This is a genomic window from Mycetocola sp. (assembly GCF_025464835.1).
Taxonomy (GTDB): Bacteria; Actinomycetota; Actinomycetes; order Actinomycetales; family Microbacteriaceae; genus Mycetocola_A.
Window position 1 is genome coordinate 1 of sequence record NZ_JAODMP010000013.1, and the last position, 53,819, is coordinate 53,819.

The following is a 53,819-nucleotide window of genomic DNA, read 5'->3' on the forward strand; positions in this document are numbered from 1 at the left end:
GTGATCTGGGGAGTCAACTTCGTCGCCATCGACGAAGGACTTGCCGGCGTGCCTCCCCTTGTCTTCGTCGCGATGCGGTTCCTCCTCGTGGCGATCCCTGCCGTCTTCTTTCTTCGGCCGCCGGCAATCGGGTGGCGGAACATCCTGTTGATCGGTGTCTTCCTCAGCCTGGGTCAATTCTGCCTGCTCTACCTGGCGCTGCACCTCGGCATGCCCGCCGGTCTCGCTTCGCTGCTGCTGCAGACCCAGGTCATCCTCACCATCGTCATCTCGGCCGGTTTCCTCGGCGAACGCCCGAGCCGCCTCCAGCTCGCCGGCGTGCTCGTCGGGTCGATCGGTCTCGGCATCGTGGTCGTCGGCCACAGCGTCACGGCACCGTGGGTGCCGATGGTGGTCACGCTGGGCGCCGCGCTGTCGTGGGCGATCGGCAACGTCCTCAGCCGCCGCGCGAAGGCCGCATCCGGGCTCTCCCTGGTCGTGTGGTCTGCTCTCGTCGTCCCCGTCCCGAGCTTCGCGCTGGCGCTGATGCTCGACGGCCCGGATACGGTGTTCGGCGCCCTGGCGAATCTGTCGCTCGTCGCGATCCTCAGCACGGTGTACACCGTGGTCGCGGCGTCACTGATCGGTTACGGGATCTGGAACACCCTCATGGCGCGTTATCCGACGAGCGCCGTCGTGCCGTTCACCCTGCTCGTGCCGGTGATCGGCATCGCCGCAGCCTGGCTGGTGCAGGGTGAGGTGCCGACGTTCAGCGAGATCCTCGGCGGTGCGGTGATGCTCGCCGGGCTGGCGACGGCTGTTATCCGGTGGGAGCGGCGTTCGCCGGTGTCACTGGAAGTCCCTGGACCGGGTCCGAGCGCTCAGGGGGAGCGGTTCGAGCCGGTCGGCCAGTAGGTTGATGATGCCCTCAGGGGACCGTTCCAGGATGCCACGGACGATCATCGCCGGGGCCTCCCTCGCTGTCCTCCGGTAGCGCCCCCATACGCCGACGCTGCAGATCACGTTGACGAGCCCGGTTTCATCCTCAAGGTTGACGAATGTGATGCCGCTCGCCGTCGCCGGGCGTTGCCGATGGGTGACGACACCGCCGACCTCGATCCTCCGCCCGGATTCGGTGGTTTTGAGTTGCTCAGCGCTCTTCACACCCCGCTCGGCCAGCATCTGCCGGACATGCCGGATCGGGTGATCGTCAGGGGTGACACCGGTCGACCACAGGTCGTTGATCACCTGCTCCTCATCGGTGAGCATCGCGAACAGCGGCGGCTGCACGGTGAGGGAGCTTCCCTGCAACTGGTCAGGACGCTCCTGGGATGCCTGCTCCGAGTCCCACAGGGCACCTCGCTTCGAAAGCCCGAAGCTGTCGAACGCACCGGCGGCGGAAAGGGCCTCGAGCTGGGCGGAGTTGAGGCCGACCCGGCGTGCCAGGTCGCGCATGTCGCGGTAATCGCCGCCGCGTTCCCGCTCGGCCACGATCTGCTCGGCTTTGCGCACCCCGATCGAGGTGACGGCGGCAAGCCCGAGCCGCACCGCGTAATGCCCGTCACGACGGTGGGTGGCCGGGTCGAACGGCGCCGACCGGTCGAAGGCTTCGACCGGGGGCTGGGTGTGATCAAGGCAGGTGTCGAGGCCGGTGGGTTTTGGGACTGCTGATCTCGATACACCGGCCTCGCTTCGCTCGGTCGGCACTCGATCAGCGAGCGGGGCCTCAGCGGGTGGAACAGTGAGCGGCTCCAGCCCCGCCTCCACCCCGGAGAGCAGGATGTCGGGGCGCCGCGTCTCGACACCGTGCCTGGTGGCATCCGCGACGAGGGACTGCGGTGAGTAGAACCCCATCGGCTGGGCCCGGAGCAGGGCGGCCAGAAACGCGGCAGGGTAGTGCAGCCGCATCCACGCGCTGGCGTAGACGAGCAGGGCGAAGCTGATCGAGTGGCTCTCGGCGAAGCCGAAGTTCGCGAAGGCCTGGATCTTCAGATAGATGGTGTCTGCGTCCTCGCCGGTGATCCCGTTCTCCGCCATTCCCCTGTAGAGCTTCGCTTTGAGCGATTCGATCTTCTCCTGCCCGCGTTTGGATCCCATCGCCCGGCGCAGAAGGTCGGCATCCTCTCCGGTGCAGCCGCCGACGACCATGGCCCTCTGCATCAGCTGCTCCTGGAACAACGGCACCCCGAGGGTGCGTTTCAGCACCGGTTCAAGATCCGGGTGCAGGTAGGTGACCGGTTCTCCCCCGGTGCGCCTCCGGATGTAGGGGTGCACGGCACCGCCCTGGATCGGCCCCGGCCGCACCATCGCGATCTGGATCACCAGGTCGTAGAAGCGCCGCGGTTGCAGCCGGGGCAGCATGCCCATCTGCGCGCGGCTCTCCACCTGGAACACCCCGACGGTGTCGGCACGGCAGAGCTGGTCGTAGACCCCCTGCTCCTCCTTCGGCATCGACTGGAGGTCCCATCGTTCACCGCAGTGCTCGTCGGCGAGGTCGAATGAATACTGCAGCGCGGCGAGCATGCCGAGCCCGAGCAGGTCGAACTTGACGAGGCCCATCCAGGCGCAGTCGTCCTTGTCCCACTGCAGCACCGTGCGCCCGTCCATCCGGGCGTGCTCGATCGGGCACACTTCGCCGACAGGCCGGTCGGTGAGCACCATGCCTCCTGAGTGGATGCCGAGGTGCCGCGGAAAGGTCAGCACCTGCTGGGCGAGATCCACCACGGGTTGCGGGATGTCGTGGTCATCACTCGAGGTGACCGCACCCCAGCGTTCCACCTGCTTCGACCAGGCATCCTGCTGCCCAGGACTGTGGCCGAGAGCCTTCGCCATGTCGCGCACCGCGAACTTGGGCCGGTAGGTGATGACGTTCGCCACCTGAGCGGCGTTGAACCGGCCGTACTTCTCGTAGACGTGCTGAATGACCTCTTCACGGCGGTCGGAGTCGAAGTCGACGTCGATGTCCGGTTCTTCATCCCGCATGCTGGAGAGGAACCGTTCGAACGGCAGGCCGTAGGCGATCGAGTCGACAGCGGTGATGTCGAGCAGGTAGCAGACTGCCGAGTTGGCCGCTGATCCGCGCCCCTGGCAGAGGATGCCGCGGCTGCGGGCGAACTGCACGATCTCGTGGACGATGAGGAAGTAGCCGGGGAAGTCCTTCTGTTCGATCACGTCGAGCTCCCGTTCGATCCGTTCGGTGACGGAGGCGTCGGCGCCTGGGTAGCGTCTCGCAGCTCCTTGCCAGGTGAGTTCCCGCAGCCAGCTCATCGGGGTGTGGCCCTCAGGGACCTCCTGCAGCGGCAGCCCGGGTTTCACGCTGCGCAACCGGAATGCCAGCTCGTCGGCGATCTCGACGGTGCGGGCGACGGCGCCAGGGTAGCGGGCGAACCGGCGGGCCATCTCGGCGCCGCTTCGCAGGTGCGCCGCTCCGGATGCCGGCAGCCAGCCGTCGAGGTCGTCGAGGCTTCTCCGCGCCCTCACCGCGGCGAGCGCAGACGCGAGCGGATGCTGCGCCGGTGTCGCGTAGTGCGCCCCGGTCGTGGCGACGACCGGTAACCCGAGTTCGGCGGCGACCGCCGCGAGGGTGTCGTTGGAGGTGGAATCCTCCGGGTTGCCGTGATCGACGAGTTCGACGACCACGTTGCCGTCGCCGAACAGCCGGACGAGTTCGGCGAGTTCCCGCCGCGCCCCGGCCGCGCCCTCAGCGGCGAGCGCCTTACGGACCGCGCCCTTGCGGCATCCGCTGAGCACCAGCCAGGTGCCGTCGGCTGCGGAGGCGAGGTCGGCGATGTCGTAGCAGGGCTTGCCCTTCTCGGCCCCTGCGGCGAGGTGCGCCGCGGTGATCGCACCGGCGAGGCGGTGGTAGCCCTCCTCCCGCCGGGCGAGCACGACGAGATGGGTGCCCTCGGGGTCGGGTTCGCCGTTCTGCGGTTTACTCAGGCCGATCGACAGTTCAGCGCCGAAGATCGTGCGGAGCCCCGGGTGGGCTTCGGCCGCCTCGGCAAGGCGGACGATGCCGTACAACCCGTCATGGTCGGTGAGGGCGAGACCGTCGAGGCCCAGCCGCGCTGCCTCCTCGACGAGCTTCTCCGGTGAGGAGGCACCGTCGAGGAAGCTGAAGTTCGAGTGCGCGTGCAGTTCGACGTACGGCACCGCTTCGGGGACGGGCTCGGGGGTCGTCTCGGGAATGTAAGCCAGTCGTTTGCGAGACCAGGCCGGGCTGTCGCCGCCGTCCGCCCCGGGGGGAGGCGAACCGGGCCGGCTGGTATCCGAGAGAGCGCGTTCGAACTCGGACCACGGCACGGGAGGGTTATGCCAGCCCATGCGAATTCCTCCTTTCAGCGGTGTCAGTCATAGCGGGCCTCCGCCCACCAGCCGGAATCGTCGAGGACGAGGAGCCAGGCTCCCCCACTCTCATCGACGAGCTGGAACCGGTTCAGCCGCCGGCCGCCGGCATCCCACCAGCGTTCGGTGACCGGCCACGGGCCCGCCCACGCCGAGACCGCACCGGGCTTGCCGCCGGGCTCCGCGAACGACACGGGAACGGCGGAAAGCTCGCCCCGGTCGTCGACGGCGACGTCAGCACCTCCAGCGCCGGAGACGAGGACCCGACGACGCTCGGGGAACACGGTCGCCGGCGGGGGCCCAGGTACCCGGCCGGGCCAGGGCAGCCCCTGCGATGCGCGAACGGATGCCTCCCCGCCCGGCGGCAGGTCGCCCCACGGCACGAGGATTCGGCGATCAGACGGCTGCCTGCCGCCGGCGATGCGGGCGGTGAGCACCCCGGTGTGACCGACCATGCTTTGCACCCGGGAGAGACCGGAGTGGATGCGCTCATCGGTCGCCCCGCCGTATAACCCGGCTTCGTGGTTGCCGGCCGGGTCGACACTCTCCGGTTCCACCCGGAGTTTCGCGATGGCGCTGTTCAGTCCACTCTCGGCGATGCCTGCCCCCTGCACCTGCCAGCGCACCCGGTCGAGCACATCACCGGCGGTGAAGAACCGGGGATGCAGCCAGGTGCGTGAGCGGGAGTCCCCGTTCTCGGTGGACACCTCGATCCGGATGGCCGTCGCGACGAGCGATGACGCCTGCAACCGTGCCACGAACTCCTCTGCGGCGGTGCGGAACGCGAAGGCCACCTGGTCGACCCGGTCGAGCGGCGGCTCGAATTCCACCACGCTCGAGTGGTCGGCCGGTGGCACCCTGGCGTCGACATCGCTCGGGTCGAATCCGGACGCGAGCCGGTGGGCGAGCACTCCGTCCGGTCCGAACCGGTCGCGGACCTGCATTTCGTCGAGCCTGGCGAAACTGCCGAGGGTGTGGATGCCGAGCCGCCGAAGCAGAGCCGCCAGTTCGGGGCGGGCGAGCAGTTCGACACCGAACGGGGCGAGGAACTCCGGCGAGCTTCCGGCGGGAACGATGCGGATGTTCTCCTCGGCCGGCGAGTGCAGTTTCGCGGCCTGTTCAGCGGCAAACGGGCCGTCGGCGATCCCCACCTGTGCGCCGGCGACGCCGACACTGCCGAGAGTGTGCAGCAGGGCCTCCGCTGCCTGTCGTTCCCCGCCGTAGTACCGGCTTGGCCCACGAGCACGCATCACGCAGGTCCCGGGGCGGGAGAGTTGCACGCCTGGCACGATCTGTTCGACGGCGGCGACGACCGGTTCGAACACCCGGTGGTCGAGCACCGGGTCGTACGGAAGCACGAGAAGACCGGTGCAGCGGGACTGGGCTTCCCGCACGCGGAGACCACGGCGGACTCCTTCAGCGCGGGCCGCAGCTGAGCACGCGAACACCTCACCGCGGTCGATCAGGGCGAGCGGGGCATCCGGTGCGAGGCCGAGTTCGGCCGCCACGGCATCCGTCGGCCAGTCCGGGCACCAGAGAAGGAGGGTTCGCACGGGTGACGAAGCAGCCATTCGAGAGGAAGGCGAAGGCAGCGGGCCGGTCATGAGACGGCCATCTCGTGTCGCTCTTGGTTGGCGGGCACTGGCCGGACGGCGGGCACGCCGGCCAGCCCGGCCGGGCGGATGCCCTGTTCGGCGTCCGGAAGCCACAACTGCTTTCGCCGCGGTTTGCCGGTGAGTGTGCGGCCGGTGACCGACACGGTCACCCGGCGGGCGGCCAGGTAGCCGTGGCCGTCGCCGAGTCCCATCCACCGGTCGTCTGATACCCGCAGCGTCGCTTCACTCTGTGGCCAGTCGCCGAGTGCAATCAGCGTTGACCCCCGCTGGCGCAGCCGCGACCCGAGCCGCGCAACCTCTGCGGCGGAGAGCGCGGCCGGTGGCCGGGCGAGCACCACCGTGACGACGTCGGCCAGGGCAGCGGTGACCTGCAGCCACTGCAGGCCAGGGTCGGGCACGAGCACGAGCCGATCGAGGTCGATGCCTGCCGCTGCCGCTGCTTCGACGCCGAGGGCAGGCAGGCCGACGACGCTGCACCACGCCCCTGCCGCACTTGGGCCGGCGAGGAGCGCGAGGGCAAGACTGGTCGATTCGTGCACCGAATAGGCGGTACCGGCGCGGAGCACCCCGCCCGGCAGCAGTTCGGCGATTCCCGGGGATGTCGGTAGTCCCTGCGAATCTATCCGGGTGCGCTGCATCCCTCGAATACGCGCCTGCAGCTCCGCGACCTGGCTCGCCACCGGAACGGGCGAACCGGCGAAAACCGCGGGTCGAGAAGAGGCAACGGACAGGGACATGCGTTAATGGTCGAACACATGTTCGATTAAGTCAATCGGGCGAAACAGCCCGGGAGAGTCACCTGCCTTCCACCCCTGTCATACTGAAATCCGATCCCGAAATGGCAGGAATGCCCCGAAAGCAGACGAATGTCCGACAGGACCAGCACCCAGGCAACGACCTCTCCTGTCGAACCCGCACGGATCTCCTGGGTCGAGCACGGCTCACCCCGCTCAGCGCTCTGGCGCTCCGAGAGCGGCTGGCCGCCCCCCGCTGCCGTTCTGCTCGGCAGCGACGACCTCACCGCCGAGAAGGCGTTCCGGCTCGCGTCAGCGGGAACCGCCATCCTCTGGACAGGTGACTTCCACAACGCCAGGCAGCTTCTCAGCGCGATGGGCCGGCGCCTCGCCGATTCTCCCCGGCCGAGGAACGACAACATCACCGCGGCGTTCCACCGTTCACGGGAGGACGCTCTTCGGAGAGCGACCATTCTCGGGATGCTCCTGGTCCCGCTCTCCGCTGACGGCACCATTCCGCTCCGCCGCTCCCCCGACATCCGCCTCGCCGCCGTGCACGCCTGGGGTCCGGTCCGCGAAGCATCCGTTCTCTCGTTACGGGAACTGCTCGGCGTGATCGGCGCAGAGGAGTGGCGGACGACGGGCGTCCCGGTACCGGCGCTCGGCGCTCGGATCCACCCGCACTACGGGGTCTTCTCCCCCGTCCGCGGTGAATACCTCGACCTCGTCGCCACCGCCCCGCTCCTCCCGGATGCGGTCACCGCTTTCGACATCGGCACAGGCACCGGGGTGCTGTCAGCGATCCTCGCCTCCCGCGGCATCCGTTCGATCACCGCCACCGATATGGACCAGCGGGCGATCGCCTGCGCGCGCGAGAATCTCGCCGCCCTCGGCTTCGCGGATGCCGTCACCGTGGTCGAGGCGGACCTGTTCCCAGACGGTCGCGCCGACATCGTCGCCTGCAACCCGCCGTGGATTCCTGCGGTCCCGAAAACAGCAACCGACTTCGCCGTCTACGACGACGAGGGGCGGATGCTCGCCGGCTTCCTCTCCGGGCTGGCGGGGCACCTGACACCCCACGGCGAGGGCTGGCTCGTGATCTCCGACATCGCGGAACGACTCGGGCTCCGCTCCCGCGGCGACCTGCTGGACGCCATCGAGAACGCCGGGCTCACCGTGATCGCGAGAATGGACACCCGCCCGACCCACGCCAGGGCAACCGACGCCACCGACCCGCTGTACGCGGCACGGGCCTCAGAGGTGACCTCGCTCTGGCGGCTGGCAGCGAAACCTGCCGCCGTGCCCGCTTAGACCGGCGCGAAGCCGTCGGCGCGCACGCCCCAGCTGGCTTCCCAGGTCTCGCCGGGGGCGAGCCATTTCAGGCCCTGGCCGGAGTTGAAGGCATCCGTCGGCGCCGACATCGGCTCGATCGCGATGGCCTTCGACTGCCCGGGGTACAGCTCTGTGGTGAACACCTGCCAGTACGGGAAGTTCTCGTCACCCCAGACCGTGACGGTGCGCCCGTCCGGTGCCGATATGGAATGCTCCGAGACGCCGTCCTGGATCACCGCACCGCCGAACCCGTCGTCGAGCTGGAGTTCGCCGAGCAGCACTCCCTCGCGGAGATCGTACGGCGTGCCGTCAACGGGAACCTCGGCTGTGGGCAGCGATCGCTCATCGGCTTCGAAGTGGGTGGTGACGTTCACGGTGACCGTGAGATCCTCCGGCTTCTCGTCGCCGATCGTGAAGAACGGGTGAGCTCCGATCGCGACAGGCGCCTCAGCATCCGACTGGTTCGTGACCGTGTGGGTGACGTCGATGCCGGCATCGACGAGCCGGTAGGTGACGGCGGTGTCGAGGAGGAACGGGTACCCGTTCTGCGGGAACACTTTCGCCTCGAGCCGCAGAGTCGACTCCGTGCGCGCTCGGACCGAGTACGGGCTGAAACGCAGCAGGCCATGGATGGCGTTGCTCTTCGCCGGCTCGGTGATGGCGAGTTGCTGGGTCTCACCGTCGAGGGTCCAACGCCCGTCCCTGATCCGGTTCGGCCAGGGCATCAGCACGATCCCGCTGCCCCATGGCCGTTTCACGCCCGCCTCGTATGGCGGCACGATGTCGATTCCTCGGACGCTCAACCGGCGGATGCCTGCAGCCACCTGGGTGATCGTCGCCGAGATGACGCCGCCTGATGGCGTTTCCAGGCTGAGGTCGAACTGTTCGCCGGTGACTGAGTTCATGGCTGTCTGGGCTCCTCGAGAACACGTATCTTCCGAGCGTAGTGCCTCGGCATGCCACCGGCGCCGGCTGGCCAGAAAGCGGTGCGACGGGAGGACCGTGTGAATGGCAGGTCGCCCTCGAGGTGACATTCGTCCGCGAGTGACGCTCAGGCGGTGAGAATTTCGACGCCGGCCGCCGACAGCTCGGCGACCAGCGCGGGGTCCGCCGTTTCACTTGTCAGGACCAGGTCGACCCGGTCGAGCGAAGCGATCGTGCCGAGGCTCACCTGGCCAAGCTTTGACGCATCCGCGACGACGATCACCCGCTCCGCTGCCGCAACCATCAGCTGTTTCACCTCGGCCTCCGGCAGGTTCACGTTCGTGACGCCGTGCACCACATCGACGCCGTTGCAGCCCAGGATGGCCACATCGGCGTGCACCTGGTCGAGCACTGTGCGGGCGAGCGGCTGCACGAGCGAGTGCTGGAGCGGTCTCAGGGCACCCCCGGTCACGATCACGGTGAACCGGGGGATCTCCGACTCGAGCTCGAGCGCGATGTGGAGGCCGTTGGTGATGATCACGAGGTCTTCCAGGTCGGTGCGCTCCCGGAGCGCCTGCGCCACGGCGAGCGTCGTCGTTCCGACATCGAGCAGGATGCTCTGACCGGAGCTGACCAGTGAGGCGGCAAGCCTGCCGATTGCCTGCTTGTCCTGTGCGGATGCCGTCAGGGACTCCTCGAAACTCGATTCACGGTCGCGCGCCTCCATCGGCACGGCACCGCCGTGGACCCGGCGGATCTCCTCGCCATGGTCGAGAGCGGCCAGGTCGCTCCGGACCGTCACCTCGCTGACACCGAAAAGGGTCGACAGTTCGGTGACCCGGACGAAGCCCCGCCCGCCGATGAGTTCGGCCATCCGCTGCCGGCGCACAAGGGCGGGCACGGCGTCCTCGCCCTCGGGCCCGGCTTGCTGAGCGATCACGCCAGTAATTTTCGGTTACTTTCGACTACTTGTCAATATCGAAAGCTTTTGCCTAGAATCGATGGCGTACTCGAAACCGCTCGGAAGGCGCTCCCCGGATGTCCCCCATTACTGTGCAGTCGGACGTCCTCGCCGACGGACGCGAGATCCTCTACTTCGACGACGCCGACACCACCCTCGCGACGAAGCGCTCCGCCGATTCCCGCGAGCTGCCCGGGCGCCCGCCCACCGCGTCGATGCGCCAGGATCCGCTGACCGGTGAGTGGATCTCGATCGCATCGGCCCGCCAGAGCCGGGCGTTCCTGCCGCCGGCACACCTGGATCCTCTCGCCCCACAGAGCCCGACGAACCCCTCGGAGGTTCCAAGTAGCTACGACGTGGCCGTGTTCGAGAACCGGTCGCCCTCGTTCGGTCCCCTGCTCGAAGACGACAACGCCCCTCGCGGGCTCGACGACCTCGCCGCGGTCGGAATCGGCAGGATCCGCACCTCTGTCGGGCGCTGCGAAGTGGTCTGTTTCAGCCCTGAGCACGAAGGATCGTTCGGTTCTCTCAGCCGCTCCCGCGCCAGGACCGTGATCGAGGCATGGGCGTCCCGCACGGCCGCTCTCTCCGCCCTGCCCGGCATCGAGCAGGTCTTCCCGTTCGAAAACCGGGGCGTCGAGATCGGCGTGACGCTTCTCCACCCGCACGGGCAGATCTACGCCTATCCCTACGTGACACCGCGCACCCAGCGGCTGCTGGCATCCGTCGACAATTACGGGCGAACCCTGTTCGCCGACATCCTCACGAGCGAACAGGCCGGTGACCGGGTCGTGCTGACCGGGAAGCACTGGACGGCGTTCGTTCCGTTCGCGGCGCGCTGGCCGGTCGAGGTCCACATGCTCCCCCACCGTCACGTGCCCGACTTCGCTGGCACCACCGATGAGGAGCGCGATGAGCTGGCCGTGCTGTACCTGCGCCTCCTCCGTGGCGTCGACGCGCTCTATGAGACGGAGACCCCGTACATCGCCGCGTGGCACCAGGCGCCGGTCTCGGTCGGGCGCGAGAACATCCGGCTGATGCTGCAGCTCACATCGCCGCGTCGGGCCACAGACAAACTGAAGTACCTCGCCGGGTCCGAAGCCGCCATGGGAGCCTGGATCGGTGACATCCCGCCTGAGCAGACAGCAGAACGCGTGCGCGAGGCGATCGCTCGCGCTGACAAGGAGAACCCCGTATGAGCCAGCTGAGCACCCGCGCCCTGGCAGGGTTCGAGGAACGGTTCCGGCGGGAGCCCCTCGGCGTGTGGCGGGCACCCGGCCGGGTCAACCTCATCGGTGAGCACACCGACTACAACGACGGTTTCGTCTTCCCGTTCGCCATCGACCGCTCGACGGTCGTCGCCCTTGCGCCCCGCGAGGATCGAACTATCCAGATCACCACCTCCTACAGCGAGGACATCGTCCGGATCGCACTGGAGAACGTTTCTCCGGATGCCATCTCCGGCTGGTCGGCGTACCCGCTCGGCGTGGTCTGGGCGCTCGGCGAGTTCGGCGCCGATCTGTCAGCCGCATCCGGATTCGACGCCCACATCGACTCGGACGTCCCCGTCGGCGCCGGTTTGTCGTCGTCCGCGGCGATCGAATGCGCCGTCGCGGTCGCGCTCAACGAGGTGTGGGGCCTGGGGTTCGATGACGAGACCCTCGCCAGGGTCGGCCAGCTCGCCGAGAACAAAGCCGTCGGCGCACCGACCGGGATCATGGACCAGTCGGCCTCCGTACTGGGGCACAAGGATGCGGCGGTGTTCCTCGATTGCCGCAGTCTCCGCGCCGAGGTGATCCCGCTCGGTTTCGAGGCGGCTGGGCTCGTTCTGCTGGTGATCAACACCCTGGTGTCGCACGCGCACGCCACAGGAGGGTACGTCGACCGCCGGGCGTCGTGTGAGCGCGGCGCCCAGGAGATGGGTGTTCCGTCGCTCCGCGATCTGGAAGTCGACGATCTGCCAAGGGCTTCCGAGGTTCTCGACCCTGAGACCTTCAAGCGGGTGCGCCACGTGATCACCGAGAACCAGCGGGTGCTGGACACCGTGCGGACGTTGCGGCTCGAGGGGCCGGAGGCGATCGGCGGCCTTCTCACGGCGTCACACGCGTCAATGCGGGACGACTTCGAGATCTCGGTGCCGGAACTGGATGTGGCTGTCCAAAGCGCGCTGTACGCAGGAGCAATCGGTGCCAGGATGACCGGCGGGGGCTTCGGCGGGGCAGCGATTGCCCTCGTGCGGACGGCCGAACTGCGGGCAGTGTCCGAAGCCGTCCTGGCCGCCTTCGCGAGTCACGGCTTCGAGCGGCCGGACCTGTTCACCGTCACCGCGGCCGACGGGGCGTCCCGCGCCGATTGACGCCGCAGCGGGACCAGCCGAGCGCAAGCGACGCGCAACAGAAAGAGACGCACAGCTGCGACGCTCGACAGGAGCAATTGCCCCCTCGTGAGCGCCAGATCCTGTTGGGTGTCGGTTCAGCCGCCTTCAGCCGGGCTCGACCGCCGTCGGGGTTCCGCCCGTGAGCCTGACCAGTTCGTCGAAGCTCGTCGGGAACACCGTGTGCGGATGCCCCGCAGCGGCCCACACTTCGCGATAGCCGGCGAGCGCGGTGTCGACGAACGTGCGGACCGGCGCCGGATGCCCGACCGGAGCGACTCCCCCGATGACCTGGCCGGTTGCCGCGCGCACCGTCGTGGCATCCGCGCGCTTCAGCCTGCCGCCGATCTGCTCGCCGAGCCACCCGGTGTCGACCCGGTGCGCGCCCGAGGTGAGGATGAGCACCGGCTCGCCGTCGAGGGTGAAGATGAGGGAGTTCGCAATGGCGCCGACCTCCACGCCGAGTGCCTCCGCGGCGTGGGCGGCCGTCGGGGTGGCGTCGTCGAACCACCGGACGTCACCGCCGACACCGCCCGCACGAAGTTCGGCCACGACCCGGTCGACGGATGGATGGTTCGCGGCATTCTCGCTCATGCCGGAATCCTACCGACCGACCTCAAATTCAGCAGATCCTTTGCGACACGCCGTGTGGCGCCCGCGACACGCCGGGGCGCGCAAAGGATCTCCTGAATGTGGAGCCCGATCTGGAATTGGGAGGTACATGGCAGGGAGGGACAGAGGCGGATGCCGTCCCTACGGGTTCAGCCGTTCCGCCGTGTCCACGACGTTGGTGAGCAACTGCACCCGCGTCATCGGACCGATCCCGCCCGGGTTCGGCGAGATCCACGCGGCCACCTCGGCTGCGGCCGGGTCGACGTCACCGACGACGCGGCTTTTTCCGGTCTCCGGGTCGGTCTCACGGCTCACACCGACGTCGAGGACGATGGCGCCGGGCTTCACAGCGGATGCCTTCACGATGCCTGGGACACCGGCCGCGGCGACGATCACATCGGCGGTGCGCAGCAGGTCGTCGAGGCCGACGGTCCCGGTGTGGGTCAGTGTGACGGTCGCGTTGAACTCCCGCCGCGTCAGCAGCGGTCCGATCGCCCGTCCGACGGTGACCCCACGGCCGACCACGACGACGTGCTTGCCTGCCAGTTCGATCCCATGCCTCTGCATGAGCTCGATCGCCCCGCGCGGCGTGCAGGGCAGCGGCGTGGAGATCGGCCGGTTGACGTTGAGGATCAGCCGCCCCAGGTTCGTCGGGTGGAGCCCGTCCGCGTCCTTCTCCGGGTCGACCCGTTCGAGGATCGCGTCGGTGTCGAGGTGAGCGGGCAACGGCAGTTGCACGATGTAACCGGTGCAGCTGTCGTCAGCGTTGAGCTCGTCGAGCACCGCCTCGAGCTCCTCCTGGCTGATCGTGGCGGGCAGGTCGCGCCGGATCGACTCGATGCCCACCTCGGCGCAGTCGCGGTGTTTCCCGGCGACGTACCACTGCGAGCCGGGGTCGTCACCGACGAGGACCGTCCCTAGCCCCGGAACGATCCCACGTTCGCGGAGCGCCGTCACGCGTTCCTTCAGTTCCGATTTGATGACGGATGCGACGGCTTTGCCGTCGAGGATCTGTGCGGTCATCGAGAACTACTGCGCGAGACCGGGGTACAGCGGGAACGCCTCGGTGAGCGTCTTCACTCGCGTGCGCAGCGCGGGGATGTCGGCGCGAGGCAGAAGCGCTGCCGCGATGACGTCGGCGACCTCGGTGAATTCGGCGTCGCCGAACCCGCGGGTGGCCAGGGCGGGGGTGCCGATGCGAAGACCCGATGTGACCATCGGCGGGCGCGGGTCGAACGGCACGGAGTTGCGGTTCACCGTGATGCCGACCTCGTGGAGGGCGTCCTCGGCCTGCTGGCCGTTGACCTCCGAGTTGCGGAGGTCGGCGAGCACGAGGTGCACGTCGGTTCCGCCGGTGAGGACGTCGATTCCGGCGGCGCGGGAGTCGTCGGCGGTCAGCCGCTCGGCAAGCAGGCGTGCGCCCCGCAGGGTGCGCTCCTGGCGGTCCTTGAACTCGGGCTGCGCGGCGAGGAGGAACGCCGTCGCCTTCGCCGCGATGACGTGCATAAGCGGCCCACCCTGCTGGCCGGGGAACACGTTCGAGTTGAGCTTCTTGGCGAGGTCCATGTCGCGGCTGAGGATGAAGCCGGAGCGGGGGCCTGCGAGGGTCTTGTGCACGGTAGACGAGACGACATCGGCGAACGGTACCGGTGACGGGTGCAGTCCTGCGGCGACCAGGCCGGCGAAGTGCGCCATGTCGACCCAGAGCTTCGCGCCGACCTCGTCGGCGATCGCGCGGAACGCAGCGAAGTCGAGCTGGCGCGGGTAGGCGGACCAGCCGGCGATGATGACCTGCGGCTTGTGCTCGAGTGCCTTGTCGCGGACGACGTCCATGTCGACGAGGAAGGTATCCGGGTTCACACCGTAGGAGACGGCGTTGTAGAGCTTGCCCGAGAAGTTGAGCTTCATGCCGTGGGTGAGGTGACCGCCGTGGGCCAGTTCGAGGCCGAGGATCGTGTCGCCGGGGGTGGCGATGGCGGAGAGCACCGCGGCGTTCGCTGTCGCACCTGAGTGCGGCTGGACGTTGGCGTATGCGGCCTGGAACAGGCTCTTCGCGCGCTCGATGGCGAGTGACTCCGCCACGTCGACGTACTCGCAGCCGCCGTAGTAACGGCGGCCGGGGTAACCCTCGGCGTACTTGTTGGTGAGCACACTACCCTGGGACTGCAGCACAGAGACGGGCACGAAGTTCTCGCTCGCGATCATCTCGAGGTAGTCGCGCTGGCGCCCGAGCTCCTGCTCGAGAACGGCGGCGATCTCCGGATCGACCTCGGAAAGTGGGGCGTTGAACGTTGACGACAAAACTGGCTCCTTAAGACAGCGGCGGACAAGAGGTAATCCGTATCGGCCCAGGCGTTCGGCCGAATCCGTGTCAGTCGCTCCCCGATGGTGACCATCCAAACCACCGACCCGGAAATGCTGTGATCAAGAGGTCGGTCGTTTTTACGCCAGTTACGACAGATCGATCATAGCAGCGGTCGGGATTCGGTTTACCTCCCGCCTGTTCGCGGACCCGACCGGACCGGCGCGCAGGGTTCCGCAGGCTTCTTCCTCCCGTGAGCGACGCGCCGGGAAGAAACTCCCCCTCCATCAGGCACTGGCGCGTGCTTTGATGGTGGCTGAAACCGACCGAGAGAAGCCCCAAATGACAGCGCCGATCATCCCCGTGCCCGCCGGGTTGCAGGTTCACGCAAGCGCGGCTCCGTTCGTGCTCTCGGTGTCCTCCCGCATCCTCGCGACGGATGCCGCGGCATCCGTCGCCGGGTACCTGGCGGGCATTCTCCGGCCGTCGACCGGATATCCACTGCCGATGGTGAGCCCCGTCGACGGGAATGTCGCCGGGCCGAGCGACATCGCCCTCCACCTCGACCTCGCCGACTCTCTCGAGCTCGGCGATGAGGGCTACCGGCTCGACACGTCCGAAGCAGGCGCGACGATCACCGCCGCGGGCCCAGCCGGTCTGTTCTATGGCGTCCAGTCACTTCGGCAATTGTTTCCGCCGAGCCTCGAGAAGCGCTCGGTGCAGAGCGCCCCATGGCAGGCCGTCGCCGCGACGATCACGGACCGGCCCCGCTTCGCCTGGCGTGGCGCGATGCTCGACGTCGCCAGGCACTTCTTCGACGTCGCCGCCGTTACCCGGTTCGTCGACGAGATCGTGCTGTTCAAGCTCAACGTCCTCCACCTGCACCTCACCGATGATCAGGGCTGGCGCATCTCGATACCTGGCCGGCCGGAGCTGACCGGCATCGGCGCATCCACCGCTGTCGGTGGCGGCCCCGGCGGGTTCTACACGGAGGAGGACTATGCGCGCATCGTGGCGTACGCTGCCGAAAGATTCGTCACCGTTGTGCCTGAAATCGATGTGCCAGGGCACACCAACGCCGCGCTGAGCGCCTACCCGGAGATCAACGCCGATCGCAGAGCGCGCGACCCGTACACCGGCATCGACGTGGGATTCTCCAGTCTCGACGTCCACGCGGATGCCACCTGGCAGTTCCTCGACGACGTGTTCCGTTCGGTCGCCGCGCAGACCCCTGGACCGTACCTGCACATCGGCGGCGACGAATCGCTCTCTACCCCGCCCGAGCAGTTCCCCGGGTTCATCTCCCGCGCCACCGCCCTCGTCGCCGCGCACGGCAAGACCCCGATCGCCTGGCACGAGGCTGGCCGTTCCGGCGATCTCGTGCCTGGCACCATCGGACAGTACTGGGGCTACCTCACCCCCCAGGACCACGCCGACGAGCTCGCCACATCGTTCGTCGAACAGGGCGGTTCTCTCATCCTCTCCCCCGCAGATGTCGCCTACCTCGACATCACCTATGACGAGACGACGCCGATCGGGCAGGCATGGGCGGGAGGCCCGACCAGTGTGCGTGCGGCGTACGAGTGGGAGCCGGCCGAAATCCTGCCACACGTCCGGGAGGAGCAGATTCTGGGCGTCGAAGCGCCGCTCTGGACGGAGACCGTCGCCTCGGCCGCCGATATCGACTATCTGGTGTTCCCCCGGCTCGCTGCTGTTGCGGAGATCGCCTGGTCGGCCCGGGCGGGAACGGCCGGACGGGACTGGGAGGATTTCGCCGACCGGCTCGAAGCCTGGTACCCCCGCTTCCTGGCGCTCGGAATCGGTGCGTACCGGGAAGGTGAGCCATACCCGAGCCGCGCTTCTGGCCTTTCAGACGGGACTCTGTGATGATCGGAACTGATTGGCCGAGCGCTGTGCAGCTGTTGCCGATTCCCCTCAGGCCGGACGGCCGACAACGGCAGGAGCAGAACCGATGACCGCACCCGGCGCCTGGATGAAGGAAGAGCTTGGAAGCCAGCCGGAGGTGTGGGAGCGTGCCGCCGCGCTGACGGCGGAGCGGGCAGTCCTCCCGGCGGAGGGGCAGCGCGTCGCCGTGATCGGCTGCGGGACGTCCTGGTTCATGGCGCAGTCGTACGCCGCGCTCCGGGAGAGGGCTGGCCATGGCCAGACCGACGCGTTCGCGGCATCCGAAGCGTTCCTCGACCGCGGCTACGATGCCGTCGTCGCGATCACCCGATCGGGGACAACGTCTGAGGTTCTCGAGCTCCTCACCGACCTGAAGGGGCGCATCCGCACGATCGGGATCGTTGGCGACCTGGCCAGCCCTCTCGTCGACCTCGCCGACGATGTCGTCGGGCTCCCGTTCGCCGACGAGCGAAGCGTCGTGCAGACCCGCTTCGCCACCACGGCTCTGACGTTCCTCCGGGCGTCGACCGGCGCAGATGTTTCCGGGTCGATCACCGATGCCGGGAAGGCGCTCACCGAGGACCTCCCCGAGGACCTGATCGCCGCCGAACAGGTCACGTTCCTCGGCCGCGGGTGGACGGTGGGACTTGCCCACGAGGCGGCACTGAAGATGCGTGAGTCCTGCCAGGCGTGGACGGAGTCATACCCGGCCATGGAGTACCGGCACGGACCCCTCGCGATCGCCGCGCCCGGTCGCGCTGTGTGGATGTTCGGGGATACGCCTTCGGGCCTCTCCGCACAGGTCGCAGCGACAGGGGCGCGATTCGAGGACTCCGCCCTCGACCCGCTGGCCGACCTCGTGCGCGCCCACCGTGTGGCGCTGGAGCGTTCGCTGCGCGCTGGCCTCAACCCCGACGTCCCTCGCAACCTGAGCCGTTCCGTCATCCTCGACGCATGACGGTGGGTCAGATCCTCGGCAACGGTCCTGCCGTCCTCGCGTTCGACGTCGGCGGTACTGACACCAAAGCGGGCCTCTTCGACGACCGCGGCTCGCTCGTGGAGGTGGTGCGGGTACCGACGCCGTACAGCACCGACGGCAGCGGGGACGCGGTGCTCGCCCAGCTCGGCGTCCTCACCGAACGGTTCGCGGCACGGCATCCCGACGTCGCCCCCCTGGCGGCCGGGCTCATCGTTCCCGGCCTCGTCGACGACGACGCCGGGGTGGGCGTGTACGCCGAGAACCTGGGCTGGCGTGACGTGCCGTTCCGGGATGCGGCGAGTTCGGCCCTCGGGCTCCCCGTCGCGTTCACGCACGACGTCCGCGCCGCAGGGACGGCCGAGTACCGCCTCGGCGCTGCCGGACGCTTCCGCAACGTCATGGTGGTCGTCATCGGCACCGGAATAGCCGGTGCTCTCTTCCTCGACGGCAAGCCGTATTCGGCCTCCGGCTTCGCCGGTGAGATCGGTCATTCCGTGGTCGACGTCGGCGGTGTGCCCTGCGCGTGCGGCGGGAACGGCTGCCTCGAGGCGATCGCCTCAGCAGGCGCCATCGCCAGGCTCTACAACCGGCACGCGTCTGTGCCGGTTGCCGGTGCCAGGGAGGTGCTCGAACTCGCCAGGTCAGGGAACGCGGCAGCGGCATCCGTCTGGGACACCGCAACCGATGCGCTCGGTCTCGCCCTCTCTCAGGCGGTTGCGCTGCTCGCCCCCGAGGCCATCGTGCTCGGCGGCGGACTTGCGCAGGCCGGAGACGCGCTTTTCACACCGGTCGAGGAACGCATGAACTCGTTGCTGACCTTCCACCGCCGGCCCGTGCTGCTTCCCGCGACGGTGGGCGAGAACGCGGGACTCGTCGGCGCAGCGCTCGGTGCCCGTCAGCGCCTCACCGAGGTGAAGGCGTGATCCTCACGGTGACGGCGAACCCGGCTCTCGACAGCACCATCACCCTCGACCGGCTCGACGTCGGAGAAAGCCACCGGGTTCAGCCGGCGGTCACCAGGGCCGGAGGCAAAGGTATCAACGTCGCCAGGGTCCTGCTGCAGAAGGGTTTCGACACGCTCGCTGTCGCTCCGGTCGGCGAAGAGGACCTTGCCGAATTCAGGCGTGACCTCGGCAGCATCCCGTCCCTCCTCCTGCCGATCCCTGGCCGGGCCCGGCGCTCCACCGCCATCGTCGAACGGCAGTCAGAGCGCACAACGGTGCTCAACGAATCCGGCCGGATGCTCCCGCGCGAGACCTGGGAACGCGTCGCGGATGCCGTCCGGTCGCGACTACCGGATACCGGCTGCCTCGTCGTGTCGGGGAGCATGCCCCCCGGCGCACCGGAGTCGCTGGTCTCCGACCTGATCGCCTCCGCCAGGGATGCAGGCATCCCGACGATCGCGGATGCCTCAGGCCCCTACCTGCTGAGCGCTGCGGCGGCCGGAGCAACCCTCCTCAAACCGAACCGGCGTGAGCTGTTCGACGCCACCGGCGAACACGATCCGCTTGCCGGTGCGCGGGCACTCCAGGCGGCCGGGGCCCAGCTGATCCTCGTTTCGCTCGGCGAGGACGGCATGCTCGCCGTGCCCAGGACCGGCGCGGTACTGCGCGCCCGGCTCGACGTGGTGCTCGCCGGCAACCCGACCGGCGCCGGCGACGCAGCCGTGGCCGGCGCGGCATCCCTGCTCACGGCCGGGATCACGGACGTCCGCGCCCTGCTCTCCCGAGCCACCGCCTGGGGCGCAGCTGCGGTTCTCGAGCCTCAGGCGGGCAGTGTCCACCCCGACTGTGACGAGCTCGAGCACCGGCTCACTCTCAGCGAAGACCCGGACTGAAGCGGGACCCGACGCCACGGATGACAAACCGGCGAACCACCCACCTGGACGGGTTTTTCGCCCGCGCTGTTCGCGCCGCCCTGGAGGCTGACGCCGGCCTGGTCGATCCCCGCCGGTACCCGGCCGCCGGTCGTACGGCGCTGGCCGAGGAAGCCGAACGCCTGCTCAGGCTCTTCGCCCCGCCGCGGCGTGACCAGGGCCTGCAGGGCGAGCTCGCGCTTTCGCTTCACGCGGCATCAACGTTATCGTGGCGACGTGCCCCTTTCTTCGTCCGCTTCCCCCGACCTGGTCATCCATTCCGCGCGCGTGGTCAGCGGGGGGAAGGTAGCCGACGACGGATACGTCGCCTTCGCCGGGGAAACGATTGCCGCAACCGGAACCGGCGACGGCTGGCGCGGACTGGCACCACATACCGTCTTCGACGCGGCAGGTGCCTTCCTGGTTCCCGGGTTCATCGACATCCATGGGCACGGTGGCGGCGGATGTTCCTTCGACAGTGACGCGGACGGCATCCGCACAGCCCTCGCCGTGCACCGGGCACACGGCACGACCCGCTCCGTGCTGTCCCTCGTGACCGGCTCGCTCGACGACCTCATCGAACGGGTGACGCGCGTCGCGGACCTCGCCGGTGATGACCAGACGATCCTCGGTTCGCATCTCGAGGGGCCGTTCCTCGACGTCGGACACAAAGGCGCCCACGACCCCGCCCAGCTGTGCGCCCCTGACCAGGCGGTCATCGAACGGCTCCTCACAGCGGCACGCGGCACGCTCAGGCAGGTCACCCTCGCCCCTGAGCTCCCCGGCGGCATGGACGCCGTCCGGCAATTCCGGTCGGCGGGGGTCGCCGTCGCGATCGGCCACACCGACACCGATTTCGACGGCGCCCGGTCCGCGTTCGAGGCCGGGGCGAGCATCCTGACCCACGCTTTCAACGCGATGAACGGCATCCATCACCGCAACCCGGGGCCGGTCGCCGCCGCCGCGGCGACGCCGTCGGTGACTCTCGAGATCATCAACGACGGTGTCCATGTGCACCCCGAGGTCGTCCGGATCGCCTTCGCCCTGGCCCCTGGGCGGATCGCCCTCGTGACCGATGCCATGGCCGCCGCGGGGTCCACCGACGGGAACTACCAACTGGGCTCGTTGAGCGTCGATGTGGTCGACGGGGTTGCCAGGCTCGCCGGCGGCGGCTCCATCGCCGGCTCAACGCTCACCCAGGACGCAGCGGTGCGGCGGGCGGTCACCGAGGTCGGGATTCCGCTCCCCGTTGCTGTTGCGGCCGTCACCGAGACCCCGGCACGGGCGATCGGGCGCGCCGGCGACCTCGGGCGGCTGGATGTCGGGTTCGCCGCAGACGCCGTGCTTCTCGACGAGGCGTACTCCGTCACGGCCGTGTGGGCTGAGGGAGTGCGGCTGCGCTAGCTGTACTGCTCGCCGGAGGGCCGGTCGTCCTGGGTCGGTCCCTCGGGCGGCGTTCCTCCCGGTGCGGTCGCCACGTTGCCCTGCTCCACCCTGTCGACGCTGACGGACAGCTCGTCCTGGATCAGCAGGTCACGGCGCAGGTGATCGGACCGGTAGGCGGCCCGCCCGACCATGTGGGCCGTGATCGGTGCCGTCAGCGCCTGGAAGATGATGATCGCCGTGAGCAGGGCGAACGTTCCGATCGTGGCATTGTTGACGGCGATCGCGGCAGTCACGGCCATCAGGCCGAGAATCTGGGGCTTCGTTGCGGCGTGCAGGCGCGACAGGACATCGGGGAAGCGCATGAGCCCGACTCCGGCGGCGAAACACATCAGCGAGGAGACCAGCACCAGGCCCACGGTGATGATCTCGCGGATTCCTTCGCCGGTCATGTCTGGTCCTGTTTCGCCATGAAGCGGGCAAAGCTCACCGAACCGACGAACGCGAATGCACCGAGCACGAGCAGCACCGGGAGCGTTTCGGTGTGGGAACTGAACGCCATCTCAGTCGCGAGCACACACATGATGGTGACGACGAACACGTCGGATGCGATGACCCGGTCGAGGAGGCTCGGCCCTCTGATCACGCGGTACAACGCGGCGACGGCGCCGGCGCAAAAGAACACACCTGCGACGATCATGGCGATTTGCATCAGTTCTTCCCCCGTCGGGCCGATCGGGTCAGTTCATTGGGCTGGTTGACTCGCCACACATCCGCCGGTGACCCGATCGCCATCACGAGGCGTTTCTCGGTCGCGAACACGCTGGCACGGAAATCGTCGAGGTCGTCCCCTGTTTTGACGTTGATGACGTGAACATACAGGACCGACTCCTGGCGGTCGACGTCGACGACGATGGAACCGGGGACGAGGGAGATGGCTTCGGCCGTCCAGGTCATGATGAGGTCGGAGCGGGTGTCGAGAGCGATGGCCAGGATGGCGCTCGAGGGTTGGTAACGAGGGTCGATGACCAGCCAGGCGACGTCGATCGAAGCCCGGCAGATGTCGACGATGAGCCGGACGAGAAACACCGCGGTGTGCCAGAGATTGATCCGGCCGCTGAGGTCGATGGCTGGCAGGTAGAAGACGATCGAGATCACGACCGCGAGGATCGCCCCACTCACGACGCTCAGCACGGTGAACTGCCCCCAGAGCAGGCACCAGAGAAGGACGAGCCCGCAGAGGAGCACAATCTGGCTTCGGGCCGAGATACGCCGGCCGCCCGGGTCGGGGCTCATTCCACACCTCCAGGGAACACGGCGTCGACGTAGGTGGAGTGCGAGTCGAAGTCTGCCGCCGTGCGGGCGGCCAGGTCGAACAGGGGTCCGGCGAAAAGTGTCAGCCCGACGGTGAGGGCGACCATGCCCGTCGTAGCCGCGAGCATCAGCCGGGGAACGCTCTTCGTCCTGACGGTCCCGCCTGGGTCGTCGGGAGTCTCACTGAGCGAGTCAAGCAACGGTGACGTATAACCTTCGACGTCGCCGCTTGGCCGCCAGAACACCATGTTCCAGACCCTCACGAGGGCGTAGAGCGTGAGTAGCGACGTTGCGGTACCAGCGGCGATGAGCACGTATGACAGCGGGGTGCCAAGCGCGACACCGGCTTCGAACAAGCCGACCTTGCCGAGGAATCCGGAGAACGGCGGGATACCGCCGAGGTTCATCGCGCCGATGAAGAAGAGCACCGAAACCAGCGGGGACGCTTTGAGGATGCCGCCGACCCGGTTGATCGACGTGGTCCCGCCGACCCGTTCCACGAGCCCGGTCGCCAGGAACAGGGTGGTCTGGACGATGATGTGGTGGACGATGTAGAAGATCGTCGCCGCGAGTGCGGCCTGGCTGCCGATCGCGATGCCGAAGATCATGTACCCGATGTGACTGACGAGGGTGAAGGACAACAGCCTCTTGATGTCGGCCTGTGCCAGGGCGCCGAGAATTCCGATGATCAAGGTGAGCAGCGCGATGACCATCAACGGTATGTCGATGTCGACATCGGTGAACATGACCGTGTCGGTGCGGATGATGGCGTAGACGCCGACCTTCGTGAGCAGACCCGCGAACACGGCGGTGACGGGAGCCGGGGCGGTCGGGTAGGAGTCCGGGAGCCAGAACGACATCGGGAACACGGCGGCTTTGATGCAGAACGCGACGAGGAGCGAGATGCACAGGATCAGCTGCACGTCGGCGGGCAGGTCCCGAACCCGTTCCGCGATGAGCGCCATCGTCACCGTGCCTGTGGCCGCGTAGATGAAGGCGATCGACGCCAGGAAGATGATCGACGAGGTCAGGCTGACAATGATGTACGTCACGCCGGCACGGATGCGCGCGCCGGTTCCCGCCAGCGTCAGGAGCACATAACTGGCCGAGAGCAGCATCTCGAACCCGACGTACAGGTTGAAGAGGTCACCGGCGACGAAGGCGACGAACAGGCCGGCTGCCAGGACGAGATACGTGGGGTGGAAGATCGAAACCGGCGTTTCCCTGTCACCGTCGGCGATGCCCTGACCGGCGGCGAAAAGGAGCACGCCGAGCAGCATGAGCGCGGAGACCAGAACCATGATGGTCGCCAGGCGGTCGGCGACGAGCACGATCCCGAATGGTGCATCCCAACCGCCGACGTCGACGACCACCGGGCCATTGCTGTCGACATAGACGAGAAGGATCGCGCTCAACACGGTGACGGTGGTGAGAGTCAGCGCGCTGACGACGACCTGGGCCCTGCGGTATGCGCCGAGCACCAGGGCAACCGCTGCTCCGAGCAGAGGAAGAAGGACCAGAAGAGGCACGATCGCGCTCATCGCTCGCCCTCCATTCCGCGGTTGTGCGCATCCGGGTGTTCGTCGCTGTCGGCCAGGATTTTCTGAAGGGCCGCGTCATCCAGGTCGACCGCGTCGAAGGTGGCATCCGTCGCCGCTTCCGTCTCACCATGGTGCTGGTCCGGCACCGAGTCGCCCTGGTCTCCCAGCTGAGCGAGCCACCAGGACCGGTAGATCAGGGCGAGAACGAATGCGGTGAGGCCGAAGTTGATCACGATGGCGGTGAGCATGAGCACCTGGGGTACCGGATCGGCCATGCCCTCGTCGGAGACCGTTCCTGTGACGATCGGCGCCGTTCCGTTCGGCCCGCTGACGAGCAGGATGAGCAGGTTGGTGGCGTTGCCGACGAGCATGAATCCGATGAGAACCCGGGTGAGGCTCCGTTCCAGCATCACCGTGATGCCGACAGCGTAGAGCACGGCCATGAGGAGGATGAGGGTTGCTGACGCGGTCATCGGGCAACCTCACTCTCGGAGAACTCGTCACGGGATTCCTCGGACAGGTTCGCCTCTTCCTGCTGCCGGTCGATCTCGGCGCCGAGGCTGCGGAGGATGTCGAGAACGAGACCGACGACGACCAGGTATACCCCGATGTCGAAGATCGTCGACGTGCCGAAGGACACCGCGCCGAAGAAGATCACGTCCGCCTCGAAATACGCCGAGCTCAGTGTCTCAGCGCCGAAGAACAGCGAGCCGACGGCGCAGCCGGCGGCGAGGGCGATCCCGGCGCCGAGGATCTTACCGGCGTCGATCGGAATCGCTTCGGCAAGTTCGTACCGCCCGCCGGCGAGGTAACGGGCGACCAGGGCGAGACCGGCGAGCAGTCCGCCTGCGAATCCACCGCCTGGAGCATTGTGCCCGACGAAGAGGAAGTAGATCGAGACCAGGATCGCCGGGTGGAACAGCAGACGGACGAGGACCTCGAGCAGCACCGAGCGGTGGTCAGGGGCGAGGGCACGCCCGGCGAGGAGCCAGCTCATCCGACTGGAACTCGCCTCAGGCCCCGGCGCAAGCGGGTCAACCAGGACGCGCCTGCGGTTTTGCCCCCTGCGCTGTTGCCGGGCTCCCACGAGCCTCGGGATCGGCCCGGCGCGGCCGGTGACGAACAGCAGACTCGCGATCCCGGTCGCGACGACCACGAGCACCGCGATCTCACCCATGGTGTCCCACGCACGGATGTCGACGAGGACCGTGTTGACGATGTTTCGTCCGTGCGCTTCCTCGAAAGCGAGTCGCGGCCATTCGGTTCCGATGCTTTCGGCCTGTCGGGCGCCGAGCGCGATCACGGCGACGACGGCCATCACCGCTCCGACGGCGATGCCGATCGAAGCCCGCAACAGTCGTTTGACAGGCCGGTTGCGCTGGGCGATCTTCGTCGGCAGGCGCCGCAGAACGAGCACGAACACGACGAGTGTGACCATCTCGACCAGGGCCTGGGTGAGGGCGAGGTCCGGTGCACCGTGCATGGCGAACAGTGCAACCATGCCGAACCCGGTTGTCCCGACCAGAAGGACCGCGCTCATCCGTTGTCTGGCCTGGCCGGCCATGATGGCGGCGATCGCGATAGCGACGGCCACGAGCGCCTGCTCCGGGTAATCCCACGGGCGGATGCTGTCCGGCCAGGTCCGGTTCAGCAGGCTCGCCGCCCCGACGGTGAGGACATAGACGATGAGGATCGTGCTGAGGTACTGCGGCAGACCGCCGCGCTGGGCGAAGATGGTCGTGCGCGCCGCCAGCCTGTCGACGAGGCGGACACCGAGCCAATAACCGCGCGACGCGTCGAGTGTGGCCGGGACCATGTCCTGTGTGCGCGCAACCCAGGCTCGCCGCCAGAACATCACGAGGCCGACCGCGACGACCAGGGCGGACAGGGCGAGGGCAGGTTCGAACCCGTGCCAGAGGGCAAGGTGATAATCGCCCTGCCCTGGCATGGTCTCGGCGTACGGGCGGAGCAACGGATCGAGAAGAGGACCCGCTCCGACCCCGAACACGATCGTGGCTGCGCTGAGGATGCCAGGCGCGATGAGGATGCCCCAGCCGTCCGAGCTGGGCTTCGTCTGCGCGACATGCTTGCGGGTGGCGAACGCGCCCCAGAAGAATCGTGCGCTGTACGCGACGGTGAGGATCGAACCGACGACGGTGCCGGCGAGCGCAATCCATCCCCACGGATCTCCGGCGAGTCCCGCTGACAGGAAGGCGGTGAAAACGGCTTCCTTGGCGACGAAGCCGAGCAGGGGTGGGATCCCGGCCATCGAGGTGACGGCGACGAGGGTGATGGCCGCGAGCATTTTCGACTGACGGCCGACGCCCGAGAGCTTGCGCCAGTCACGTGTGCCCGTGCGGTGATCGATGATCCCGACCACAAGGAAAAGCGCTGCCTTGTACAGCGCGTGAGCGAGGAGGAGTGCAGCGCCGGCGAGGGCGGCGTCGTGCCCGCCGAAACCGACGATCACCATGAGGAACCCGAGCTGGCTGACGGTCCCGTAGGCAAGAACGAGCTTGAGGTCGTACTGCCGAAGCGAACGCCAGGCACCAACGAGCATCGCCCAGACTCCGAGCCCGACGAGCACCGGTGTCCAGCCAGGGGTGTCGACATACCCGGGTGCGAAACGCGCGACGAGATAGATACCGGCCTTCACCATGGCTGCAGCGTGCAGGTAGGCGCTCACCGGGGTAGGTGCTGCCATCGCCGCAGGCAGCCAGAAGTGGAACGGCACGATCGCCGACTTCGACAGGGCGCCAACGAGAAGGAGGAGGATGGCGACGGTGGTGGCCGGAGAATCCAGGCTCTGCTCGATGATCGACGCCATGGATGTCGTCCCGGCCTGCACGGCGATCATGACCACGCCGACCAGCATGGCGAGACCGCCGAAGGTTGTGACGAGTAGGGCCTGCAGCGCTGCACCGCGGCTCTCTTTGCGGTCGACGTAGTGCCCGATGAGCAGGTAGGAGAGCACACTCGTGACCTCCCAGAACATGAACATCACGAGGATGTCATCGGCGGTCACGAGGCCGTACATCGTTCCGGCGAAGGCCAGGAGCAGCCCGGCGAAGCGGCCGAGGCCCGGCTCATCCGGGGTGAAATAGCGTGCGCAATACACCAGGACGAGCCCGCCGACGCCGGTCACGATGAGGGCGAGCAGCCAGGCCAGGGTGTCGACGCGGAAAGACAGCGAGATCCCCAGCTGCGGGATCCACGGGACGCTCTCGGTCACCGCTCCCCCGCCGAGAACGACCGGTGTCTGCGTGAGGGTGTACGCAAAGGCGGCGAACGGCAGCACCGAGATCAGATAGAAAACCCGCGTGGACAGCCACTTCGTCATCAGTCTCGTGGCACACGAGACGACGAAGAAAGCCAGCAGGATCAATACCATAAAGGTCTCTCGGGGTTGCGTGCGGTGGTTTTTCTAGTTTAACCGCCCGTGGCCTTGTGCCGGACCATGGTTCACACCCGGATCGGGCGCCTGGCGCTCCGCTGTGAGGAATCCGTGAGCGTCACGAGCACGAGCCCGAGTCCGGCGAGCACCGCCCGATCAGCGCCGGGCCCCGATCCCGACGTTGACAGCGGTTGTATAGAACGCGCTTGCCGTGTCGCCGATGCGCGTGTTCGCGATCGCGGCAAACGCCCAGGGAGCGCGATCAACCCGATCCATGGGAACGGAAGCGGCCCGGTCGGCCGGGAAACCGCGTGAGGCGCGACAGAAATGGGGGAAGTGGTCGTCGGGGAATCCAACGACGGCGTTCACTCGGCCGCCGGAGCGAGAGCCGAGTTCGTCTACACGCCGATGTGCGCGCCCAGGGCCGAACGGAATGCGCCGAGCGCGAACCAGTCTGTCCGAGCGTCTCCCGGCGGGAAAGGCGGTGTCCCGTCTGCAATAACCTAGAGGCGTGACTATCCCCGACGCACCGCGAGAACACCTCAACCACTGGGTACTGACCTTCGTCTGCGCCGACCGACCGGGAATCGTGCACGCCATCAGCGGGGCCATCGTCTCCGCTCGGGGCAACATCACCGAGAGCCAGCAGTTCTCCAGTGCAGACACCGGCCGGTTCTTCATGCGCCTGCAGGTCGAGTCCCCCGGTGACCGGGCCGAGTTCGAGGCGGCGATCGTGCCGGTGACGAACACGTACGAGATGACCTGGCGGCTGGACGTCGTCGGGCGGCCCCTCCGCACCCTCGTGCTGGCGTCGACCGCTGCGCACTGCGTCAACGACCTCCTGTTCCGTCAGCGGGCCGGGCAGTTGAGCGTCGACATCCCGCTCGTGCTCTCCAACCACGACAGCCTGCGCGACATCGCCGCGTTCTACGGGGTTCCGTTCGAATTCCGCCCGGTGACGGATGCCGCGTCGAAGGCGGCATTCGAGCGCCGCATCCTCGAGGCGGTCGACGAGTTCGACATCGAACTCGTCGTCCTCGCCCGGTACATGCAGATCCTCTCCCCCGAGCTCTGCGAACGTCTCGCCGGCCGCGCCATCAACATCCACCACTCGTTCCTGCCCGGTTTCAAGGGGGCGAACCCGTACCGGCAGGCCCACGCCCGCGGAGTGAAACTCATCGGGGCGACCGCCCACTTCGTCACAAGCGACCTCGACGAAGGGCCGATCATCGAGCAGAACGTCGTCCGGGTGGATCACTCGCGCAGCGCAAGCGAACTCGTCGCGATCGGGCAGGACGAAGAGAGCCGCACCCTCACCCAGGCGGTGAAGTGGTTCGCGGAGGATCGCGTGCTGCTCGACGGCGCCCGCACCATCATCTTCAAATGACGAACCTCTACACTGGACCGGTGCCGGAATCCAGTGACAGAGCCACTCTGACCCCCAACGACATCCTGAGGTTCTTCCTCGAAATCTTCGCCGTCGTGAGTCTCGCCATCTGGGGATTCATCTCCTGGCCGTTGCCGTGGAACGTCGTGCTCGGCGTCGCCCTGCCCGTCGTGGCGATCCTGCTGTGGGCACTGTTCCGCTCGCCGAAAGCCGTCTTCTCGGTCGACGTCTTCGGCAAGGCTCTCGTCGAGATCGCCGTGATGGGCGCCGCCGCGCTGGCGTGGTGGGACCTGGGCGTGCCGGTCGTCGCCATCGCCTTCGGCCTGCTCGCCACGGTCAGCGGGCTGGTGAACGGCCGCCGGGAACTCGGATGACGGGCGTCGTCGGGCTGCTCGTCGAGGAGCTGGGCGACGCGGTCTTCACGGACGCCGCCACGCTGAGCGTCGCGCAGGCCGACAAATCGGGTCACCGGTCGGCTTCCGCGCCCCTCGCCGTCGTCGCGGCACGCTCGATCGCCGACGTTCAGGCCGTGATGCGCATCGCGTCGGCCACCGGAACTCCTGTCGTCACCCGCGGGGCCGGCACAGGGTTGGCCGGCGGGGCGATTGCCTCGGCCGGTGAGATCGTGCTCTCCACTGCGGCGATGGACCGGGTCCTCGAGATCAACGAGGCGGATCTGCTCGCGGTCGTCGAACCCGGCATCCTCAACGGACGGTTCAACGACATTCTCGCCGAGCAGGGCCTCTGGTTCGCCCCCGACCCGGCGTCCAGGGCGATTTCGACGGTCGGCGGCAACATCGCCACCAACGCCGGCGGCCTGCTCTGCGCCAAGTACGGCGTGACCCGCGACGCCGTCCTCGGCCTCAAGGTCGTCCTTGCCGACGGTCGTCTGCTCGACCTGGGTCACCGGAGCGTCAAAGGGGTCACCGGCCTCGATCTGACCGCGCTTCTGGTCGGCTCTGAGGGACTTCTCGGCGTCATCGTCGAGGCAACCGTACGGATCCGTCGCGCCGTCCCTGGGACCATAGCGACGATCGCCTCCTACTTCCCCAGCGTGACGGATGCCGCCGCTGCAGCAGCAGCGATCACCGCGGCCGGGATCCAGCCGTCGGTGATGGAACTGATGGACTCCGCGTCTCTCGAGGCCGTTGCCACCCTGCTCGCCCTCCCTGGCATCAGTACCGGCGAGGCACACCTCGTCGTCCAGACCGACGGCCCGGCGGCGCAGCAAGAGGCAGACGCGGCATTCGCCCTCATCCTCTCGCTGGGTGGCCGCGGCGCACTCTCGACGGACCTGGCCGAGGGCGAACGGCTGCTGACCGTCCGCCGGTCGATGCACCCGGCGATGGAGCGGTTGGGCACGACACTCATCGAAGACGTTTCGGTACCACGGTCAGCGCTCCCGGCGATGTTCGCTGAGATCGTCAGGATCGAGCAGCGTTACGGCATCCGCATTCCGACGGTGGCTCATGCCGGAGACGGCAACCTGCATCCTAACTTCGTCTTCTCCGGAACCGAGGTGCCTGACGTGATCTGGCAGGCGGCCGATGAGCTGTTCGGCACAGCGCTTCGGCTCGGCGGCACCCTCACCGGCGAGCACGGTATCGGGATCCTCAAAAAACGTTGGCTCGGGCTCGAGCTCGGAGACGACCAACTCGAACTGCAACGGCAGATCAAACGGGTCTTCGATCCGCAGGGCATTCTCAACCCTGGCAAGGTCTTCTGACCAGCTGCGGGGTTGCGGCAGCTCGCAGCTAGATGCCCTGCCAGTCGGGCTTGTGCGCATACGCGTACCGGTAATAGTCGGCGAGTTTCAGCTTCGACGCGGCCGCCTCGTCGATCACGACGGTCGCGTGCGGGTGCAGCTGGATGGCTGAACCTGGCATCATCGCCGAGAGCGGACCTTCGACGGATGCCGCGACGGCGTTGGCCTTGCCCTCACCGAATGCCAGCATCACCAGGTGCTCCGCACGCAGAATCGTGCCGAGTCCCTGGGTGATGCAGTGCATCGGCACCTCATCGGGCGAATCGAAAAAGCGCGCGTTGTCACGCCGGGTCTGCTCGGTGAGGGTCTTCACCCGGGTGAGCGACGCGAACGAGGAGCCCGGCTCGTTGAATCCGATGTGCCCGTCGGTACCGACACCGAGGATCTGCAGGTCGATACCTCCAGCGGCGACGATGGCGCGTTCGTATGCCGCGCCGGCCGTCTGGATGGTCTCCGCGTTCCCGTTCGGGACATGGACGCGATCCGGGTCAAGGCCGATCGGTTCGACCACCTCACGGGTGATGACGGAACGGTAGCTTTCCGGGTGGGAGACCGGGAGCCCGACATACTCGTCCAGCGCGAAGCCGGACACCCGACGCAGGTCGAGCGAACTCGCCCGAGCCGCGAGCGCCCGGTAGACCGCGAGGGGCGTCGACCCTGTGGCCAGGCCGAGCACGGCATCCGCCTTTCGAGTGATCAGCGAGCTGACGGCGTCCGCGACGAGTTCCCCGGCAGCACCTGCGTCCGAAACGATGACGATCTCTGCCATTCCATCCTGCTTTCCGTGAGTTCCCCACATTCTGGCAGAAGCCGTTCCCCGGGTTTCTTCAGCCTGCGGTTGTTAGTCTTCACGCTCCCCCCAACCAGCGAAGGATTCTCCATGCCCCGTACTCGTCTTGCCCGAGCATCCGCTCTCGGCATCGTCACCGTCGCCGGGCTTCTGCTCACCGGCTGCGCCGGAGGCCAGTCAACCGCCGAAGCATGTTCCATCGTCCAGACCACGATGGAGAAAGCGCAGGAAGACCTCAGGGAGAGCGTCACCTCGTTCGGGAACGATCCTGCCGCCGGCGCGGACGCCGTCAACGAGCTCGCCGCTTCGTTCTCCGGCGCCAACGACAAGATCAGCAACGCCGAGGTGAAGAAGACGACGAACGCGGCTGAGAAGGCGCTGCACGCCTTCGCCGGAGAGATGCGCACGGCGGCAGATGATCCCGCGAACGTGGACTCTGAGTCGCTGACCGGAGCGCTGGAGGGCATCCAGACGACGTTCGCCGACGTTCAGGCCACCTGCACGGCCTGAACGACTCGAACGAACGAATGCCCCCGATCGTCGGATCGGGGGCATTCGCTGTCGTTGGGGTTTAGCCCAGGCGGGACTTGAGGTTCGCCGTGATCTCAGCGAGGAATTCCTCGGTGGTCTGGTACGGCTGCTCAGGACCGACGAGGAGCGCGAGGTCCTTCGTCATCTTGCCTGACTCGACGGTCTTGATGACCACGTCTTCCAGGGTGGAGGCGAATTCGATCAGCGCATCGTTGCCGTCCAGCTTGCCGCGGTGCTGCAGGCCGCGGGTCCAGGCGAAAATCGACGCGATGGGGTTGGTGGAGGTCGGCTTGCCCTGCTGGTGCATGCGGTAGTGACGGGTCACTGTGCCGTGCGCTGCCTCGGCTTCGACGACCTTGCCGTCCGGCGTGGCCAGCACGCTGGTCATCAGCCCGAGCGAGCCGAAGCCCTGCGCGACGGTGTCCGACTGCACGTCACCGTCGTAGTTCTTGCAGGCCCAGACGTAGCCGCCCTCCCACTTCATGGCGGATGCCACCATGTCGTCGATGAGGCGGTGCTCGTAGGTCAGTCCGGCGGACTCGAACGCGTCCTTGAACTCGGCGTCGAAGATCTCCTGGAAGATGTCCTTGAACCGGCCGTCGTAGGCCTTGAGGATGGTGTTCTTCGTGGAGAGGTACACCGGGTAGTTGCGGGTGAGGCCGTAGTTGAGGCTGGCACGCGCGAAGTCACGGATGGACTCGTCGAGGTTGTACTGCACCTGCGCGATGCCGTCGCCCGGCGCCTGGTAGACCTCGAACTTCTGCGGCTCTGAGCCGTCCTCAGGGGTGAACTCGACGGTGAGAGTGCCCTTGCCCTTGAACAGGAAGTCGGTGGCGCGGTACTGGTCGCCGAAGGCGTGACGGCCGATGATGATCGGCTTGTTCCAGCCGGGCACGAGGCGCGGGATGTTCGAGATGATGATCGGCTCACGGAAGATGACGCCACCGAGGATGTTGCGGATGGTGCCGTTCGGGCTCTTCCACATCTTCTTCAGGCCGAATTCTTCGACACGCGCCTCGTCTGGCGTGATCGTCGCGCACTTGACGCCGACACCGTGCTTCTGGATGGCGTGTGCTGCGTCGATGGTGATCTGGTCATTCGTCTCGTCACGCTTCTCGATGCCGAGGTCGTAGTACTCGAGGTTAACGTCGAGGTACGGGTGAATCAGGGTGTCCTTGATGGACTGCCAGATGATGCGGGTCATCTCGTCGCCGTCGAGCTCGACGACGGTGCCTTCAACCTTAATTTTTGACAAAAGAAAGCTCCTCGTTTGTGGGGCCGTACGGGCCGCGGTCAAGCTTACCTGAGGCAACGCAACTATCTTGATATCGAGAGATCGGGAGCCGCTGTCATGTCGGCTCCCGCAGGATGAACAGCGGGCGAAATGTTATGACTGCCGCGGTGCCGCTACCGGTGCGGCCTCCGTTCCGGATAGCCTTGCAGCATGCCTGAGCTCCGACTTGAAGAACTGTCCGCCTCAACCATCGTCGCGGTGAACGCGTTGACGCTCAAGCCCGGCCAGGAGCAGTTCGTGGCCCCTGTGTCGTATTCCGTCGCTGCGGCGGTCGTGAACCCGGCCACCACGTGGCAGCGGGTCATCCTCGACGGCGACGAGGTCGTCGGATTCGTCCAGGCAAACTTCGACCCGGACTCTGACGGGGATTTCGCCAGCATCCTGTGGCGGATCAACGTCGACGCCGACGACCAGGGCCGCGGGGTCGGCACCTACGCCGTTCAGGCACTGAGCGAGGAAGCCGCCAAGCGAGGATTCGACCACGTCAACGTGATCTATGAGCCGGGCGAGTCCGGCCCTGAGACGTTCTTCCTCCACGTCGGCTTCGAACCTGTGGGCGAGACTCAGTATGGAGAAACCGTCGCCGTCCGCAAACTCTGACTCCGGACTCACGCCGGACGATTTCGTCGGCGGCGTGCTGGATGTCGTCGCCTCCATTCCCGCGGGTCGTGTCATGAGCTACGGCCAGGTCGCTGCGAGGATCGGTTCCCGATCGGCGCGGGGTGTCGGCCGGGTGATGGCACACCACGGCGACGAGGTCCCCTGGTGGCGCGTCGTCCGTGCCGGCGGGCTCCCGCCGTCCTGCCACGAGGCCGAGGCGCTGGAGCACTACCGGGCTGAGGCGACCCCGATGGCTCCGCGCGCCGACGGCAGCTACCGGCTGGCGGCATCCGCCTTCGTATGACCGGCCCTTCCCATCGCCGAGAAGATCACCGCGCACTCAAGGGCGCGCTTTTCGCTCCGTTTGGGCGCGTGGCTGCCCTCTCGCGGTCCTCGCTAGACCAGCGAGTCCCGCCACGCGGCGTGCAGCTGGGCGAACCGCCCAGTGCCCGAGATGAGGTCGCGCGGGGTGCCGTCCTCAACGATCCTGCCGTGTTCCATCACGAGCACCCGGTCCGCGATCGCGACCGTCGACAACCGGTGCGCGATGATCACGGCGGTCCGGTCGGCGAGCAGCGTTTGCAGGGCTTCCTGCACCAGCCGCTCGCTGGGGATGTCCAGTGACGCCGTCGCCTCGTCGAGGATGAGCACGGCGGGGTCTGCGAGGAACGCCCGCGCGAACGAGATCAGCTGGCGCTGGCCGGCCGACACACGGCCGCCCCGTTTGTTCACGTCGGTGTCGTAACCGTTCGGGAGCGCCCGGATGAAATCGTCGGCCCCGACCGCCTTCGCGGCGCGCCTGATCTCCTCGGCCGTTGCCTCCGGTTTTCCGATGGCGATGTTGTCGGCGACGGACCCGGAGAACAGGTATGCCTCCTGGGTGACCATGACGATGGCGCGGCGGAGGTCCTTCGGATGCAGCTGCCGGAGGTCGGCCCCGTCGAGCATCACGGTGCCCTCGGTCGGGTCGTAGAACCGCGACATCAGCTTCGCGAGCGTCGACTTACCCGCTCCGGTGGAGCCGACCAGAGCGACGGTCTGACCGGCGGGCAGATCGAGGGTGAAGTGCGGAAGCACGACAGTGCCGCCCTTGTACGCGAAAGTGACGTCCTGGAACTGAACGTGACCGCGTGCTGTCCAGAGGTCGACCGGGTGCACCGGATCCGGCACTGTCGGTTTCTCCTCGAGCACACCCGAGATCTTCTCCAGCGCTGCGGCGGCCGACTGGTAAGAGTTGTAGAACATCGCCATCTCCTCCATCGGGTCGAAGAACCGGCGGGTGTACAGCACGACGGCGAGCAGGGCGCCGATCGCCAGGGAGCCATCGACGACGCGGAACGCTCCGACCAGGAGCACCGTCGCGACAGCGACGTTGCCGATCAGGACCAACCCCGGGTCGAACACACCGAACAGCTGGATGACGCGCGCGTTGATGCCGCGGTAGTCCTCCACGACTCGCCCGAACTCCTTCTCGTTGCGCTTCTCCTTGCGGAACGCTTTCACGGCGCGGATGCCGGTCATCGTCTCGACGAACTGCACGATGACCCTGGCGGATGCAACGCGCGACTGTCGGAACAGAAACTGCGACCGTTTCTGGAACCAGCGTGTCAGGACGTACAGCGGGATCAGGGCACCGAGCAGGACGAGCCCGCTGGTCCCGTCGAGGAGGAACAGGGCGATACCGGTGAACAGCATGTACAGGAAACCGGAGACGAGCTGGTTGATCCCGGAGTCGAGCAGCTCCTTGATGGCGTCGAGGTCGCTGGTCTGCCGCGAGATGATCCGACCCGAGGTGTAACTCTCATGGAATTCGAGACTCAGCTTCTGGGTGTGCAAGAACACCCGCTTGCGCAGGTCGATGAGGATCGCCTGGCTGATCCGGGCGCTGAGCACCATGTACCAGGCGATCAGCAGGGCGCCGAGGAGACCGGTGACCAGGTACACGCCGACGAGAACGAAGGCGGGCATCCAGTCGTTCCGCTCCAGCACGGCCGGGAGGCCGCGGTCGATGCCGAACGCGATCAGCGCAGGGCCGGCGACCTGCGCGGCCGTCGACACGACGACGACAAGCATCGTGAGCACGACACGCAGACGCAGCGGCGAGAGCAGCGACCCGAGCAGACGCAGCGAGCGGGCACGAATCTGGGCGCTCTCCTGTTTGGTGAAGTCGTCGCGCTCCTCACCTTCGACGCCCAACACCCCGGTGTTCGTCATGCTCCCGCCTCCACGGTCTCTGAATCGAAACGCGAGCCGCCAAGCGTTTTATCGATCTTCTCCGCCGCTTCCCGCTTCTCTTCGTCTTCCAGGCTCGAGATGACGAACTTGTAATGCTCGCTCGTGGCAAGGAGTTCACTGTGCCGGCCGACGGCCGTCACCTTCCCGTCCTCGAGCAGCGCGACCCGGTCGGCGAGCATGACCGTCGAAGGACGGTGAGCGACGATAAGGGCAGTCGTCGAGGCCAGGATGCGGCGCAGCGCGGCTTCGACGAGCGCCTCAGTGTCGACGTCGAGCGCCGACAGCGGGTCGTCGAGGACGAGCACCGCAGGGTTCGCAGCGACGGCACGGGCGAGCGCGAGCCGCTGGCGCTGTCCACCGGACAGGCTGAGGCCCTCTTCGCCCACTTTCGTCTCGACTCCCTCGGGAAGGTCGCGCACGAACTGTGCCTGCGCGATGTCGAGCGCTTCGTCGAGGACCGCGTCGGCTTCGGTGCTGTGCGGGTCGAGATCACCGCGTCCGAGAAGGATGTTGTCGCGAACGGATGCCGAAAACAGCGTCGCATCCTCGAACGCCATGGCGATGTGGGTGCGCAGCTCCTCCCTGGTGAGGTCGCGGACATCGACACCGTCGAGTTTCACGGCGCCTCCGGTGACGTCGTACAGGCGGGTAGTGAGGGCCGTGAGGGTGGACTTGCCTGACCCGGTGAGGCCGACCAGCGCCATCGTCTCCCCCGGTTCGAGTGTGAGCGTCACACCGTTGAGCAGGTCTGGGACGTCCTCAGGTGAGTCCTGGTACCGGAAGTGCGTCTCCTCGAAGCTCAAGCGGCCTCGCACCTGCTGGATCGTTGCCGGGCGCTCCGGGTCGGTGATCGTGTTCGGCGTATCGAGAACCTCGAAGAACCGGTCGGTTGCCGTCCGGGTGTCGAAGGTCATCGCCAGCAGGAAGCCGATCGACTCGATCGGGAACCTCAGCACGGTCGCCGTCGCGAAGAAAGCGAACAGCTGCCCGACGGTGATCTCACCGGTCGAGGCGAGCCACACTCCCGTCAGCAGGCACAGGGCGAACGCGACATCCGGAAGCAGCAGCAGCCACAACCAGATGCCCGCAATGGCCTTCGCCTTCTCGATCTCCGTGCCACGCAGGCTTTCCGCCTGGGACTCGAAGTTACGCAGCGCGTGCTTTCCGCGGCCGAAGGCTTTCAGGACCCGGATGCCGTGGACCGACTCCTCCACGGCGGTCGCGAGATCACCTGCCTGGTCCTGGCTGCGCCGGGCGATGACCGAGTACTTCTTCTCGAAAACGAATCCGTAGATCCAGATCGGCACGGCGAGCACGAGGAAGATCGTGCCGAGCAGCCAGTGCCAGTAGAACAACACGACGGCGCCCACCACAACGGTGACGGCGTTCACCACAAGGAGGACAAGCCCGAACGACAGCCAGCGCCGGATCAAATTGAGGTCGCTGACGGCGCGGGACAGCAGTTGCCCCGACTGCCAGCGGTCGTGGAACGAGACGGGCAGGTCCTGCAGCCGGGCGTAGAGCGCGTTGCGCATCCGGGCTTCGACATACGTTCCCGGCTTGAGCACGAACCAGCGGCGAAGCGCGATCATCACCGCCTCGAGCACGCCGAGGCCGAGCACGGCGAGGACCGCCCACCAGATCTGGGACGTGTCACCGGTGGAGAGCGGGCCGTCGACAAGGGCCTGGAGCACCAGAGGGATGCAGAGCGCCACAAGCCCGGCACCGAGCGCAGCCCCCATCCCGAGGATGATGCGCGGCATGGCGTCGCGGGCGTATGGCAGGATCCGCGCGAGCGCGGCCGCCGTGGACAACCCGGATTTAGGGGAGGTGTGACCGTCGATGCGACGAGACATTGTGAGAACTTCTCTTCTCTGCGCATCCCACGAGGATGGCAGTACATTTCGCGAAAAAAGAGGTGAAGTCACCGGTGCGCCCGCAAAAAGGGGCGCGACTCCCCGGCATCCGGAATCGAGTTCGAGCTGAGCGCCGAGCAGCGGTGACGGAGGTTAGGACTCCTGAGGGGCCGGTCGGCGACCGGCGGAGGCGTAGCGGACGGCGACGCGGGATAGCGACCCGGCGGTCGGCGCGTTGGTGATGTACGTCATGACGGCCCTCCTCAACCTGAAACGTCGTCGTCTGGCCACGTCATTTCGACAGGGCGGGGCGGCGACGGCTTCCCACCCTATGCCCAGCCTGGGGAGCCGGGCAAGAACTTTTTTCGCGAGGTTCCGGCCGCGGGTCAGCGGACGCGCACCGAAAGGCAGGTCACGCATCCCTCGAGTTTCTCGAACTCGCTGATGTCGGCCGAGACGACGGTGTAGCCGCGGTCCTCGAGCAAGGCTGCGGTCGCAGGCGCAGACGCTGACATCAGCACGGTGTCCTCCGACAGGACGACGACGGCAACACCCTCCCGCTCAGGAACCGCAAGGAAGTGCGGAAAAAAGGAAGGGTCGTCGACGAGGTCGGGGTGGCCGAGGATCGTACCATCCGGCAGCGCCGTCATCGTGGACTTGAGGTGCAGCGCACGCGTCACGGGAACAGCGACGACGCGATACCCAAGAGGCGCGGCGATAGCCCGGAACTGACGGATGCCTTCGGCGTTCGTCCGGCTGGAGCGACCGACGTAGATCGTCGAGCCCACCTTGAGCACGTCGCCACCCTCGAGGGTGCCAGGGCTCAGGATCCGTTCGATGCGGAGGCCCAGGTCACGCGCCGTCTCCTCGGCACCCTCGCTCTCGGAGCGGCGGCTCTCGGTACCTGCGCGGGCGACGATCGCGGTGTCGCCGAGCAGTACCAGGGCGTCCTCGACGAAGACGGAGTCAGCCATCGTGTCAGCGAAACCGACTTCACGGGTCGTCCAGCCGTTCGCCTCAAGCGCGGAGGTGTACCCGTCCCACTGCGTGTCAGCGAGTTCGGTGTCGACCGGGGTGCGCTCCAGGTGCGTGAGCTGCCCGTCGGTGAGGTTGCCTGCTGGCATCCGCACCAGGGCGATCCGGCGTTCACCGGACTGCTGGGCTGCGCGGAAGGCGAGTGCCCGGCGGTAGACCGCCCGACCCAGAGTCGCAGCGGCGACCGTGAGAGCAAGCACGTACACGCCGTTGAGGCTGAGGAAGGTACTCCACAGGTAGGCGATGGTGGTTGCGTCGAGGGGGAAGCCGCCGAGCACCGTGTTGAGCCCGGTACCGGCGAGGCACGCGAGGATACCGGTGAAGAAACCGACGAGGAGTGCCGTGTACCAGCGCACGAAGCTTCCGACGAGCGCGAAGACGAACAGCAGGACGACGCTGAACAGGCTGGCGAGGAAGTAGAAGTCGCTGACCTGTGCGACCGCTTCGGCCCGGTACTGCTGTGAGACGAAGAAGATCACCACACTCGCCGCGTGGGTGACCACCGCGACGGTCAGAGCGGCCAGGAGGGAGGAAGCGAGCCGACGGCCCCAGGAAACAGACATGGGCTCCAGCCTATCCGTCCGCCGCCACCCTCCTGTCCGGCAGGACTCAGTGGAAGAAGTGGCGTTCCCCTGTGAAGTACATGGTAACGCCCGCAGCCTGGGCAGCGGCAATGACCTCAGGGTCGCGTACAGATCCGCCTGGCTGCACGACGGCGCGCACGCCAGCGTCGAGCAGAACCTGCAGGCCGTCTGCGAAGGGGAAGAAAGCGTCGGATGCCGCGACCGACCCGGCAGCGCGATCGCCGGCGCGGGTGACAGCCAGCTGGCAGGAGTCCACCCGGTTCACCTGACCCATCCCGACACCGACGGATGCCCCGGCGGTGGCGAGCAGGATGGCGTTGGATTTCACCGAACGGCAGGCCTTCCACGCGAAGGCGAGGTCGGCGAGCGTGTCGTGGTCCGCTGGTTCCCCGGAGGCCAGCGTCCAGGTCGAGGTGACCGATTCCCGCGGGAACCGGTCGGCCTGCTGGACGAGGATACCGCCGGACACCTGCTTCGCTTCAAGCGGCTCAGGGGTGAATCCTTCGGGCAGCTGCAGGATGCGAAGGTTCTTCTTGGTCCTCAGGACGTCGAGCGCGTCATCGTCGAACCCGGGCGCGACGAGCACTTCGGTGAAGATCTCCTTCACCGTTTCAGCCATCTTCAGGGTGACCATGCGGTTGGCGGCGATCACTCCGCCGAATGCCGACACGGGGTCGCAGGCGTGCGCGCGGCTGTGGGCCGAGGCGATGGCATCGGGCGCCTTCGGTGCAGCGATGGCGATGCCGCAGGGGTTGGCGTGCTTGATGATGGCGACGGCCGGCTGGGTGAAGTCGTAGGCGGCGCGCACAGCGGCGTCGGCGTCGACGAAGTTGTTGTAGCTCATCTCCTTGCCGTTCAGCTGCGTCGCCTGGGCGATGCCCTGCCCGCCCGAGCGGAGGTAGAGCGCAGCCTCCTGGTGGGAGTTCTCACCGTAACGGAGCACGTGGGCGAGTTCGGCCTGGATGGTCAGCGATGCGCCGAATCCTTCCGCCGTGTCGGTGAACCAGCCGGCGACGGCTGTGTCGTATGCAGCCGTGTGGGAGAACGCACGAGCGGCGAACTCACGGCGCTGGGCAAGAGTGGTTCCGCCGGACTGGACGGCTTCGATCACCTCGCCGTAGCTCTCCGGCGAGACCACGATCGCCACGTTGGGGTGGTTCTTCGCCGCGGCGCGGACCATGGCGGGGCCGCCGATGTCGATCTGTTCGACGACGTCGTCGTTCTCAGCGCCGCTCGCCACAGTTTCCACGAACGGGTACAGGTTCACAACGACGAGCTGGAACGGTTCGACGCCGAGGTCGTCGAGCTGCTGCTCGTGTGATGCCAACCGCAGGTCGGCGAGCAGGCCGGCGTGGACGGACGGATGCAGCGTCTTCACCCGGCCGTCGAGGGACTCGGGGAAACCTGTGACGCTTGCCACATCGACGACGTCGAAACCGGCGTCGCGGATGGCCTGGGCGGTTGACCCGGTGGAGACGATTTCGACACCCGCCCCGGCGAGCGCCCGAGCCAGGTCGATCAATCCTGTCTTGTCACTGACCGAGATGAGTGCGCGGGTGATCGGGACGATGTCGCGTTCCCGGTAGAGGCTCTTGTCGTGGCTGGGGCCTGCCATGGTCTACTCCTTGATTGAGGCTGGGAGGCGTCTCGTCGACAGCACGCCGAGGTCGAGGCCGTTGGCGATGTCGAGGACCGTCTGCACGAGCAGCCGGCGTTCGACAGGTTTGATGCGTTCGTGAAGTTCGTGCTCGGTGTCCCCGGGCAGGACGCTCACGCGCTCCTGAACGATGATCGGGCCCTGATCGACTCCGTTGTCGACGACGATGATCGATGCCCCCGTCTGTTCCACTCCGGCGCGGATGGCGTCGCGCACGCCATGCGCCCCAGGGAACTCTGGCAGGTACGCCGGGTGGGTGTTGATGATGTTCGGGGTGAGTGCCTCGACGACGTTCGGCGGCAGGAGGCGCATCAGGCCACTGAGCACGACGAGCTCCGGGCTCCAGACCCGGATCTGCTCGAGCAAAGCAGCACCCCACGCTTCGCGGGAGTCGTATGAGCTGAACGGAACGATGAACGACGGGATGCCGAACTCTTCGGCGTGCGCGAGGCCTGGCGCTTCACGGTCGGCACCTACAGCGACAACGCGCGCCGGATACTCCGCGTCGGCGGAGGCTTCGAGGAGCGCACGGAGATTGGACCCCGTGCCCGAGATCAGCACGACGATTGAGAGCACGCGGTAATTCTACCGGCACGCGATGCCAGCCAGATATCGGACCGGCTAGCGGAGCCGGTCGGCGGCACGGAGCACAGGCGCCTGGGCCGCAAAGCCCGGCTTGCTGCTGCCTGACGCCATGCCGATCGCGGCGGCGATCCCGACTTCGATGGCGGCGAACGAGCCGACGAGCCAGGGGTTCGGCCCGACGACCCCGAGGCGGCCCGGACCGATCGCCCCCGCGGAGAACCAGGCCAGAAGCCCGAGGGCAAGGCCAGCGACAACTCCGATGCCTGCCGCGGTGACGAGCAGTCTGCGGACGAGGGACCGACCGCCGAGCGCGGCGACGAGGCGCGGGCGGACGAGCGTGGCTGCGAGATATCCGATGAGAACAGGGATCAGGAGCCCGAGGAACCCGAACGCGAGACTTCCACTCGGTAGGGCGCCGAGGATGGGCAAACCCGGGATGGGGCCGACGACGGTGCTGACCGGCGAGATCGCGCTGCCTGCGCCGATCGCGAAGCCGGGTCCGATCAGCCAGGAGGCCACCCAGACGACCAGGTTCGGCACGAAGGCGATCTGCGCGAGTGTCGTGGCGGCGCCGCCGGCGACACCGAGCTGGGCGCCCTGGTAGAGGCTTGTGATGAGTCCGAAGTTCACCATGACGAGCACCGCGAGCAGCACTGCCGAGAGCCCGAGGATGGCGGTGGCCGCGGCGAGACCACCTCTGAGGGCCGCTGCCCCCACAGCTCGGTCGAACCGGTCGAATCGCTCGTCGAGCCGGTCCTGCAGCCGGGAGAGCAACCGGCCGACGACGCCACCGTGTGCCGCCGGGATGCGGCCCCTGCCCAGGAGCACCCCGATGGCCAGTCCGAGCGCGTAGATCACGACGGGCAGGAGAATGGCCTGCCAGAGGGAAGGCCGGAGAGCTTCACTCGGGCTAGTCAGGGCGGCAAGGGTGTTGAGCACGAAAACGGTGCCGAGCGCGGCGACGACGGCGCTCTGCCAGTACCGTGTCGCAGACGCGCGGATGCCGGCCCTGGCGCCCATGAGAACGGTGAACGCGGTCAGCGCGAGAGGCGCGATGGTGACGAAGAACGGATCCGCTGCTGCGGCAAGGCCGGTCGCCCCCACCATCTCAGCGGGGAGGGTGACCTCGATGTCCACGCCGTTACCGAGGAGCCAGATGTCGACGGCGCCCTGCCAGAAGAGGGTCCAGTCGACGGAGAACCCCGAATCGACGGCCCAGAGAATGGTAAGCGGAACGAGTGAGATCCCGATGCCGATGGCGACGGTGATAAGCGCCTCGAGCGCGGCGAGCATGGCGACTGTTGTGCGGTTCATTCGACTCGAAGTTTAGCTGGGCTGTGGGGCATGGCCCGGCTGGAAACTCCGAAGGGCGGCAGTTTCCTGCCGCCCTTCGGGAGTTCTCGGAACCGGTTACAGTCCGGCGATGATCTCCCGCATGAGACGCGCGGCCTCTGAAGGGGTCTTGCCGACCTTCACGCCTGCGGCCTCGAGGGCTTCCTGCTTCGCCTGGGCGGTGCCGGCGGAACCGGAGACGATGGCGCCTGCATGGCCCATCGTCTTACCTTCCGGGGCGGTGAATCCGGCGACGTAGCCGACGACAGGCTTGGTCACGTTGGCCTTGATGAACTCGGCCGCGCGCTCTTCGGCGTCTCCGCCGATTTCACCGATCATGACGATGGCCTTGGTCTCGGGGTCCGCTTCGAACGCAGCGAGTGCGTCGATGTGGGTGGTGCCGATGATGGGGTCTCCACCGATGCCGATGGCCGTCGAGAATCCGATCTCACGCAGCTCGTACATCATCTGGTAGGTGAGTGTTCCCGATTTCGAGACAAGGCCGATCGGTCCCTTGCCCGTGATGTTCGCCGGGGTGATGCCGACGAGTGCTTCGCCAGGGGTGATGATGCCTGGGCAGTTCGGGCCGATGATCCTGGTCGTATTGCCCTTCTCCTGCGCGTACGCCCAGAACTCGGCAGAATCACCGACGGGGACGCCCTCGGTGATGATGACAAGCAGCGGGATCTCGGCGTCGATGGCCTCGATGACGGCGTCCTTGGTGAAGGCGGGCGGAACGAAGGCAATCGACACGTCGGCGCCGGTCTTCTCGATCGCCTCAGCGACGGTCCCGAACACGGGCAGTTCGACGTCGCCGTGCAGGACGGTGGTCCCGGCCTTGCGGGCGTTGACCCCGCCCACCACATTGGTGCCTGCTTTGAGCATCAGGGCGGTGTGCTTGGTGCCTTCGCCGCCGGTGATGCCCTGGACGATGACTTTGGAATCCTTGTTGAGGAAGATTGACATTTTTTCGTTGGTCCTTTTACTTCGAAGCCAGCTCGGCGGCCTTGTCGGCGCCTTCGTCCATGGTTGCGGCGAGGGTGACCAGCGGGTGGTTGGCCTCGTTGAGGATGCGTCGACCCTCTTCGACGTTGTTGCCGTCGAGACGGACGACGAGGGGCTTGTTGGCCGCCGTGCCGAGTTCGGCGAGCGCGCCGACGATGCCCTTGGCCACAGCGTCGCAGGCTGTGATGCCGCCGAACACGTTGACGAAGACGCTCTTGACCTGCGGGTCACCGAGGATGACGTCGAGACCGGCGGCCATGACCTCGGCGGATGCTCCGCCTCCGATGTCGAGGAAGTTGGCCGGCTTCACGCCGCCGTGGTTCTCACCGGCGTACGCGACGACGTCGAGCGTCGACATGACGAGGCCAGCACCGTTGCCGATGACACCTACTTCACCGTCGAGCTTGACGTAGTTCAGGTCGCTGGCTTTCGCTTTGGCCTCGAGGGGGTCAGCAGCGTCCTTGTCCTCGAGCTTCGCGTGGCCTGAGTGGCGGAAGTCCGCGTTCTCATCGAGCGTGACCTTGCCGTCCAGGGCGATGATGTCGCCTTCCTCGGTGAGCACGAGTGGGTTGACCTCGACCAGGGTGGCGTCCTCGCCCTTGTACACGTTGTAGAGCTTGACGAAGACGTCGGCGACCTTGTCGACGAGCTCGGCCGGGAAGTTCGCCGCGACGGCGATCTCACGCGCTTTGGCGGTGTCGATGCCCTGGAGCGGGTTGACCTCGATGCGGGCGAGCGCTTCGGGCTTCTCGACGGCGAGGACCTCGATCTCCATTCCGCCCTCGACGCTTGTGAGTGAGAGGTAGGAACGGTTGGCCCGGTCGAGCAGTACGGAGAAGTAGAACTCCTGGGCGATGCGGGCGCCACCGGCGACCATCACACGCTTGACGATGTGGCCTTTGATGTCGAGGCCGAGGATGGCCTTCGCCGCCTCGAATGCCTCGTCGGGGTTCTTCGCTACCTTGACGCCGCCGGCCTTTCCGCGGCCTCCGACCTTCACCTGCGCCTTGACGACGACAACACCGCCGAGCTTCTCAGCCGCGGCGCGTACCTCCTCCGGCGTTTCTGCGACGATACCCGGCAGCACCGGGACCTCGTATTTTTCGAACAGGTCTCGTGCCTGGTATTCGTAAAGATCCACGTGGGTTTCCGTTCCGCTGAGTGCATTGCTGGTGTTCGCGTTGGGTGGCAGTCCCGGCGTGAGGTATCTCGACGCCGAGAGAAAGTAGGCCGCTCCCACTCTACTTCGTCGCGGGAACGACCACGGTACCCCGCGCCCGGGGCTCGACTACAGTGGCCGGGGTGAGCATTCTGCGCGATATCGGAGGGGATGCCGTCCTCATCGCCGGTGGTGGCCGGGCGATCCTCCTCCAGATCGCCAACCCGGCCGTCGGCGCCGGGGTGGCTGCGCACAGCGACTTCACCTCCCGCCCGCTCGACCGGCTGCATGGGACCCTGGCGTTTTGCTACGCGCAGGTCTACGGCACCGACTCGGACCGGAAGACGGTGAACCGCCGGGTGAACGCCGCCCACGGCCCGGTGACCCAGGCGCCCAGCGCCGGCCCGACCGGTTACTCGGCGTTCGACCCGGCGCTGCAACTCTGGGTCGCGGCGACCCTGTACGACACCGCCGTGCAGGTGCACGAACTCGTCTTCGGGCCGCTGTCCGATGAGGCGGCTGACGAGGTGTACCGCGAGTACGCCATCCTCGGTACCGCCCTGCAGATGCCAGCGGAATTCTGGCCAAAGGACCGCGCAGCGTTCCGTTCCTGGTTCGACGCGGAGCTTGACAGGTTGGAGGTGTCCCCTGACGCCCTCGCGGTGTCTCGGCAACTTCTCGCGGTACGCGCGGCACCGCTCTGGTTGCGTGCAGGACTCCCCGCGGTCCGCCTGGTCACCGCCGCGCTGCTTCCGCCGAGGCTGCGGGCGGAGTTCGGTTTCCGGTGGAGCCCCAGGCAGCAACGACGATTCGACCGGCTGCTCGGCATCGTCCGTGCCCTCTGGCCGGCGGTCCCCCGTGGCATCCGTTCGCTGCCGGTCCGGTACTACCTGCACCGGGTGCGCGCCTGACGTCAGCCGGTCGCTCCACGGCGGTAGCTCTTGTGGTCGGCCACCACCACGGCCACGAGGACCAGGTTCGCGAGCCAGCTCAGGAGAAGTGGTGAGATCGACGAAAATGCGAAGAACAGGATCACCAAAGCTCCTGCCCCGGCGAGGTGGGACCGGAGCCAGGGCAGCCCGACCGCGCGTTTGAACAGAAGGTTGCCCATCAGGTAGACGACGCTCGAGCCGCAGATGAGTCCGGCGGTCCAGCGCTCGAGGGCGGCGCCTTCGTTCCCGCCGAGCGGGTGAACGAGCACGATTTCGTCGGCGACGGCGGTGAGCAGGATGCCGGTCACGAGCAGGAGGGGAATGTACGTGTATGCGACCTGCGCGATCAGGCCGGGCTTGGATGAGCCGCTGATGAAATCGCTGCCATGCTCCTGACCGTGGTTGAAGTACAGCAACCACATGAGCAGCGTGCTCGTGAACGCAGCGAGGAACGCCAGGATGGCAAGCGGCCCGAGGGTCCCCTCGGCGAAGGATCGGCCGGTCACGAGGATCGATTCGCCGAGCACGATGATAAGAAAAAGGCTCACCCGTTCGGCCATGTGCGCGCCAGAGACGTTCCACGTCTCCACCTCCGACCGACCGAGACCGGGCACAACGAATCTCAACCGTGGCCCTGCCATGTCGACGACGACGGCCACCAGCCAGATCGGCAGCCGGAGCTCCTCAGGGGCGACCGCTCCCCCCAGCCACAGGACCCCCGTTGCGAGGTTCCAGATGGCGATGCGCACGAAGTTGAGGTAGTTGTCCGGCCTGGACCGTCGGAATGCGAGAGCGGTGAAAATGCTCCGGCCGAGCTGGATGGCGACCATGGTGACGGCGAAGAGCAGCGCGCGCTCCCCGAAGGCCTCCGGAATGGCACTCGACATGAGCACGCCGAGCAGCATGAGCACGAAGAGCATGCCGCGCACCCGGCGGTGGTCAGGGTCGAGCCAGTTCGTCACCCAGGTCGTGTCGACCCAGACGCGCCACACGGCACCGATCAAGATGACTGTCTGGACAAGGGTGAAAAGGTTCTGATTCTCGATCAGCGAGTGCGAGATCTGGGTGACAGCGAAGACGAAGACGAGGTCGAAGAACAGTTCGACGAAGGTGACGCGGTGAGCCTGGTCGCCGTCCGTCGCGCGGAGAAGACCGCCGGGTTGCTTCGACGAATCGCTCACGGCGCGCCTCCAGTTTGATGACAGGACCTCATTGTTTCAGCACTCGCCCGGGATGCGAAGATCCGGGCTGCGTCGCGCTGCTCACGGCAGGCGGCTGCTGATCCACCCCGCGATGCCTGAGACGAGCGACAGTGAAGGAAGGATGAGCAGGAAGTATCAGTGGAACTGGAACGGCAGCGAACGTACGACGTCGCACCTCTTGACGCCGACGTGCGCGGGATCGCCGTCAGTCCTCGGCGAGGATGGAGAAGATCCTACGGCGCGCGTCATCGAGGACGGCGACGGCCTCTTTCACCTGCTCTGAGCTGCCGGAGCGCCCCACCTGAGCGACCGCCTGTGCGAGGTCGATGCCGGACTTCGTCAGGGCGCTCGCCCGACCGGTCTCACGCGCGCCGGATGCTTCCCATGGTGCGGACTTCTCTGCTGCGGCACCCAGAACTTCGCGCCCTTCCTCGGTGAGCGAGTATGTCTTGCGACCGTTGGATTCCTCCGCCTTGATGAGTCCCTCGTCTGCCAGCAGCTGAAGCGTCGGGTACACCGAGCCGGGGCTCGGCTTCCAGCTTCCACCGCTTCGCTCTTCGATCTGCTGGATGATCTGGTAGCCGTGCATCGGCCTCTCAGCCAGCAGGGTGAGCACGGCGGTCCGCACGTCGCCGCGTCCCATCCGCGTGCTGCCGCCCTTGTGCTCGAACTGTCCGCGAAACTGCTCCATCGCTTCCCACAGGCCGGCCATCGGCCAGCCCTGGCCGGAGCCGCGCGTGCTGCCTCCTGTGCTGCCTCCGAGCCAATCGCCCGCGTTCGAACCGCTCATGAGAACCTCCTCAGCGCCGTCGCCCGGACTGGGCGCAGCGATGCTCAACGATAAATCGCTCGTTGAGGCGGTGTCAGGGTTTTCGGCAGACTCTAAGGCAACGATCTGGCGGCGGGCGTCGAGCCCTCCAGCGCGTACGGAGGGGACTGGACGTCGCCGGTCAGGGCTTCGGCGGGGTCGCTGCCGAGCGCGACGATGCGGTTGTCCGAATCGACGTGAACGATCCTCGGGACGAACACCCTGGCCTCCTCGGTCGTCATCTGCCCGTAGGCGATGAGGATGATCAGGTCGCCCACCCCGACGAGGTGCGCGGCGGCGCCGTTGATCCCGATCACACCGCTGCCTCGCTCTCCAGCAATCGTGTAGGTCTCCAGCCGGCTACCGTTGGTCACGTCCACGATCGAGACGAGCTCGCCCGGCAGGATGTCTGCAGCGTCGAGCAGGTCCGAGTCGACCGTCACCGAACCGACGTAGTGCAGGTCGGCATGGGTGACTGTGGCTCGATGGATCTTGGAAGTGAAGAGGGTACGGAGCATCAGATTTTCTCGATCGGGGCGATTTTGATGAGGAGCTTCTTGAAGCCGGCGGAGTCGAAAGCGACGTGTGCGATGCGCTTCGCGCCTTCACCCGTGACGCTTTGCACCCGGCCATCGCCGAAGTCGGTGTGGCGGATACGATCACCGGAGGCCAGCTCCAGGTCGCCGTTGTTCCTCACCTGGTTGGTGATCCGGTTCGGCCAGTCCCGCTTCTCGGTGAGCGGCTTGTCGGCGAGAGCGTTGCCAGACCCGCCAGACCACTTCGATCTGTTGGCGTTGAGCGCGCGCGGCTGGGTGCCTCCCCGCGAGTTCGCCATGCCAGGAGACTGGCGCCACTCGATGAGTTCGGCCGGGATCTCCTGAAGATAACGGCTGGGCATCGCGACCGCCGTCTCACCGAACTGGGCACGGGTCATCGCGAGTGAAAGGAACAGCCGCTTGCGAGCCCTCGTGATCCCCACGTAGAACAACCGGCGTTCCTCGGCCGGCCCGCCGGGCTCGGACGCGCTCATCCGGTGCGGCAGGAGATCTTCCTCGATTCCGGTGAGGAACACGGCGTCATACTCGAGACCCTTGGCTGTGTGCAGGGTCATGAGCGAGACCGTCCCGCTCGAGTCATCGAGGTCATCGGCAGCCGCGACGAGTGAAACCTCAGTGAGGAAGTCCACGAGTTCGCCGTCGGGGTTGTTGCGCTCGAATTCCTTCGCAACCGCCACGAGCTCTTCAATGTTCTCAGCGCGGGCTTCGTCCTGCGGGTCGTGGCTTCGCCGCAGTGCTTCGATGAGACCGCTCTTCGTCACGAGCATCGACAGCACTTCAGAGACCTTGCCCTCTGCGACGAGCTTCTCGCCCTCATCGAGCAGAGCGGACAGGGAGAGGATCGCGTTGGTCACTTTCGGGCCGAGACCGAGGCCGGTCGCCTCACGCATCGACTCACGGAAGCTCAGCCCGTTGTCTTCTGCGAAGCTGAACAACGCCGTTTCGGTGGCTGGACCGATGCCGCGCTTCGGGGTGTTGAGGATCCGGCGCAGGGCGAGCATGTCGGCAGGGTTCGCGACCGAGATGAGGTAGGCCATCGCGTCCTTGACCTCGGCGCGCTCGTAGAACTTGGTGCCTCCCATGATCCGGTACGGCAGCGCGGAGCGGATGAAGATCTCCTCGAGCGCCCGGGTCTGGGAGTTGGTGCGGTAGAACACGGCGACATCGCTGTAGGCCGTCCCTGCGGCATGGAGCTTCTCGATCTCATCGGCAACGAACTGCGCCTCGTCGTGGCCGGAGTAGCCGGTGTACCCGACGATCTTCTCTCCGTCGCCGACGGCGGTCCACAGCTTCTTGTCTTTGCGATCGAAGTTGTTGGCGATGACCGAGTTCGCGGCAGTGAGGATGTTCTGCGTCGATCGATAGTTCTGCTCGAGCAGGATCACCTCGGCGCCAGGGAAATCGTGCTCGAACTCGGTGATGTTCCGGATGTCGGCACCGCGGAACGCATAGATGGACTGGTCAGAGTCACCGACGACGGTGAGGGATGCCCCGTTTCCGGCGGCGACGAGTGCGCCGTCCTCGACGGCCGGCGGCCTGGTCAGTTCACGGATGAGGGCGTACTGGGCGTGATTGGTGTCCTGGTATTCGTCGACGAGCACGTGCTTGAAGCGGGTGCGGTACGCGGCCGCGACAAGCGGGAAAGCCCGGAACAGGAACACCGTCTGGCCGATGAGATCGTCGAAATCGAACGCGTTGGCTGCGGTGAGCGCGCGGGTGTATGCCCGGAAGATCTGCAGGAACGCCGCTTCGTTGGGGTCGTCCATGTTGGCGTTGCGGGCGTAACTGTCGACGTCGGCGAGTTCGTTCTTGAGCTTCGAGATCTTGGCTGACACGTTCGACGGGGTGAAGCCGAGCACATCGGCGCCCTGCTCCTTGATGATCCGCTTGATGAGGACCCGGGAATCGGACGAGTCGTAGATAGTGAAGTTTTTGGTGAATCCGAAGTTCTCGGCCTCGCGCCGGAGAATCCGCACGCACGCTGAGTGGAAGGTGGAGATCCACATGCCTTCGGCGGCCGGCCCGACGAGCGTGCGAACCCGGTCACGCATCTCTGCCGCTGCCTTGTTGGTGAAGGTGATGGCGAGGATCTGGCTCGGCCAGGCTTCGCGGTTCTCGAGAAGGCTCGCGATGCGGCGGGTGAGCACACTTGTCTTGCCTGAACCCGCTCCGGCGACGATGAGCAGCGCCTGCCCGCGGTATTCCACCGCCTGGCGTTGTTGCGGGTTGAGGCCGTCAAGCAGTCGGCTGCCGCCGGCCCGCTGCTCCCCGCTGGCGCCTGGGATGGCCGCGTTCCCCCTGCCGTCCATGATGACCGGGGTCGCTGAGTGCGCGTTGGGGGTAGGGGTGCTCGCCATATCCCTTCCAGTTTAGGCCGGGCATCCGACATCGCTTACCCGAAGAGGGCGTCCCTCGCCGCGACCCCGAGATCGGGGTGATCACAGAACACGCCGTCCACTCCGGTTCTGAGGACGGCGTCGAACTCGGCTTCCCAGTGCCCGAAGTCCGCCGGCTCTCCGCCCGAGCGGAACGCCCGTACCAGGAACGCGTTCTCCGGCCGCAGGGTCCAGGCGCAGACGGCAAGGCCTCGTTGGTGTGCCCGCGCGACGAGGTCGTTGGTAGAGCCATCGGCATCGCCGGAGAAGAGCAGCGCTTTGTCGACGCTGATGCCGTCGACGCCATCGCCGGCGAGCGCATCAAGGCCGGCATCGGTGAGGCTGTCTGAATACGGCGGCGCCTTCGCGCCGATCGCAGCGACCTGGTCGAACGGCGCTCCCTTCTTCTCGAGCAGGTAGACGTACGACGCTCGTACCCCGCGTGCCGACAGTTTCCGCAACACGGTTTTCTCGAACGCCTCGACGATGAGTCCTGAGCCGTCGCCGAACCGAGTGCCTGCCAGTTCGGATGCGAGCAGTTCGTCAAGGGGAAGCCCCACCTGCTCGAAGTACGTCGCGTGCTTGATCTCGACGACCAGGCCGGGATTCCGCGTGCCGGTGCTGGCCGACGACTCGAGGATGGAAAGCAGGTCCCGCAGCCGGAGGATGCCCGACGAACCGTCGAACGTGGCACTCGCGGAGCGCAGCGCCGGGATCCGCTCCCTGGAACGGAGCGTCCACAGTTCCCGCCAGGTGAAATCCTCGGTGAACCAGCCGGTCAGCTCGGCTCCGTCCACGATCTTCGTGGTGCGGCGGGAAGCGAACTCCGGGCGGGAGGCGACATCGGTCGTGCCCGAGATCTCATTCTCGTGACGCAGGACCAGGACCCCGTCTTTCGTTGCGACGATGTCGGGCTCGACGGCATCCGCACCGAGGGCGATGGCGAGCTCATAGGAGGATCTGGTGTGTTCGGGCCGGTAGCCTGGGGCACCCCGGTGGCCGATGATGAGCGGCCTGGCTGAACCCGGAAACGTCATGGTTCGAGCCTAGTTGCCCGCAATCCCTATCATAGGACGGTGCTCGGGAAAGCCCCGGAATCCTCGGCTTTTCACAGCAAAGACCGCTAGATTGTAGGCAGGTTCCGCTCCGCGGTCCGAACACATTCCAGCCGTTACGACTGAGAAGGAATAACTAGAGACATGGCAACCACCAACCCGGCGTTCAAGAACCCGGCATTCACCCAGCCGAACGCGCAGGCGTTCGCGGTGCAGACGGCCAGCGCGACCGAGCTGCAGGACATGTACAACCGCCCGGCGGCAGGCCCTGTTCAGGCTGACCGCATGACGGTTGAGGACACGATCATGAAGAGCGCTATCGCGTTCGGCGTGCTCGTCGTCGGCGCTCTCGTCGGCTGGGTTCTCGGGGCGACGATACCGGCTCTCGTCTTCGGTGCCGCCATCATCGGCTTCGTTCTCGCGATGGTCAACACCTTCAAGAAGGAGCCGTCCGCTCCCCTGATCCTCGCTTACGCGGCCGCTCAGGGCGTCTTCGTCGGCGGAATCTCCTACATCTTCGAGCAGATGGCGTCCGGGATCGTCATCCAGGCCGTTCTCGCCACGCTCACCGTGGTCGGCGTGACGCTGGCTCTCTTCGCGAGCGGAAAGATCCGCGCGTCCAAGCGGGCGACGAAGATCTTCATGATCGCGATGGTCGGCTACCTGGTCTTCTCGCTCATCAACGTCGGCATGCAGATGTTCGGCCTGACCGACAACCCGTTCGGCCTCCGCGGTGCAGAGATCGCGGGCATCCCGCTCGGCCTGATCCTCGGCGTGCTGTGCGTCATCATGGGTGCATACTCGCTGGTGCTCGACTTCGACTTCATCCAGCGCGGCGTACAGAACCGCGCTCCGCGCAAGTTCGGCTGGTCTGGCGCGTTCGGGATCATGGTCACCGTCATCTGGCTGTACCTCGAGATCCTGCGGATGCTCGCCATCACGCGCGAGTAGTTCGCTCTCCTCGAGACCCCCGTCGCCCGGCTCCCGGTGCGGCGGGGGTTTTCTTTTCTCCCGTTGTTCAGGGAAACGGGATCGCCCATGAAGTCCCGAACCCATCCGCCCCGCATCGACGCTCTTCGTACCGTGCAGCGCAGCGAAGACGACGCAGCATCCGTCGGCGCCGACAGCGACCTGGAACTCGAATCGTTCACCGACATCGAACGGAGCGGTCGAGGCCTGACGGGGCTCACTGTACGGGAGCGCGCCTTCGACGGTGTCGAGCTGGATGTCACGCGCGCCACCCTCAGGCACGTCGATGTGCGCGGGCCGGAGTTCGGCGCCGTTCACGGACTGGAGGGCATTGCCGGCGTGGAGGGCATTGCCGGCGCGACCGTCAACGAGGCCCAGGTTGCCGACCTCGCTCAGCTCTTCGCCCTGCAGCCCTGCATCATCGCTGAGCGCTGAGGTCTGAACGGTTCACAAGGGGCCACGATGCGAGCTGGCTTGGGGGTCGCCGTCACCTCTCAGAGATTTCCTGAGTTGAGGCTGCCGCCTTTCTCGACGCTGCGCTTCGAGCCCGATACGCG

General features: G+C 66.9%; 47 protein-coding genes and 1 riboswitch. Of the genes, 18 read left to right on the forward strand and 29 right to left on the reverse strand.

What is annotated here, in order from left to right; genetic code table 11:
- On the forward strand, nt 1-894 hold an 894-nt coding region (locus JWP90_RS01800; protein ID WP_297358978.1), incomplete at its 5' end, for an EamA family transporter.
- On the opposite strand, the gene JWP90_RS01805 is transcribed toward JWP90_RS01800, so the two are convergent.
- The 3 genes from JWP90_RS01805 to JWP90_RS01815 are packed head-to-tail and all read right to left on the reverse strand — an operon-like array spanning nt 829 to nt 6,676.
- Complete coding sequence (locus tag JWP90_RS01805) at nt 829-4,302, reverse strand: error-prone DNA polymerase (RefSeq protein ID WP_297358980.1); 3,474 nt, start codon at nt 4,300-4,302, stop codon at nt 829-831. The genes JWP90_RS01800 and JWP90_RS01805 overlap by 66 nt on opposite strands.
- A gap of 23 nt (nt 4,303-4,325) precedes the next feature.
- Nucleotides 4,326-5,894: a DNA polymerase Y family protein gene (locus JWP90_RS01810; RefSeq protein ID WP_297358982.1), complete on the reverse strand. Its 1,569-nt coding sequence runs from the start codon at nt 5,892-5,894 to the stop codon at nt 4,326-4,328.
- 29 nt (nt 5,895-5,923) lie between these two features.
- The gene (locus JWP90_RS01815; RefSeq protein ID WP_297358984.1) at nt 5,924-6,676 is read right to left on the reverse strand and encodes a hypothetical protein; all 753 of its coding nucleotides are present in this window, start codon (nt 6,674-6,676) and stop codon (nt 5,924-5,926) included.
- Nucleotides 6,677-6,805: 129 nt separating this feature from the next.
- On the opposite strand from JWP90_RS01815, the gene JWP90_RS01820 reads away from it, so the two are divergent.
- Nucleotides 6,806-7,984: a methyltransferase gene (locus tag JWP90_RS01820; RefSeq protein WP_297358987.1), complete on the forward strand. Its 1,179-nt coding sequence runs from the start codon at nt 6,806-6,808 to the stop codon at nt 7,982-7,984.
- On the opposite strand, the gene JWP90_RS01825 is transcribed toward JWP90_RS01820, so the two are convergent.
- Both JWP90_RS01825 and JWP90_RS01830 read right to left on the reverse strand, forming a co-directional pair.
- A complete protein-coding gene (locus tag JWP90_RS01825; RefSeq protein WP_297358989.1) occupies nt 7,981-8,910 on the reverse strand; it encodes an aldose 1-epimerase family protein in 930 nt (309 codons plus the stop codon). The two genes, JWP90_RS01820 and JWP90_RS01825, sit on opposite strands and share 4 nt — an antisense overlap.
- Nucleotides 8,911-9,056: 146 nt before the next feature.
- The gene (locus JWP90_RS01830; protein ID WP_297358991.1) at nt 9,057-9,869 is read right to left on the reverse strand and encodes a DeoR/GlpR family DNA-binding transcription regulator; all 813 of its coding nucleotides are present in this window, start codon (nt 9,867-9,869) and stop codon (nt 9,057-9,059) included.
- Between the two features lie 98 nt (nt 9,870-9,967).
- Here JWP90_RS01830 and galT point away from each other — a divergent pair, with 98 nt between their 5' ends.
- The gene (gene galT, locus JWP90_RS01835; protein ID WP_297358993.1) at nt 9,968-11,089 is read left to right on the forward strand and encodes a galactose-1-phosphate uridylyltransferase; all 1,122 of its coding nucleotides are present in this window, start codon (nt 9,968-9,970) and stop codon (nt 11,087-11,089) included.
- Nucleotides 11,086-12,246: a galactokinase gene (galK, locus tag JWP90_RS01840; protein WP_297358995.1), complete on the forward strand. Its 1,161-nt coding sequence runs from the start codon at nt 11,086-11,088 to the stop codon at nt 12,244-12,246. The genes galT and galK overlap by 4 nt, the downstream gene beginning before the upstream one ends.
- 126 nt (nt 12,247-12,372) lie before the next feature.
- On the opposite strand, the gene JWP90_RS01845 is transcribed toward galK, so the two are convergent.
- The 3 genes from JWP90_RS01845 to glyA all read right to left on the reverse strand — a co-directional run bounded on the left by JWP90_RS01845 (nt 12,373) and on the right by glyA (nt 15,177).
- Nucleotides 12,373-12,858 (reverse strand): YbaK/EbsC family protein, encoded by a 486-nt coding sequence (locus JWP90_RS01845; RefSeq protein ID WP_297358997.1) that lies wholly within the window; start codon nt 12,856-12,858, stop codon nt 12,373-12,375.
- Between the two features lie 159 nt (nt 12,859-13,017).
- On the reverse strand, nt 13,018-13,899 hold the full coding sequence (locus JWP90_RS01850) for a bifunctional methylenetetrahydrofolate dehydrogenase/methenyltetrahydrofolate cyclohydrolase (protein ID WP_297358999.1): 882 nt from the start codon (nt 13,897-13,899) through the stop codon (nt 13,018-13,020).
- A 6-nt stretch (nt 13,900-13,905) separates the two neighbouring features.
- Nucleotides 13,906-15,177 carry a serine hydroxymethyltransferase gene (gene glyA, locus JWP90_RS01855; RefSeq protein ID WP_297359001.1) on the reverse strand — a complete coding sequence of 424 codons (1,272 nt, stop codon included), beginning with the start codon at nt 15,175-15,177 and terminating at the stop codon, nt 13,906-13,908.
- A 38-nt stretch (nt 15,178-15,215) separates the two neighbouring features.
- A riboswitch (ZMP/ZTP riboswitch) is annotated at nt 15,216-15,341 on the reverse strand.
- A 179-nt stretch (nt 15,342-15,520) separates the two neighbouring features.
- Here glyA and JWP90_RS01860 point away from each other — a divergent pair.
- The 5 genes from JWP90_RS01860 (at nt 15,521) to nagA (ending at nt 21,321) form a co-directional block, all read left to right on the forward strand.
- Nucleotides 15,521-17,065: a beta-N-acetylhexosaminidase gene (locus JWP90_RS01860; RefSeq protein WP_297359003.1), complete on the forward strand. Its 1,545-nt coding sequence runs from the start codon at nt 15,521-15,523 to the stop codon at nt 17,063-17,065.
- An 85-nt stretch (nt 17,066-17,150) separates the two neighbouring features.
- Nucleotides 17,151-18,041 carry an SIS domain-containing protein gene (locus tag JWP90_RS01865; protein WP_297359005.1) on the forward strand — a complete coding sequence of 297 codons (891 nt, stop codon included), beginning with the start codon at nt 17,151-17,153 and terminating at the stop codon, nt 18,039-18,041.
- On the forward strand, nt 18,038-18,985 hold the full coding sequence (locus tag JWP90_RS01870; protein ID WP_297359007.1) for an ROK family protein: 948 nt from the start codon (nt 18,038-18,040) through the stop codon (nt 18,983-18,985). The genes JWP90_RS01865 and JWP90_RS01870 overlap by 4 nt, the downstream gene beginning before the upstream one ends.
- A complete protein-coding gene (locus JWP90_RS01875; RefSeq protein ID WP_297359009.1) occupies nt 18,982-19,899 on the forward strand; it encodes a 1-phosphofructokinase family hexose kinase in 918 nt (305 codons plus the stop codon). Before JWP90_RS01870 ends, JWP90_RS01875 begins: the two co-directional genes overlap by 4 nt.
- A gap of 255 nt (nt 19,900-20,154) precedes the next feature.
- A complete protein-coding gene (gene nagA / locus JWP90_RS01880; protein ID WP_297359011.1) occupies nt 20,155-21,321 on the forward strand; it encodes an N-acetylglucosamine-6-phosphate deacetylase in 1,167 nt (388 codons plus the stop codon).
- Here nagA and mnhG read toward each other — a convergent pair.
- Genes mnhG through JWP90_RS01910 form a run of 6 tightly spaced genes read right to left on the reverse strand, consistent with a single transcriptional unit; the run spans nt 21,318 to nt 27,546 of the window.
- Nucleotides 21,318-21,752 carry a monovalent cation/H(+) antiporter subunit G gene (gene mnhG, locus JWP90_RS01885; protein WP_297359013.1) on the reverse strand — a complete coding sequence of 145 codons (435 nt, stop codon included), beginning with the start codon at nt 21,750-21,752 and terminating at the stop codon, nt 21,318-21,320. The genes nagA and mnhG overlap by 4 nt on opposite strands.
- Entirely contained in the window at nt 21,749-22,012 is a 264-nt protein-coding gene (locus tag JWP90_RS01890) for a monovalent cation/H+ antiporter complex subunit F (RefSeq protein WP_297359015.1), read from the reverse strand. The genes mnhG and JWP90_RS01890 overlap by 4 nt, the downstream gene beginning before the upstream one ends.
- Nucleotides 22,012-22,596, reverse strand: coding sequence for a Na+/H+ antiporter subunit E (locus tag JWP90_RS01895; RefSeq protein ID WP_297359017.1), 585 nt, complete (start codon nt 22,594-22,596; stop codon nt 22,012-22,014). Before JWP90_RS01895 ends, JWP90_RS01890 begins: the two co-directional genes overlap by 1 nt.
- Entirely contained in the window at nt 22,593-24,155 is a 1,563-nt protein-coding gene (locus JWP90_RS01900; protein ID WP_297359019.1) for a Na+/H+ antiporter subunit D, read from the reverse strand. Before JWP90_RS01900 ends, JWP90_RS01895 begins: the two co-directional genes overlap by 4 nt.
- Nucleotides 24,152-24,628 (reverse strand): sodium:proton antiporter, encoded by a 477-nt coding sequence (locus tag JWP90_RS01905; protein WP_297359021.1) that lies wholly within the window; start codon nt 24,626-24,628, stop codon nt 24,152-24,154. Before JWP90_RS01905 ends, JWP90_RS01900 begins: the two co-directional genes overlap by 4 nt.
- Nucleotides 24,625-27,546 (reverse strand): Na+/H+ antiporter subunit A, encoded by a 2,922-nt coding sequence (locus JWP90_RS01910; RefSeq protein ID WP_297359023.1) that lies wholly within the window; start codon nt 27,544-27,546, stop codon nt 24,625-24,627. The genes JWP90_RS01905 and JWP90_RS01910 overlap by 4 nt, the downstream gene beginning before the upstream one ends.
- A 520-nt stretch (nt 27,547-28,066) precedes the next feature.
- On the opposite strand from JWP90_RS01910, the gene purU reads away from it, so the two are divergent.
- From purU to JWP90_RS01925, 3 genes are read left to right on the forward strand one after another with little or no spacing between them, the layout of a single operon-like run.
- Nucleotides 28,067-28,936, forward strand: coding sequence for a formyltetrahydrofolate deformylase (gene purU / locus JWP90_RS01915; protein ID WP_297359070.1), 870 nt, complete (start codon nt 28,067-28,069; stop codon nt 28,934-28,936).
- On the forward strand, nt 28,933-29,310 hold the full coding sequence (locus JWP90_RS01920) for a YrdB family protein (protein WP_297359025.1): 378 nt from the start codon (nt 28,933-28,935) through the stop codon (nt 29,308-29,310). Before purU ends, JWP90_RS01920 begins: the two co-directional genes overlap by 4 nt.
- Nucleotides 29,307-30,662, forward strand: coding sequence for an FAD-linked oxidase C-terminal domain-containing protein (locus JWP90_RS01925; RefSeq protein ID WP_297359027.1), 1,356 nt, complete (start codon nt 29,307-29,309; stop codon nt 30,660-30,662). The genes JWP90_RS01920 and JWP90_RS01925 overlap by 4 nt, the downstream gene beginning before the upstream one ends.
- A 28-nt stretch (nt 30,663-30,690) precedes the next feature.
- On the opposite strand, the gene nagB is transcribed toward JWP90_RS01925, so the two are convergent.
- Nucleotides 30,691-31,470 (reverse strand): glucosamine-6-phosphate deaminase, encoded by a 780-nt coding sequence (gene nagB / locus JWP90_RS01930; RefSeq protein WP_297359029.1) that lies wholly within the window; start codon nt 31,468-31,470, stop codon nt 30,691-30,693.
- A gap of 111 nt (nt 31,471-31,581) precedes the next feature.
- Between nagB and JWP90_RS01935 the strand changes: the two genes are divergently transcribed.
- Nucleotides 31,582-32,001 (forward strand): hypothetical protein, encoded by a 420-nt coding sequence (locus JWP90_RS01935; protein ID WP_297359031.1) that lies wholly within the window; start codon nt 31,582-31,584, stop codon nt 31,999-32,001.
- A 61-nt stretch (nt 32,002-32,062) separates the two neighbouring features.
- On the opposite strand, the gene JWP90_RS01940 is transcribed toward JWP90_RS01935, so the two are convergent.
- Nucleotides 32,063-33,277: an NADP-dependent isocitrate dehydrogenase gene (locus JWP90_RS01940; RefSeq protein ID WP_297359033.1), complete on the reverse strand. Its 1,215-nt coding sequence runs from the start codon at nt 33,275-33,277 to the stop codon at nt 32,063-32,065.
- 189 nt (nt 33,278-33,466) lie between these two features.
- Here JWP90_RS01940 and JWP90_RS01945 point away from each other — a divergent pair, with 189 nt between their 5' ends.
- Together JWP90_RS01945 and JWP90_RS01950 are read left to right on the forward strand one after the other, a co-directional pair.
- Entirely contained in the window at nt 33,467-33,916 is a 450-nt protein-coding gene (locus tag JWP90_RS01945; protein WP_297359035.1) for a GNAT family N-acetyltransferase, read from the forward strand.
- Entirely contained in the window at nt 33,885-34,220 is a 336-nt protein-coding gene (locus tag JWP90_RS01950) for an MGMT family protein (protein ID WP_297359037.1), read from the forward strand. The genes JWP90_RS01945 and JWP90_RS01950 overlap by 32 nt, the downstream gene beginning before the upstream one ends.
- Before the next feature lie 92 nt (nt 34,221-34,312).
- Here the strand turns inward: JWP90_RS01950 and JWP90_RS01955 are convergent, their stop codons facing one another.
- The 8 genes from JWP90_RS01955 to sucC form a co-directional block, all read right to left on the reverse strand.
- Nucleotides 34,313-36,130, reverse strand: coding sequence for an ABC transporter ATP-binding protein (locus tag JWP90_RS01955; RefSeq protein WP_297359039.1), 1,818 nt, complete (start codon nt 36,128-36,130; stop codon nt 34,313-34,315).
- Entirely contained in the window at nt 36,127-38,007 is a 1,881-nt protein-coding gene (locus JWP90_RS01960) for an ABC transporter ATP-binding protein (RefSeq protein ID WP_297359041.1), read from the reverse strand. Before JWP90_RS01960 ends, JWP90_RS01955 begins: the two co-directional genes overlap by 4 nt.
- 386 nt (nt 38,008-38,393) lie before the next feature.
- On the reverse strand, nt 38,394-39,605 hold the full coding sequence (ddaH, locus tag JWP90_RS01965; protein ID WP_297359043.1) for a dimethylargininase: 1,212 nt from the start codon (nt 39,603-39,605) through the stop codon (nt 38,394-38,396).
- 46 nt (nt 39,606-39,651) lie between these two features.
- Nucleotides 39,652-41,241: a bifunctional phosphoribosylaminoimidazolecarboxamide formyltransferase/IMP cyclohydrolase gene (gene purH / locus JWP90_RS01970; protein ID WP_297359045.1), complete on the reverse strand. Its 1,590-nt coding sequence runs from the start codon at nt 41,239-41,241 to the stop codon at nt 39,652-39,654.
- A gap of 3 nt (nt 41,242-41,244) precedes the next feature.
- Nucleotides 41,245-41,859, reverse strand: a complete 615-nt coding sequence (purN, locus tag JWP90_RS01975; protein ID WP_297359047.1) for a phosphoribosylglycinamide formyltransferase — start codon at nt 41,857-41,859, stop codon at nt 41,245-41,247.
- Nucleotides 41,860-41,904: 45 nt separating this feature from the next.
- Nucleotides 41,905-43,182, reverse strand: a complete 1,278-nt coding sequence (locus tag JWP90_RS01980; protein WP_297359049.1) for a DUF6350 family protein — start codon at nt 43,180-43,182, stop codon at nt 41,905-41,907.
- 96 nt (nt 43,183-43,278) lie between these two features.
- On the reverse strand, nt 43,279-44,166 hold the full coding sequence (gene sucD, locus JWP90_RS01985) for a succinate--CoA ligase subunit alpha (RefSeq protein WP_297359051.1): 888 nt from the start codon (nt 44,164-44,166) through the stop codon (nt 43,279-43,281).
- Between the two features lie 16 nt (nt 44,167-44,182).
- Entirely contained in the window at nt 44,183-45,346 is a 1,164-nt protein-coding gene (gene sucC, locus JWP90_RS01990; protein WP_297359053.1) for an ADP-forming succinate--CoA ligase subunit beta, read from the reverse strand.
- Between the two features lie 161 nt (nt 45,347-45,507).
- Here sucC and JWP90_RS01995 point away from each other — a divergent pair, with 161 nt between their 5' ends.
- Nucleotides 45,508-46,275 carry an oxygenase MpaB family protein gene (locus JWP90_RS01995; protein ID WP_297359056.1) on the forward strand — a complete coding sequence of 256 codons (768 nt, stop codon included), beginning with the start codon at nt 45,508-45,510 and terminating at the stop codon, nt 46,273-46,275.
- 2 nt (nt 46,276-46,277) lie between these two features.
- Here JWP90_RS01995 and JWP90_RS02000 read toward each other — a convergent pair whose 3' ends face one another.
- The 5 genes from JWP90_RS02000 to JWP90_RS02020 form a co-directional block, all read right to left on the reverse strand.
- Nucleotides 46,278-47,477 (reverse strand): low temperature requirement protein A, encoded by a 1,200-nt coding sequence (locus JWP90_RS02000; RefSeq protein ID WP_297359057.1) that lies wholly within the window; start codon nt 47,475-47,477, stop codon nt 46,278-46,280.
- A gap of 226 nt (nt 47,478-47,703) precedes the next feature.
- Nucleotides 47,704-48,288, reverse strand: coding sequence for a PadR family transcriptional regulator (locus JWP90_RS02005; RefSeq protein WP_297359059.1), 585 nt, complete (start codon nt 48,286-48,288; stop codon nt 47,704-47,706).
- A 92-nt stretch (nt 48,289-48,380) separates the two neighbouring features.
- The gene (gene panD, locus JWP90_RS02010; RefSeq protein ID WP_297359061.1) at nt 48,381-48,824 is read right to left on the reverse strand and encodes an aspartate 1-decarboxylase; all 444 of its coding nucleotides are present in this window, start codon (nt 48,822-48,824) and stop codon (nt 48,381-48,383) included.
- Nucleotides 48,824-51,220, reverse strand: coding sequence for an ATP-dependent helicase (locus JWP90_RS02015; protein WP_297359063.1), 2,397 nt, complete (start codon nt 51,218-51,220; stop codon nt 48,824-48,826). The genes panD and JWP90_RS02015 overlap by 1 nt, the downstream gene beginning before the upstream one ends.
- Before the next feature lie 35 nt (nt 51,221-51,255).
- The gene (locus JWP90_RS02020) at nt 51,256-52,275 is read right to left on the reverse strand and encodes a glycerophosphodiester phosphodiesterase family protein (protein WP_297359065.1); all 1,020 of its coding nucleotides are present in this window, start codon (nt 52,273-52,275) and stop codon (nt 51,256-51,258) included.
- Nucleotides 52,276-52,437: 162 nt separating this feature from the next.
- Between JWP90_RS02020 and JWP90_RS02025 the strand changes: the two genes are divergently transcribed.
- Both JWP90_RS02025 and JWP90_RS02030 read left to right on the forward strand, forming a co-directional pair.
- Nucleotides 52,438-53,244 (forward strand): Bax inhibitor-1/YccA family protein, encoded by an 807-nt coding sequence (locus JWP90_RS02025; protein ID WP_297359067.1) that lies wholly within the window; start codon nt 52,438-52,440, stop codon nt 53,242-53,244.
- Nucleotides 53,245-53,331: 87 nt separating this feature from the next.
- Nucleotides 53,332-53,697 carry a hypothetical protein gene (locus tag JWP90_RS02030; protein ID WP_297359069.1) on the forward strand — a complete coding sequence of 122 codons (366 nt, stop codon included), beginning with the start codon at nt 53,332-53,334 and terminating at the stop codon, nt 53,695-53,697.
- Nucleotides 53,698-53,819 lie beyond the last annotated feature (122 nt).

Coding starts and splice junctions, on each gene's coding strand:
- panD (WP_297359061.1), bottom strand. CDS start 48,824: ATGCTCCGTACCCTCTTCACTTCCAAGATCCATCGAGCCACAGTCACC.
- purH (WP_297359045.1), bottom strand. CDS start 41,241: ATGGCAGGCCCCAGCCACGACAAGAGCCTCTACCGGGAACGCGACATC.
- ddaH (WP_297359043.1), bottom strand. CDS start 39,605: ATGTCTGTTTCCTGGGGCCGTCGGCTCGCTTCCTCCCTCCTGGCCGCT.
- JWP90_RS01935 (WP_297359031.1), top strand. CDS start 31,582: ATGCCCCGTACTCGTCTTGCCCGAGCATCCGCTCTCGGCATCGTCACC.
- JWP90_RS01925 (WP_297359027.1), top strand. CDS start 29,307: ATGACGGGCGTCGTCGGGCTGCTCGTCGAGGAGCTGGGCGACGCGGTC.
- JWP90_RS02015 (WP_297359063.1), bottom strand. CDS start 51,220: ATGGCGAGCACCCCTACCCCCAACGCGCACTCAGCGACCCCGGTCATC.
- mnhG (WP_297359013.1), bottom strand. CDS start 21,752: ATGACCGGCGAAGGAATCCGCGAGATCATCACCGTGGGCCTGGTGCTG.
- JWP90_RS02020 (WP_297359065.1), bottom strand. CDS start 52,275: ATGACGTTTCCGGGTTCAGCCAGGCCGCTCATCATCGGCCACCGGGGT.
- JWP90_RS01865 (WP_297359005.1), top strand. CDS start 17,151: ATGACCGCACCCGGCGCCTGGATGAAGGAAGAGCTTGGAAGCCAGCCG.
- JWP90_RS01960 (WP_297359041.1), bottom strand. CDS start 38,007: ATGTCTCGTCGCATCGACGGTCACACCTCCCCTAAATCCGGGTTGTCC.
- JWP90_RS01945 (WP_297359035.1), top strand. CDS start 33,467: ATGCCTGAGCTCCGACTTGAAGAACTGTCCGCCTCAACCATCGTCGCG.
- JWP90_RS02005 (WP_297359059.1), bottom strand. CDS start 48,288: ATGAGCGGTTCGAACGCGGGCGATTGGCTCGGAGGCAGCACAGGAGGC.
- JWP90_RS01950 (WP_297359037.1), top strand. CDS start 33,885: ATGGAGAAACCGTCGCCGTCCGCAAACTCTGACTCCGGACTCACGCCG.
- JWP90_RS01920 (WP_297359025.1), top strand. CDS start 28,933: ATGACGAACCTCTACACTGGACCGGTGCCGGAATCCAGTGACAGAGCC.
- JWP90_RS01850 (WP_297358999.1), bottom strand. CDS start 13,899: ATGACCGCACAGATCCTCGACGGCAAAGCCGTCGCATCCGTCATCAAA.
- JWP90_RS01820 (WP_297358987.1), top strand. CDS start 6,806: ATGTCCGACAGGACCAGCACCCAGGCAACGACCTCTCCTGTCGAACCC.
- JWP90_RS02025 (WP_297359067.1), top strand. CDS start 52,438: ATGGCAACCACCAACCCGGCGTTCAAGAACCCGGCATTCACCCAGCCG.
- galT (WP_297358993.1), top strand. CDS start 9,968: ATGTCCCCCATTACTGTGCAGTCGGACGTCCTCGCCGACGGACGCGAG.
- JWP90_RS01890 (WP_297359015.1), bottom strand. CDS start 22,012: ATGCAAATCGCCATGATCGTCGCAGGTGTGTTCTTTTGCGCCGGCGCC.
- JWP90_RS01955 (WP_297359039.1), bottom strand. CDS start 36,130: ATGACGAACACCGGGGTGTTGGGCGTCGAAGGTGAGGAGCGCGACGAC.
- JWP90_RS01805 (WP_297358980.1), bottom strand. CDS start 4,302: ATGGGCTGGCATAACCCTCCCGTGCCGTGGTCCGAGTTCGAACGCGCT.
- JWP90_RS01980 (WP_297359049.1), bottom strand. CDS start 43,182: ATGAACCGCACAACAGTCGCCATGCTCGCCGCGCTCGAGGCGCTTATC.
- galK (WP_297358995.1), top strand. CDS start 11,086: ATGAGCCAGCTGAGCACCCGCGCCCTGGCAGGGTTCGAGGAACGGTTC.
- JWP90_RS01810 (WP_297358982.1), bottom strand. CDS start 5,894: ATGGCTGCTTCGTCACCCGTGCGAACCCTCCTTCTCTGGTGCCCGGAC.
- JWP90_RS01870 (WP_297359007.1), top strand. CDS start 18,038: ATGACGGTGGGTCAGATCCTCGGCAACGGTCCTGCCGTCCTCGCGTTC.
- JWP90_RS01860 (WP_297359003.1), top strand. CDS start 15,521: ATGACAGCGCCGATCATCCCCGTGCCCGCCGGGTTGCAGGTTCACGCA.
- JWP90_RS01900 (WP_297359019.1), bottom strand. CDS start 24,155: ATGAGCGCGATCGTGCCTCTTCTGGTCCTTCTTCCTCTGCTCGGAGCA.
- JWP90_RS01905 (WP_297359021.1), bottom strand. CDS start 24,628: ATGACCGCGTCAGCAACCCTCATCCTCCTCATGGCCGTGCTCTACGCT.
- JWP90_RS01845 (WP_297358997.1), bottom strand. CDS start 12,858: ATGAGCGAGAATGCCGCGAACCATCCATCCGTCGACCGGGTCGTGGCC.
- JWP90_RS02030 (WP_297359069.1), top strand. CDS start 53,332: ATGAAGTCCCGAACCCATCCGCCCCGCATCGACGCTCTTCGTACCGTG.
- JWP90_RS01895 (WP_297359017.1), bottom strand. CDS start 22,596: ATGAGCCCCGACCCGGGCGGCCGGCGTATCTCGGCCCGAAGCCAGATT.
- nagB (WP_297359029.1), bottom strand. CDS start 31,470: ATGGCAGAGATCGTCATCGTTTCGGACGCAGGTGCTGCCGGGGAACTC.
- JWP90_RS01825 (WP_297358989.1), bottom strand. CDS start 8,910: ATGAACTCAGTCACCGGCGAACAGTTCGACCTCAGCCTGGAAACGCCA.
- sucD (WP_297359051.1), bottom strand. CDS start 44,166: ATGTCAATCTTCCTCAACAAGGATTCCAAAGTCATCGTCCAGGGCATC.
- JWP90_RS01910 (WP_297359023.1), bottom strand. CDS start 27,546: ATGGTATTGATCCTGCTGGCTTTCTTCGTCGTCTCGTGTGCCACGAGA.
- JWP90_RS01815 (WP_297358984.1), bottom strand. CDS start 6,676: ATGTCCCTGTCCGTTGCCTCTTCTCGACCCGCGGTTTTCGCCGGTTCG.